This window comes from Tianweitania aestuarii (assembly GCF_018457165.1).
In the GTDB taxonomy this organism is placed as follows: domain Bacteria; phylum Pseudomonadota; class Alphaproteobacteria; order Rhizobiales; family Rhizobiaceae; genus Tianweitania; species Tianweitania aestuarii.
This window is the reverse complement of sequence record NZ_JAFMNX010000005.1, coordinates 113396-170142: the sequence shown is the minus strand read 5'-3', so window position 1 is coordinate 170142 and position 56747 is coordinate 113396. Positions and strand designations below refer to the sequence as shown.

54 protein-coding genes, 1 tRNA gene, 1 pseudogene and 1 riboswitch (2 of these 57 running past the window's edge) are annotated in these 56747 nt (G+C 61.0%); of the genes and pseudogenes, 26 read left to right on the top strand and 30 right to left on the bottom strand.

The features are described 5' to 3' along the window. The 6 genes in view from JYU29_RS16865 to mnhG are tightly spaced (each overlapping or abutting the next) and all read left to right on the top strand, a layout consistent with a single transcriptional unit that may run on beyond the window. A protein-coding gene (locus JYU29_RS16865; protein WP_213986016.1) for a monovalent cation/H+ antiporter subunit A crosses the window boundary here: on the top strand, positions 1–2870 show its 3' portion. It extends 49 nt beyond the left edge of the window; 2870 of the gene's 2919 nt are visible here — the last part of the coding sequence; its start codon lies off the left edge, out of view; it ends in the stop codon at positions 2868–2870. Beyond that, complete coding sequence (locus JYU29_RS16860; RefSeq protein WP_213986091.1) at positions 2870–3208, top strand: Na+/H+ antiporter subunit C; 339 nt, start codon at positions 2870–2872, stop codon at positions 3206–3208. Before JYU29_RS16865 ends, JYU29_RS16860 begins: the two co-directional genes overlap by 1 nt. Beyond that, positions 3208–4845 carry a monovalent cation/H+ antiporter subunit D gene (locus JYU29_RS16855; protein ID WP_213986015.1) on the top strand — a complete coding sequence of 546 codons (1638 nt, stop codon included), beginning with the start codon at positions 3208–3210 and terminating at the stop codon, positions 4843–4845. The genes JYU29_RS16860 and JYU29_RS16855 overlap by 1 nt, the downstream gene beginning before the upstream one ends. Next, positions 4842–5330 (top strand): Na+/H+ antiporter subunit E, encoded by a 489-nt coding sequence (locus JYU29_RS16850; RefSeq protein WP_213986014.1) that lies wholly within the window; start codon positions 4842–4844, stop codon positions 5328–5330. Before JYU29_RS16855 ends, JYU29_RS16850 begins: the two co-directional genes overlap by 4 nt. Next, on the top strand, positions 5327–5608 hold the full coding sequence (locus JYU29_RS16845) for a K+/H+ antiporter subunit F (protein ID WP_213986013.1): 282 nt from the start codon (positions 5327–5329) through the stop codon (positions 5606–5608). The genes JYU29_RS16850 and JYU29_RS16845 overlap by 4 nt, the downstream gene beginning before the upstream one ends. Next, positions 5605–5988 (top strand): monovalent cation/H(+) antiporter subunit G, encoded by a 384-nt coding sequence (mnhG, locus tag JYU29_RS16840; RefSeq protein WP_213986012.1) that lies wholly within the window; start codon positions 5605–5607, stop codon positions 5986–5988. Before JYU29_RS16845 ends, mnhG begins: the two co-directional genes overlap by 4 nt. 6 nt (positions 5989–5994) lie before the next feature. On the opposite strand, the gene JYU29_RS16835 is transcribed toward mnhG, so the two are convergent. From JYU29_RS16835 to JYU29_RS16805, 7 genes and pseudogenes are all read right to left on the bottom strand, one after another. Further along, on the bottom strand, positions 5995–8403 hold the full coding sequence (locus tag JYU29_RS16835; RefSeq protein ID WP_213986011.1) for a DUF3772 domain-containing protein: 2409 nt from the start codon (positions 8401–8403) through the stop codon (positions 5995–5997). A 159-nt stretch (positions 8404–8562) separates the two neighbouring features. Next, positions 8563–9729, bottom strand: a complete 1167-nt coding sequence (locus JYU29_RS18485; RefSeq protein ID WP_213986010.1) for a GGDEF domain-containing protein — start codon at positions 9727–9729, stop codon at positions 8563–8565. Positions 9730–10080: 351 nt separating this feature from the next. Beyond that, a pseudogene (locus JYU29_RS16825) lies at positions 10081–11325 on the bottom strand (tyrosine-type recombinase/integrase). Positions 11326–11746: 421 nt separating this feature from the next. Next, positions 11747–12190, bottom strand: a complete 444-nt coding sequence (locus JYU29_RS16820; RefSeq protein WP_213986009.1) for a hypothetical protein — start codon at positions 12188–12190, stop codon at positions 11747–11749. Then, positions 12187–13011 (bottom strand): hypothetical protein, encoded by an 825-nt coding sequence (locus JYU29_RS16815; RefSeq protein ID WP_213986008.1) that lies wholly within the window; start codon positions 13009–13011, stop codon positions 12187–12189. Before JYU29_RS16815 ends, JYU29_RS16820 begins: the two co-directional genes overlap by 4 nt. Before the next feature lie 277 nt (positions 13012–13288). Beyond that, positions 13289–13615, bottom strand: coding sequence for a hypothetical protein (locus JYU29_RS16810; protein ID WP_213986007.1), 327 nt, complete (start codon positions 13613–13615; stop codon positions 13289–13291). Between the two features lie 362 nt (positions 13616–13977). Beyond that, positions 13978–14541: a recombinase family protein gene (locus tag JYU29_RS16805; protein ID WP_213986006.1), complete on the bottom strand. Its 564-nt coding sequence runs from the start codon at positions 14539–14541 to the stop codon at positions 13978–13980. A gap of 366 nt (positions 14542–14907) precedes the next feature. Here JYU29_RS16805 and JYU29_RS16800 point away from each other — a divergent pair, with 366 nt between their 5' ends. After that, complete coding sequence (locus tag JYU29_RS16800) at positions 14908–15870, top strand: AAA family ATPase (RefSeq protein WP_250157536.1); 963 nt, start codon at positions 14908–14910, stop codon at positions 15868–15870. A 21-nt stretch (positions 15871–15891) separates the two neighbouring features. Beyond that, the gene (locus JYU29_RS16795) at positions 15892–18240 is read left to right on the top strand and encodes a S8 family peptidase (RefSeq protein ID WP_213986005.1); all 2349 of its coding nucleotides are present in this window, start codon (positions 15892–15894) and stop codon (positions 18238–18240) included. A gap of 332 nt (positions 18241–18572) precedes the next feature. Here JYU29_RS16795 and JYU29_RS16790 read toward each other — a convergent pair whose 3' ends face one another. The 4 genes from JYU29_RS16790 to JYU29_RS16780 form a co-directional block, all read right to left on the bottom strand. Beyond that, complete coding sequence (locus JYU29_RS16790; RefSeq protein ID WP_213986004.1) at positions 18573–19304, bottom strand: hypothetical protein; 732 nt, start codon at positions 19302–19304, stop codon at positions 18573–18575. Then, positions 19253–19459, bottom strand: coding sequence for a helix-turn-helix domain-containing protein (locus tag JYU29_RS18480; RefSeq protein WP_347879916.1), 207 nt, complete (start codon positions 19457–19459; stop codon positions 19253–19255). Before JYU29_RS18480 ends, JYU29_RS16790 begins: the two co-directional genes overlap by 52 nt. Before the next feature lie 332 nt (positions 19460–19791). Continuing rightward, positions 19792–19868, bottom strand: a tRNA-Arg gene (locus JYU29_RS16785). Positions 19869–19944: 76 nt separating this feature from the next. Next, on the bottom strand, positions 19945–21114 hold the full coding sequence (locus JYU29_RS16780) for a M20 aminoacylase family protein (RefSeq protein WP_213986003.1): 1170 nt from the start codon (positions 21112–21114) through the stop codon (positions 19945–19947). 201 nt (positions 21115–21315) lie between these two features. Between JYU29_RS16780 and JYU29_RS16775 the strand changes: the two genes are divergently transcribed. Together JYU29_RS16775 and JYU29_RS16770 are read left to right on the top strand one after the other, a co-directional pair. Next, positions 21316–22428 (top strand): D-alanyl-D-alanine carboxypeptidase family protein, encoded by a 1113-nt coding sequence (locus JYU29_RS16775; protein ID WP_250157535.1) that lies wholly within the window; start codon positions 21316–21318, stop codon positions 22426–22428. Continuing rightward, positions 22425–23552: a CobW family GTP-binding protein gene (locus tag JYU29_RS16770; RefSeq protein ID WP_213986088.1), complete on the top strand. Its 1128-nt coding sequence runs from the start codon at positions 22425–22427 to the stop codon at positions 23550–23552. Before JYU29_RS16775 ends, JYU29_RS16770 begins: the two co-directional genes overlap by 4 nt. A gap of 16 nt (positions 23553–23568) precedes the next feature. Here JYU29_RS16770 and JYU29_RS16765 read toward each other — a convergent pair whose 3' ends face one another. From JYU29_RS16765 to JYU29_RS16745, 5 genes are all read right to left on the bottom strand, one after another. Continuing rightward, entirely contained in the window at positions 23569–23793 is a 225-nt protein-coding gene (locus tag JYU29_RS16765; RefSeq protein ID WP_213986002.1) for a sulfurtransferase TusA family protein, read from the bottom strand. Positions 23794–23815: 22 nt separating this feature from the next. Continuing rightward, positions 23816–25042 (bottom strand): L,D-transpeptidase family protein, encoded by a 1227-nt coding sequence (locus JYU29_RS16760; protein WP_250157534.1) that lies wholly within the window; start codon positions 25040–25042, stop codon positions 23816–23818. A 211-nt stretch (positions 25043–25253) separates the two neighbouring features. Continuing rightward, positions 25254–26204, bottom strand: coding sequence for an acetyl-CoA carboxylase carboxyltransferase subunit alpha (locus tag JYU29_RS16755; protein ID WP_213986087.1), 951 nt, complete (start codon positions 26202–26204; stop codon positions 25254–25256). 105 nt (positions 26205–26309) lie between these two features. Beyond that, positions 26310–27233, bottom strand: a complete 924-nt coding sequence (locus JYU29_RS16750; protein WP_213986001.1) for a site-specific tyrosine recombinase XerD — start codon at positions 27231–27233, stop codon at positions 26310–26312. Positions 27234–27243: 10 nt separating this feature from the next. Continuing rightward, positions 27244–27411 (bottom strand): hypothetical protein, encoded by a 168-nt coding sequence (locus JYU29_RS16745; protein WP_213986000.1) that lies wholly within the window; start codon positions 27409–27411, stop codon positions 27244–27246. A 162-nt stretch (positions 27412–27573) separates the two neighbouring features. Here JYU29_RS16745 and JYU29_RS16740 point away from each other — a divergent pair, with 162 nt between their 5' ends. Genes JYU29_RS16740 through JYU29_RS16725 form a run of 4 tightly spaced genes read left to right on the top strand, consistent with a single transcriptional unit; the run spans position 27574 to position 30000 of the window. Beyond that, positions 27574–28170 (top strand): shikimate kinase, encoded by a 597-nt coding sequence (locus JYU29_RS16740; RefSeq protein WP_213985999.1) that lies wholly within the window; start codon positions 27574–27576, stop codon positions 28168–28170. Further along, complete coding sequence (gene aroB, locus JYU29_RS16735; protein ID WP_213985998.1) at positions 28167–29294, top strand: 3-dehydroquinate synthase; 1128 nt, start codon at positions 28167–28169, stop codon at positions 29292–29294. Before JYU29_RS16740 ends, aroB begins: the two co-directional genes overlap by 4 nt. A 47-nt stretch (positions 29295–29341) precedes the next feature. Next, the gene (locus JYU29_RS16730) at positions 29342–29605 is read left to right on the top strand and encodes a type II toxin-antitoxin system Phd/YefM family antitoxin (protein ID WP_213985996.1); all 264 of its coding nucleotides are present in this window, start codon (positions 29342–29344) and stop codon (positions 29603–29605) included. Then, entirely contained in the window at positions 29602–30000 is a 399-nt protein-coding gene (locus JYU29_RS16725; RefSeq protein WP_213985995.1) for a type II toxin-antitoxin system VapC family toxin, read from the top strand. The genes JYU29_RS16730 and JYU29_RS16725 overlap by 4 nt, the downstream gene beginning before the upstream one ends. On the opposite strand, the gene JYU29_RS16720 is transcribed toward JYU29_RS16725, so the two are convergent. Beyond that, complete coding sequence (locus tag JYU29_RS16720; RefSeq protein WP_213985994.1) at positions 30001–30285, bottom strand: BolA family protein; 285 nt, start codon at positions 30283–30285, stop codon at positions 30001–30003. 162 nt (positions 30286–30447) lie between these two features. On the opposite strand from JYU29_RS16720, the gene JYU29_RS16715 reads away from it, so the two are divergent. The 5 genes from JYU29_RS16715 (at position 30448) to JYU29_RS16695 (ending at position 35660) form a co-directional block, all read left to right on the top strand. Next, positions 30448–31068, top strand: coding sequence for a J domain-containing protein (locus tag JYU29_RS16715; protein ID WP_213985993.1), 621 nt, complete (start codon positions 30448–30450; stop codon positions 31066–31068). Between the two features lie 171 nt (positions 31069–31239). Then, positions 31240–32226: a cobaltochelatase subunit CobS gene (gene cobS / locus JYU29_RS16710; protein ID WP_213986086.1), complete on the top strand. Its 987-nt coding sequence runs from the start codon at positions 31240–31242 to the stop codon at positions 32224–32226. A gap of 247 nt (positions 32227–32473) precedes the next feature. Continuing rightward, positions 32474–32743: a type II toxin-antitoxin system HicB family antitoxin gene (locus JYU29_RS16705; RefSeq protein WP_213985992.1), complete on the top strand. Its 270-nt coding sequence runs from the start codon at positions 32474–32476 to the stop codon at positions 32741–32743. 8 nt (positions 32744–32751) lie between these two features. After that, positions 32752–34665, top strand: a complete 1914-nt coding sequence (gene cobT, locus JYU29_RS16700; protein ID WP_213985991.1) for a cobaltochelatase subunit CobT — start codon at positions 32752–32754, stop codon at positions 34663–34665. Next, on the top strand, positions 34662–35660 hold the full coding sequence (locus JYU29_RS16695; RefSeq protein WP_347879915.1) for an esterase-like activity of phytase family protein: 999 nt from the start codon (positions 34662–34664) through the stop codon (positions 35658–35660). The genes cobT and JYU29_RS16695 overlap by 4 nt, the downstream gene beginning before the upstream one ends. Before the next feature lie 48 nt (positions 35661–35708). Here JYU29_RS16695 and JYU29_RS16690 read toward each other — a convergent pair whose 3' ends face one another. The 6 genes from JYU29_RS16690 to JYU29_RS16665 form a co-directional block, all read right to left on the bottom strand. Beyond that, positions 35709–36377, bottom strand: coding sequence for a spermidine synthase (locus tag JYU29_RS16690; RefSeq protein ID WP_213985990.1), 669 nt, complete (start codon positions 36375–36377; stop codon positions 35709–35711). Between the two features lie 18 nt (positions 36378–36395). Further along, positions 36396–37076: a queuosine precursor transporter gene (locus tag JYU29_RS16685; RefSeq protein WP_250157533.1), complete on the bottom strand. Its 681-nt coding sequence runs from the start codon at positions 37074–37076 to the stop codon at positions 36396–36398. A gap of 70 nt (positions 37077–37146) precedes the next feature. Beyond that, a complete protein-coding gene (gene rpmB / locus JYU29_RS16680; protein WP_213985989.1) occupies positions 37147–37452 on the bottom strand; it encodes a 50S ribosomal protein L28 in 306 nt (101 codons plus the stop codon). 169 nt (positions 37453–37621) lie between these two features. Further along, positions 37622–38053, bottom strand: a complete 432-nt coding sequence (locus JYU29_RS16675) for a GFA family protein (protein WP_213985988.1) — start codon at positions 38051–38053, stop codon at positions 37622–37624. A 35-nt stretch (positions 38054–38088) separates the two neighbouring features. After that, entirely contained in the window at positions 38089–39903 is a 1815-nt protein-coding gene (locus JYU29_RS16670) for an ABC-F family ATP-binding cassette domain-containing protein (RefSeq protein ID WP_213985987.1), read from the bottom strand. A 15-nt stretch (positions 39904–39918) separates the two neighbouring features. Then, complete coding sequence (locus tag JYU29_RS16665) at positions 39919–40542, bottom strand: thiamine diphosphokinase (RefSeq protein ID WP_213985986.1); 624 nt, start codon at positions 40540–40542, stop codon at positions 39919–39921. A 74-nt stretch (positions 40543–40616) separates the two neighbouring features. Then, positions 40617–40740: riboswitch (TPP riboswitch) on the top strand. Positions 40741–40785: 45 nt separating this feature from the next. Between JYU29_RS16665 and thiB the strand changes: the two genes are divergently transcribed. From thiB to JYU29_RS16640, 5 genes are all read left to right on the top strand, one after another. Continuing rightward, positions 40786–41808 (top strand): thiamine ABC transporter substrate binding subunit, encoded by a 1023-nt coding sequence (gene thiB, locus JYU29_RS16660; RefSeq protein WP_213985985.1) that lies wholly within the window; start codon positions 40786–40788, stop codon positions 41806–41808. A 72-nt stretch (positions 41809–41880) separates the two neighbouring features. Continuing rightward, positions 41881–43440, top strand: coding sequence for a thiamine/thiamine pyrophosphate ABC transporter permease (gene thiP, locus JYU29_RS16655; protein WP_250157549.1), 1560 nt, complete (start codon positions 41881–41883; stop codon positions 43438–43440). After that, positions 43437–44153 (top strand): thiamine ABC transporter ATP-binding protein, encoded by a 717-nt coding sequence (gene thiQ / locus JYU29_RS16650; protein ID WP_213985984.1) that lies wholly within the window; start codon positions 43437–43439, stop codon positions 44151–44153. Before thiP ends, thiQ begins: the two co-directional genes overlap by 4 nt. A gap of 240 nt (positions 44154–44393) precedes the next feature. Continuing rightward, positions 44394–45821, top strand: a complete 1428-nt coding sequence (locus JYU29_RS16645; protein WP_250157548.1) for a M48 family metalloprotease — start codon at positions 44394–44396, stop codon at positions 45819–45821. Positions 45822–45990: 169 nt separating this feature from the next. Beyond that, positions 45991–46914 carry a cation diffusion facilitator family transporter gene (locus tag JYU29_RS16640; RefSeq protein WP_213985982.1) on the top strand — a complete coding sequence of 308 codons (924 nt, stop codon included), beginning with the start codon at positions 45991–45993 and terminating at the stop codon, positions 46912–46914. Between the two features lie 32 nt (positions 46915–46946). Here JYU29_RS16640 and JYU29_RS16635 read toward each other — a convergent pair whose 3' ends face one another. Continuing rightward, entirely contained in the window at positions 46947–47810 is an 864-nt protein-coding gene (locus JYU29_RS16635) for an RNA polymerase factor sigma-32 (RefSeq protein WP_213985981.1), read from the bottom strand. Between the two features lie 278 nt (positions 47811–48088). On the opposite strand from JYU29_RS16635, the gene JYU29_RS16630 reads away from it, so the two are divergent. Further along, a complete protein-coding gene (locus JYU29_RS16630) occupies positions 48089–49210 on the top strand; it encodes an NADH:flavin oxidoreductase/NADH oxidase (RefSeq protein WP_213985980.1) in 1122 nt (373 codons plus the stop codon). A 71-nt stretch (positions 49211–49281) separates the two neighbouring features. On the opposite strand, the gene JYU29_RS16625 is transcribed toward JYU29_RS16630, so the two are convergent. The 5 genes from JYU29_RS16625 to phbB all read right to left on the bottom strand — a co-directional run bounded on the left by JYU29_RS16625 (position 49282) and on the right by phbB (position 55707). Continuing rightward, positions 49282–49908, bottom strand: coding sequence for a CarD family transcriptional regulator (locus tag JYU29_RS16625; RefSeq protein ID WP_213985979.1), 627 nt, complete (start codon positions 49906–49908; stop codon positions 49282–49284). Between the two features lie 335 nt (positions 49909–50243). Then, positions 50244–50582 carry a ferredoxin FdxA gene (fdxA, locus tag JYU29_RS16620; RefSeq protein WP_213985978.1) on the bottom strand — a complete coding sequence of 113 codons (339 nt, stop codon included), beginning with the start codon at positions 50580–50582 and terminating at the stop codon, positions 50244–50246. Positions 50583–50707: 125 nt separating this feature from the next. After that, positions 50708–51055, bottom strand: coding sequence for an RNA-binding S4 domain-containing protein (locus tag JYU29_RS16615; RefSeq protein ID WP_213985977.1), 348 nt, complete (start codon positions 51053–51055; stop codon positions 50708–50710). Then, positions 51056–54547 carry a helicase-related protein gene (locus JYU29_RS16610; protein ID WP_213985976.1) on the bottom strand — a complete coding sequence of 1164 codons (3492 nt, stop codon included), beginning with the start codon at positions 54545–54547 and terminating at the stop codon, positions 51056–51058. Between the two features lie 437 nt (positions 54548–54984). Then, positions 54985–55707: an acetoacetyl-CoA reductase gene (gene phbB / locus JYU29_RS16605; RefSeq protein WP_213985975.1), complete on the bottom strand. Its 723-nt coding sequence runs from the start codon at positions 55705–55707 to the stop codon at positions 54985–54987. 255 nt (positions 55708–55962) lie between these two features. On the opposite strand from phbB, the gene phaR reads away from it, so the two are divergent. After that, a complete protein-coding gene (gene phaR, locus JYU29_RS16600) occupies positions 55963–56562 on the top strand; it encodes a polyhydroxyalkanoate synthesis repressor PhaR (protein WP_213985974.1) in 600 nt (199 codons plus the stop codon). A gap of 180 nt (positions 56563–56742) precedes the next feature. On the opposite strand, the gene rpmF is transcribed toward phaR, so the two are convergent. Beyond that, positions 56743–56747, bottom strand: the 3' end of a protein-coding gene (rpmF, locus tag JYU29_RS16595) for a 50S ribosomal protein L32 (RefSeq protein WP_054313720.1). It continues 178 nt past the right edge of the window; only the last 5 of its 183 coding nucleotides appear in the window; its start codon lies beyond the right edge, outside the window; the stop codon is at positions 56743–56745.

Sequence of the window (56747 nt, the reverse complement as noted above, 5' to 3'; positions counted from 1 at the left end):
GCGCCTGCCTCGCAGCCTTGTTTCCACCCAATGCCCGTAACGCCGAAACATGGGCGGCAGCCCTCGTCACGCTGGGTGCGGTCGTGTTGTCGGCCAGCCTTTTCCCGGCCGTTGCCACCGGCACGCCGGTGCGGCTCAACATAGAATGGCTGCCGACGCTCGGCCTGTCCTTCAGCCTGCGGATGGACGGGTTCGCCTGGCTGTTCTCGATGCTGGTCACGTGTATCGGCTTCCTCGTCGTCATCTACTCGCGCTATTACATGTCGCCGGACGACGCGATCCCGCGCTTCTACGCCTTCTTCCTCGCCTTCATGGGCGCGATGCTCGGCATCATCCTGTCGGGCAATCTGATCCTGCTGGTCGTATTTTGGGAACTCACCAGCATCATATCCTTCATGCTGATCGGCTACTGGTACCAGAAGGCCGATGCGCGCGATGGCGCGCGCATGTCGCTGACGATTACCGGTGTGGGCGGCCTGGGACTGCTCGCGGGCGTTTTGCTGATCGGCCATATCGTCGGCAGCTATGATCTCGACGCCGTGCTGGATTCGGGCGACCTGATCCGATCGCACCCGCTTTATGTGCCAGCCATCTGCCTGGTTCTGCTCGGCGCCTTTACCAAGAGCGCGCAGTTCCCGTTCCATTTCTGGTTGCCCAACGCGATGGCGGCCCCCACGCCCGTTTCCGCCTTCCTGCATTCCGCCACCATGGTGAAGGCCGGCGTGTTTCTGATGGCGCGTCTCTGGCCGGTGCTCGGCGGAACCTATGAATGGTTCTGGCTGACCGGCTTTGCCGGCGCAGCGTCGCTCCTGCTCGGCGCGTATTTCGCGATCTTCCAGCGCGACATCAAAGGCCTGCTGGCTTATTCCACGATCAGCCATCTCGGCCTGATCACGCTGCTCTTGAGCCTCGGCAGCCCCCTCGGCGCGGTGGCCGCCATTTTCCACATGATGAATCATGCGACCTTCAAGGCATCGCTCTTCATGGCGGCGGGTATCATCGACCATGAAAGCGGCACGCGAGACATGCAGAAGCTCGGCGGTCTGTTCAAGCTGATGCCCTACACCGCAACACTTGCGATGGTTGCGAGTGCTGCAATGGCCGGCGTGCCGCTGTTGAACGGCTTTCTGTCGAAGGAAATGTTCTTTGCCGAAGCGATCGAAACCCATGCAGATTCGATCCTCGATACCGCCGCCCCTTACGTCGCGGTGATCGCGAGCGCCTTTGCCGTCACCTATTCGATCCGCTTCATCCATGCCGTGTTCTTCGGCGAGCGTCCGGCCGATCTGCCGCGCGAGCCGCATGAACCGCCTTTCCTCATGCGCCTGCCGATCCAGCTCCTCGTACTGGCCTGTCTGGTGATCGGCATCATCCCGGCAATCACCGTCGGCTCCTTCCTTCATATCGCCGTTGTTTCGGTGCTCGGAGCGGATACGCCAGCCTATAGCCTCGCGGTCTGGCATGGTCTGACCGTGCCTTTGGGCATGTCTGTGATCGCGCTGATCGGCGGCGCGCTGCTTTACGTGCTTTTGCGCCATTACCTCGCCCATTGCGAAGAAGGTCCGCCCTACTTCCGGCGCTTGAAAGGCCAGCGCATCTTCGAGCGCGTGCTGGTGTTCGTGTCGTGGCGCTTTGCCCGTCTGGTGGAAGCGACGCTCGGCACACGCCGCATGCAGCAGCAGCTGCGCTTGCTCGTGGCCGTTTCACTGGTTGCCGCTGCCATCCCCTTCTACAACAGCAATTTCGGCCTCGGGCTTTTCGAACTGGGCCAGATCGACATCCCCTTCGCCCTTCTTTGGGTGATCGGCATCGCATGTGCGGTGGGTGCGGCGCATCAGGCCAAGTTCCACCGCCTCGTCGCCTTGATCCTTCTCGGCGGGGCTGGCGTGGTGACCTGCATCACCTTCGTGTGGCTGTCGGCACCCGACCTCGCGGTCACGCAGCTTCTGGTGGAAATCGTCACCGCCGTTCTGATTCTGCTCGGTCTGCGCTGGCTGCCCAAGCGCTGGGAAGACACCGAACTTGGCCGCGCGCCCATTTCCACCAAGCTGCGGCGCGGACGCGACCTGCTTGTGGCGGCGGTTGCCGGCCTCGGAATGACGCTGTTGAGCTATGCGGTCATGACGCGGCCCTCACCCGACACGATCAGCGGCTTCTTCCTGCGCAAGGCCTATGAGGAAGGCGGCGGCCGCAATGTCGTCAACGTCATCCTGGTGGATTTCCGCGGCTTCGACACGTTCGGCGAAATCACGGTTCTCGGCATCGTGGCGCTCACCGTCTTCGCCTTGTTCCGCCGTTTCCGCCCGGCACCGGACACGATCGAATCCCCCGAACAGCAGCGCATCCAGGCCGCGACCGACGAAGAACGGTCCGATCGCATCACCGGACAAACGGTCAGCGATTACCTGCTGGTGCCGTCCGTCATCATGCAGTGGCTGTTTCCCGTCATCATCGTTTTTGCCGCTTATCTGTTCCTGCGCGGGCATGATCTGCCGGGCGGCGGCTTTGCGGCCGGCGTGGCGATGTCGGCGGCCTTCATTTTGCAATATCTCGCGGCCGGCACAGTGTGGGTGGAAGACCGTTTGCGCATCTTGCCGGTGAACTGGATCGGCCTCGGCCTGCTGATCGCCGGCTGTGTTGGCATCGGCTCCTGGGTGTTCGGCTATCCGTTCCTGACCTCTTACTCGCAATATATCGACCTGCCGGTGATCGGCGAAATCCCGGCTGCCACCGCCATTCTGTTCGATCTCGGCGTGTTCTCGCTCGTGGTCGGCGCCACTGTCCTGATGCTCATCGTCTTTGCCCACCAGTCGATCCGTCGCTTGCGCGCCGCCAAGATCAGCACGACAACCATCGAGGAAGTCGCATGATCGAATTGACGCTCGCACTTGGCATCGGCTTTCTCGTCGGCTCCGGGATCTGGCTCCTGCAGCGTCCGCGCACCTATCAGGTGATCGTGGGGCTTTCGCTGATCTCCTATGGCGTCAACCTGTTCATCTTCTCGATGAGCCGCCCGCGCTCCAACATGGCGCCGGTGGTAACAAGCGGCACGGTTGATCCGGCCGCCTACGCCGATCCGCTGCCGCAATCGCTGGTTCTCACCGCCATCGTGATCGGCTTCGCCACCACGGCGCTGTTCCTCGTCGTTCTTCTCGTGTCGCGCGGTTTGACCGGCAGCGATCACGTCGATGGCAGGGAGCCGAACTGATGGAGTGGAGAAGCCATCTCCTGATCGTTCCGATCCTGCTTCCGCTGCTGACGGGCGCGCTCCTGCTGCTGTTCGATGAGCGCCGGCATGTCTTGAAGGCGACGCTGAGCTTCGTCGCGACGGTGATCCTGCTGGTGGTCGGCCTGGTGCTCATGCGCTTTGCCGATAGCGGCGAACCGGATGCTGCGCGCACCGGCGTTTACCTGCTCGGAAACTGGTCCGCACCCTTCGGCATCGTCCTGGTGCTGGACCGCCTGTCGGCGCTGATGCTGGTTCTGACCGGCACGCTGGCACTGGCGTCGCTAACCTTTTCGCTCGCGCGCTGGGACCGCATCGGCCCGCATTACCACACCTTGTTCCAGTTCCTGTTGATGGGCCTGAACGGCGCGTTTTTGACCGGCGACCTGTTCAACCTCTTCGTGTTCTTTGAAGTGCTGCTAGCCGCATCCTATGGCCTCGTTCTGCACGGAACGGGCATCCAGCGCGTGCGGGCGGGCCTGCATTACATCGCCATCAACCTGGCCGCATCGCTGCTGTTCCTGGTCGGCGTCAGCCTGATCTATGGCGTGACCGGCACGCTGAACATGGCGGACCTCGCAGTGCGCATCCCCGCAGTGACGCCCGGCGACCAGCCGCTGCTTCTAGCCGGCGCCGCCGTTTTGGGCGTGGCCTTCCTCGTCAAGGCCGGCATCTATCCGCTCGGCTTCTGGCTCCCCACCGCCTACACCGCCGCCGCCGCACCCGTGGCCGGCATTTTCGCGATCCTGTCGAAGGTCGGCATCTACATCCTGTTTCGCTTGTCGCTGCTTTTGTTCGGCGTGGATGCAGGTGCCTCGGCCGGCTTCGGTGAGTTTTGGCTGTTCGGGGCCGGCATCGCGACCGTCGCCTTCGCATCAGCCGGCGTTCTCGCCTCGCAAGGCATGGCGCGCCTCGCCGGCTTTTATGTGCTGGTTTCGTCGGGCACGCTTTTGTCCGCCATTGGTCTCTCCACCGTCGAAGTCACCTCCGGCGCGCTTTATTACATGGTGAGCTCCACCATGGCGCTCAGCGCCTTCTTTCTTCTCGTTGAACTGCTCGACCGTGCGCAGGACCCGGCGGCCGACGTTCTTGCGGTGACGATGGAAGCCTATGGCGACGATCCGGATATGGAAGACGTGGTGGAAGACGCCGGTCTCCTGATACCCGGCACGATCGCCATCCTCGGCCTGTGTTTCGTCGCCTGCGCCATCCTGCTTGCCGGCCTGCCGCCCCTGTCCGGCTTCATCGGCAAGTTCGCGATGCTTGACGCCATTATCGGCTCGAACAAGCCGACGCTCGACATCTCGATGTTCGGCTGGCTTTTTACCGCAGCGCTGATCGGATCGGGCCTTGCGGCCATGGTCGCCATGGTACGCGCGGGTATCCGCACCTTCTGGGCGCCGATCGAAGGCACGATCCCACGCATCAAGCTCGTCGAGATCATGCCGGTGGCCGGCCTTCTCCTGCTTTGCGCGGCCATGACGATCGGCGGCGGTCCCGTGCTTCGCTATATGGATGCCACCGCGCGCGCCATGCATGCCCCGCATGTCTATGTCGAGGAAGTGCTGTCGGCCTCGCCCGTTCCGCCGCCGGCGACGACGGAAGGAAGCCAGCCATGATGCGCGCTGTTCTTCCTTACCCGCTTCTGAGCCTCGGCCTTCTCGTGATGTGGCTGTTGTTGAACGGCTTCTCGCTCGGTCACCTCGTGCTCGGCTCAATTATCGCGCTGCTTGCAGCCAAGGCGATGACCCCGCTCGAGCCGGCCAAGCCCCGCATTCGATCCTGGTGGCCCCTTCTGCACCTGCTGCGCATCGTGGCGGGCGACATCGTGCGCTCCAACATCGCGGTGGCGCAGCTGGTGCTGGATCGCAGTCATCGCGAGCGGGTATCCGGCTTCGTGACCATCCCCGTCGACCTGAAGGATCGCACTGCTCTTACCGTTCTTGCGGTGATCATCACCAGCACGCCCGGCACGGCCTGGGTCGAATATCATTCCGCCGCCGGCCTGATGATGATCCATGTGCTGGATCTGCGCGATGAACAGGAATGGATCGATCTGATCAAGAACCGCTATGAGCGGCTGCTGATGGAGGCTTTCGAATGAGCGGGCTCATCCTCACCTGGTCCGTCGCCATCGCCCAGATCCTGCTTCTTGCCGCCATGGCCATCGCCGCCATCCGGGTGATCCGCGGCCCGCGTGCGCAGGACCGCGTTCTGGCCTTCGATGCCCTGTATATCGCGTCCATGCTTCTGCTGCTGACCTTCGGCATCCGCAGCGGCACCACGATGTATTTCGAGGCAGCACTGGTGATCGGCCTGCTCGGCTTCGTTTCAACGGTGGCGCTCGCCAAATTCCTGATGCGCGGCGAGGTGATCGAATGAGCATCGCCGCAGCCGACTTTCCCCTGTGGGCGGCCATTCTCGTCGCGTTGTTCCTGCTGATCGGCTCGAGCCTGACCTTTCTGGGCGCGCTCGGGCTGCTGCGCTTCAAGAGCTTCTACGAGCGCATCCATCTGCCCACGCTCGGAACGAGCTGGGGCACCGGCGGCATTCTCGTGGCGTCGATGATCTTCTTTTCGGTGACGCAATCGCGCCCGGTCGTGCACGAGATCCTGATTGCGATCTTTGTCACGGTCACGACGCCGGTCTCGCTGATGCTGCTCGCCCGCGCCGCCTTGTATCGCGACCGGACGGAAGGCAATGACACCGTTCCGCCGATGGCCCCCGACACGCCCAAGCCAGAGCCGATCGTACACGACTGAGCATTCTCAGGCGTCGTCTTCGGGTTTCCGGGTCGGCTGACGATCACGCTCCACCGGCAGCATCTCCAGCCGTTGCGGTACCGTGCCGATGTCGATCCCCGTTTCACGGAAGCGGCCCAACAGGGTCATCAGGATGTTGCTGCGCGGTCCATAAGCCACGCGCGGCGATGCCACATGCGCAAAGCAGTTGAACATGATGCGCCCGTCGGTGATCGCGTCCACGAACACGGCAGGCGCAGGATCTTCCAGCACCGCCGGCTCGGCCTGGAAGGCTTCCATGACGATGGTGCTGATGACATGCGGATCGGTTCCGATCGGCACCGAGAACTGGATCTGGATCCGCCCAAGCGGCCCGGCCAGCGTCTTGTTCAGCACCGTTTTGGTGATCAGCTCGGAATTGGGCACGATCAGCGTGGAATGATCGGCGAGCACGATCTCGGTTGACCGCACGCTGATCCGCTTCACATCGCCTTCATCGGTGCCGACGCGGATCAGATCGCCGATCTTGATCGGCCGCTCGGCCAACAGGATCAGACCCGACACGAAGTTCTGCGTGATGGCCTGAAGGCCAAAACCGATACCCACCGACAAGGCCGACAACAAAAGCGCGATGCGCTCGACGCCGATGTTGAGCGAAGCCAGCGCCCAGAGCACCGCCAAGGCAATGCCGACATAGCGCATCACGAGGCTGACGGAATTGCGGGCGCTGCCGTCGAGATCCGTTGCCGGCAGATACCGGTTTTCCAGCCAACCCATGAACAAGCGCACCAGCGTCAGGCCGATCACCAGAACGATCACGCCGCGCAGAATGGCGCCCGGCGAGATGGAAATCCCGCCGATCTGGATACCTTGCGCCAGCGCGCCGGCTTGGCTGAGCAAGGCATTCAAACCGCCACCGCCGCCAAACGGGATCATCAGCAGCGCAAAGGCGATCGCCACCAGGCTCAGGCGCAGGATACCCGACAAAAGCAGGCCGAACTGATCGATCATGCTGCCGCGAAGACCGAAGCCGCGCGACATGGCGATGCCCAGCGGACTTGTGCGCGTGAACACACTGGTTGCGACATCGTCCACCACCGCCATCAGAAGGTAGAGCGTCGCCCCCACGATCGCCGCCCAGCCGATGAACTGGCCGATAAACAGGCTGAAGCTGATATAGCCGAGCACAAGGGCGAGCGCCGATACCGCCGCCAAAATCCAGACCAGCAGCGAAATGAGGCTCTGCACGGCACCAGTCGTTGCCTTGGATGCACTCGAACTGGCAGCCTTCGCCGCTCGCAACCGGCTCAGGATGAACAGAGCGGCAAGGATGAGCAGCAGCTGAAGCAGGGCTTCGAGGCCCTGCAGGGTGATGGTCGCCGGCTGGCTTGCGCCAACGGCCGTGTTGAAGGCCGTCATCAACACGTTGAACATCGATGTGCCGGCAAGCAGCCACGACAAGGGCGTCAGGCGCGAAGCCGTGTCGTCCTGCATGGGAGCCACGCGCCAGGATGGCTGGTCGCGCATCAAAACGGCACTGCCCAGGGCCACCACGAAGCCGGCAAAGCCGGATACGGCAACAAAGGCATCGGCGACGCTGGTCCAGCGATCGGCCATCAATCCGGCCCAGCGAAGCCCTTGAACGAACAGGGTCGCGGCAAGCAGCGGCGTCAGCGTACCCACGATGATGCGCCACAAAGCGTTGGCAGACCGGCGCAACCGCCGCCCCGGCGCGCCCTCGATCAGAAAGCGCTGGCCAAAGCTCTTCAAAAACCTGCGAAGCGGGTAAAGAACGATCAAAGCGCCAGCGGCGCCAAGCAGCGCCGGCCAGAAAAGAACATCGGCCCAACGCGCGCGGATCTGCTCCATGCCTTGTGAGAAGAACGAGGAGATGCGGCGCGCATCGCGCGGAAACGCATCCGCCACATCGACCCAGAACCGCGGCGTCAGGGGTGAAGCGACGCGCGTGGAGATCCGCTCGCTGAACTGCTCGGCCCTGCTGTGGTCGATCTCGTCCACCAGCTGCTGCGCTTCAACGCCGGCCAAACGCCCCCGCTTGATGGCGGCGTCGATATTGGCGCGCTGTTGGGCCAGATCGGCGCGCTCGGCGCTGATATCGGGCGCTTCGGTGGCCCCTTCGGCAACAGGCCCGATGCCGGCCAGCCGCGCATCGATCCGCGCCAGCTGGTCTTCCAACTGCTTCGCCAGACCGGTCGCAGCCTGCTGTGCCGCCACCGCGCGCGCCCGCAACGCATCCTGTTCGTCCGCACCGACACGCCGGTCGAGCGCACGGTCGATCGCCTGCAGCTCGGTTTCGGATTGTGTCAGCTGCTCGATCAGCGCGGCGGGCGTGTCGCCTTGCGCCGCCGCATGGTTGGCCACCGGCAACAGCAAGGAAAGGACGAGGAGCGCAAGGCGAAGCTTCGAAACGAACAAGCGATGGCTCCAGATCCAGCATTGATGCTGCGCCACCTCATAGCAACGCAATTGGTCTGGCCGCTATCTCCCAGATCGGGCAAAATCGAGGAACAAGGCTGCTTGCCGTCGATCTTTCGCACCGCCGGCCCGTCAAAGGCCTCTGCCGCGCCCTTCCACCTATTTGGACGCGATCGAAACCGGTCTGATGAACGATGGTTGCGCAGGCTGTGACGCGTGGCCCGAAGCGAGACTTTCAGCCGAAACACGGTCGCGCCCCGCTGATTTCGCCTGGTACAGCGCGACATCCGCCCGCTTGATGGCTTCGTTGAGGTCTTCCTGTTCGCGCCGCATAGCAACGCCGATGCTGATCGTGAAGGGAATGGCATGCGCGCCAACAGGCACGGCCTGTGCCTTGGCTGCCAGGCGCAGCGTTTCGGCGAGCGCCAGAGCCTTGTTCAAGGAGGGCGCGGCACTTGCAACCAGGAACTCTTCGCCACCCAGCCGCGTGATCAGGTCTGCGGGTTCGACAACCCTTCGCATGCGGTTTGCGAAATCGCGAAGAACCTCGTCCCCCACATCGTGCCCGTAATGATCGTTGATGTCCTTGAAGTGGTCGAGATCGCAAAGAAGGATTGCGTTCGCATCGGCGCCCTTGGCCAAGGCTTCGGCAAAACCGAGACGATTGAGAACGCCGGTCAGCATGTCGCGATGGGCCGTATGCAGCACCGTCAGATAATGGCGCTCGCCCACCATGGCGATCACCGCAAGGGTGAAGATGATCGTCACGATGTGATCGCTCAGCAGGAACGCCGTGTTCCCGGCTTCTTCGGAGAACCAGACACCCTGAAAAAGGCTGACAACCAGAAGACAAAGCACGTTCAGGAAGACGACATAGGCCGAAATGCTTCGCGGCCCGAACAGGCCAATACGTCCTTGGAAGACATAAGCGATCTGCGCCATGGCGATCGCGCTGTAAACAATCAGCGTACACCGCTCCGCCAGCATCCAGTTGTTCGAAACGATGCCGACCAGCAGGCAGGTGACGAATGGCGCTGCCGGACAAGCGAGCAGATAGCGGTTGAACGGAGCCCTGCCGTCGAAGGCGCGAAATCCGGCCCACAACAGGATGCTGGCCAGATTCAGGAGGGAAAAGCCTGCACCGTTCCAAACCGGCGTTGCCGGCGCAAAGGGAAACAACGAGCTGATCGCCCCGTAAAGCACAAGCCCGACGGCCCAGTAGCCGAGAGAAACATCCTTGCGCTGGTTCAGCCACAAGAACAGGCAGGTCACGCCACAGGTTATGTTGACCAAAGCATCTGTGAAGTGAATCGATGCGTTATCCACGCAACATGTCCTTAAGGCACGGGCTTCCTCATGTAAGCCACGCGCCAGTAAAAGCGACACCGGTTAACCCTTCGCTGTGTCGCCGCCAAGTTTTGTAGAAACACCGATGAAGGCTGCATAGGGCGTGCAAAGATCCGTCGATCCAACACTCAGCCAGCGATGTGAAGCACCGCAGACCTGATCAAACCACCGGCCGCGACAAGGCGGCTCAAGAACCCATCGACCACCACGCAACCGCCTGATGCCGATGGTGATCCCGACAGGAATCGAACCTGTGACCTACAGATTAGGAAGCTGCGCGCAACCCAAGTACAGCCCGGCTCCTAGGGATATGTCGCACGCATGTTGCACTCACGATAGCAGAGCCCGCTCAGCAGCGGCGAGTTCCTCGGCATCGTCGTTACGCGGGAACAAATGCGAATATGTGTCCATCGTTAACGCTATGGTCGAATGACCAAGGCGTTCTTGCACTGACTTGGGGGGCAAGCCGAGGCCACCATCCTCACGGCGATTGATGCACCAAGATGCGTAAAAGTGCCGGAGCGAATGGAAGCCGGTGTACTTGGCTGCCAGAACTGCCGCACCATTCTTGTCCACTTTCCCGGTATCTCTCGTGAGGCCAGCTTTTATCTGCGTTGGAAGAAACCCGCGCTGCATAATGTTCGATAGGCTTTCAACCCTGCCCTGCCCGTTGGGAAACACAAAATGCTCAGGCCGTAGCGGATCGACTATAGGCTTTTCTCCCTCATTTCTCTTGGTTGTACTTGGCCGTGGGCACGACAATCGCCACTCCCGCAACGCATTCGCCGCGAGGGGTGACAAAGGTACGGTACGCTCACCTGCTTCTGACTTGGGCTTACCGATGTCATTAAACCGATCAGCACGCTGACGCACATTGATCTCCCGTCGATCAAGATCGACATCTTGCCAGCGCAGACCTCGTATTTCGGATGCCCGAAGACCGGTAAAGATCGCGGTCAGCAGCAATGGTCGCCAGCGGCCTTCCAAAGCCGCAATTAACGCCTTCATTTCCGCCGGGGCGGGTATATCGATACCAATTTTCAACTTGCCTTTGACCCGCCTGTCCATTCGTCTATCGGCACCCCTGTGTCGAACCCTACTCTTCTCACGAACAGTATTGCGCACGACGAGACCCCTCTCTTGCGCATCTCCCACAAGCGAGCCGAGGGTCACTAGCACCTTGCGCACCATGGACGGCGACCGCCCCCGGTCGCGCAGCTTGTCTTCAAAATCCCTAACCACCGGCACCGTCAGCCGGGACAACAAAGTCGAACCGATAAGCGGCACTATGTGCAAGTCGAGGTGCTGCTTATACTGGATAAGCGTCCCACGCTCGACGCGTCCCTCAGCCCTCTTAATCCAAAGTTTCCCGGCTGCCTCGACGGTTACGCTAGCACTGTCTGCTACATGCGTACCTTCTCACACCTCAAAGCCGGCCGTTAATGCAAATTTCTCTGCCTCCTTTTTGAGACGGAAACTTTTCTGCCGACGCTTACCTTGAACGTCCGAGTAATCGACTATCCAAGCGCTCTTTTCCACACCCTTGGTTGTCCAAATGCGTCGACGTACTGACACCCAAGCACCCGCGATCGAAATACTGCTACCTTGCTTTATTCAACAATCGAGAATTATCTCAAGCCATAAAAGCAAATATCTATCCTGATCTCCATAATATGCCACTCAACCTACAAATGTAGGCAACGCGTCCACTATCCTTGATGATGAAGCGTTGAAGCCGTCAAGACTACCGAGACCTAGCTTTTAGCAAAACTCTGTTTTCTCGCCGAAATTGCATTCGATGCAACTTGTTGCACGCTCGATAGAAGGCGCTGGTTCTCCAACTTAATAGTGCCGGCCGGTCGAGGGCGGCGTACCTCCTTAAAGCCTGCGTCTACGCCGATGATTAGCGTTGAAGGGGCTTCGAAGCCAAAACAGCCATTGTACGGCTTTACATCGTCGTTGATGTCGACAAGGCCCGCTATAGAGGGTGCGCCCGCTACGTGTCCTGTCCTGTGGGCCGGGGAATGCTGAGACCGAAGCCTTCCGAAGCGCGGCTGAAGATGTCCACGATCTGGGGGCCATAATTGGCCCTTAGCTGCGCCGCGACATCGACCGGGGCATAGGAAAGCCGTGCGAACCACTCCTCGCCTGTGATCGCGTATCGATCAACAATGGCCCGCCAGTGATCAGGGCTGCGGAAACGCCGATGCAGGGCAAGGTGGATGCTCTGGTTCAGCGCGTAAGGCGTCCAATGATAGTACGTCTCTGAGTGCAGTGTGACGCGATCAGTACGGCCGGAGATGCAGCAAACGGCCGGCCTTGCGACCAACCTGTTTTCCATGAGGAAATTGATCACTTGCCAGCCACGGACGCGCTCCTCATGGGAGAAGCCGTTGTAGACGGGCAGTTCCTTCCACGCCCATTTGCGCAGCCCCTTCATTCGAACACTGGCTCGGGCTCGCCGGGAAGTGACGGTGCAACAAGTGCACCGAGGCGGGTTAGGATAGCGGTGATTTGATCAGCGCAAGCAGCAACGATGTCCGGCCGCTCCATACCCGGCGTGATGGTGATCGGGATCAACACGCGCCGGTCCTTCTCGACAATGACAGGAAATTCTTCGGCGAAGGCCTTCACACTGCGCAGAACGTCCACAACGACCGGCGGCGAGTACTGATCGAAGCGCATCCAGAGCGGTGACAGCTTGTGCGTCGCCCAAGCTGCGCAATCGAACGCAAGAAAAAAGACAATGTCGCGGTGACGAAGGTAGCGGCCCGAGTAGCCGAGACCGGCGGAAGCCTTGAGCTTGTCCACGCTGCATACGCCTTCAGCGATCAGTGCAGCGCCAATATCGAATGCGATTTGTCCAAGCTGGATGTAGCGCAAAGGTGTGTCGGCCGCAGTCAGTTCCTCGCTGCGCAGAGGCAGGAAGCTTTCTTCATCCATACGCTCACAGAGGCCGACAAGCTGACGTACATCGTCGAGCCTTTCCGTCTCTTGGGCGACTTCCATCTCTCGGAGGATTGCCGTTAGTACGGCTCGCCAGCTTGTAAGAACAAAGGAATGCTCCTTGCCGAACGAAGCATGCCAAAGTTCGGGCTGGTGAACCCTGCGCAGTGCAACCTCATAACCACCGGCTTGTAGGCGCTTAGTCAGTTCCGCCCAAAGCGAGGTCATCCGCGCGGCTGGAACCACGAACAACAAGGTGCCGCGTTCGTCAGTCGGCAGCCGCGCCGCATAGGTGAGTGGCTGGTTGATCGTCAACCCGGCGAAAAACTTACATTCCACCACGCAGTGCCGCTTGCCGTCTGGTGCGTAGCCTTCGATGTCAGGCCGAGCTAGGTCATCAGAGGCTGCCTGAGTGGCAAAGGAGAGATCGGAGGGCATCGGCACCCCGCCAATGCTAACGAGCGCCTTGAAGGCTGCTCTGGCCGCAGGCGAGCGCGACAGGATGAAGCCGAGCGCCTCGATAGCGATGTTTTCCGGCGACGGCGCGAACCGGGTCGCCAGATGCGCAAAAAGGGTTTCCATCCATCATGCCCTAGCGTTCGTCGAAGCGCCGAATGCGCTTCTCCGGTTCGCGGTGACGGTCAGCAAAGGGTGGCGGCAGCCTTGTCTCGGGGCTCCTCGGCACTGCACGTCCCGCCGGCTTTGTTGGGTCGAGAGGTTCTCCCATTTTACCGAAAAGCTTCAGGTTGTGCTTCGTGGCCATGCGGCTCAGAAACATTAGGTAGCCGATGGAAGCTGCTGAGATGGCAAGCATCAGTTCCCAATTCGCCGCCACCATCCAGAAAACGCCGCCCAGCATCACTGTGATCAGCGGCCAAGCGATAACAAGAACGATGATAAGCAAGAGGATTACGATCATTGTGTCCAACTGCGAGGGCTGTGCTAGCGGTGCGTCCCCGCCGAGCGTGCCCTTGATCCCCTGATCCGGGAGTTGGAAACCGAATGGTTACGGCCCTACGACCTTTGGCTCCGGAGAGCTTGGACATAGTCGCAAGCTCCCGGACCTCGAAGGTCAAGGAAGTGAGCCATTTCGGATGGCATCAACCGAACCATTGGGGTTTCCACGCCCCAGCGCTGACGTACAGCGCCGAGGTCTTTTTGAGCCACTTAGTTGCTGGTGTCAAACATAGGGAACGGCGACGCACTACGCTGCTGACAGCGTAAAGTAGTCACAGTGGAGGCCTTCAGCAGTTCGATGTGGGTTCCGGAGGAAAGATATGGTCAAGCTGACTGGCTCAAGATGCGATAGACGGACGCGCGCCCCATGCCGAGGGTTCTCGCAATCTCGCTTGCTCCTAGCCCGGCGGCTCGCATCTCTAAGACGGATTGGCTCTTGGCTCTCGCGGTGGGAGCACGACCTTTGTACTTGCCGGCCGCTTTCGCTGCTGCGATCCCTTCACGCTGCCGGAGAAGCATTACACCGCGCTCGAACTCCGCCATTGCACCGAAAACGGTCAAAAGCATGCGGCCTGATGGTGACTTCGTATCGACCTCACCCCCGCCGAAATCGAGAATGCGAAGCGCTACACCCTTTCCGTCCAGTTCTTCAACAATCGAGAGAAGGTGCGAAGTCGACCGCGCAAGCCGGTCAAGCCGGGTTACCACCAGAGTGTCGCCTTCACGGACGAAGTCCAACGCTGCTTGAAGCTGCTGTCGCTCTCCGACCGACGAGACCTGCTCGACGAAAAGCTTGGTGCACCCGGTTGCACCGCCAAGATCACGCTTCTGCGCTTCGAGCCCTGCCGACTGCTCTGCTGTAGATGTCCGGGCGTATCCCACCAGCATGTGTGCACCTGTCTCAAAAGAACTCTAGAGACCATGAGGCACCTGCCTCAAAAGGCAACAGATAACTTCAGCGAGACAGGACCTAAGTGCATGAAGCTTGTCTCGCTGGGGCAAGCCTTTGTGATAAGAATGAGAGCCAAGATGCGCTACGCTCGCTCCGCGTTGGTTGATGAGTGGAAAACGTTCGATCTATAGCTGATCACTGCGGGCAACTTCTGCGATGAGCGACGCCGTTTACTGACTGGCGACGAAGAAGGCGGAAGCCTATCTGAAAAGGCGCGCCGGCTAAGATGGAAGGCGATTTTATGTCTTTTACGTTCAGCGTGCTATGTCCCACGCTCATCATCGTCCGGTAGGATAGTGGCTATGAAAGCTGACGTAAGAAGGTTTGCCTTCGCAAGTCGTCTCAGTGAAGATAACGACGATGAACAATCGATGTTCGCGTCGCTTTCAGAAGAGAAGAAAATTCGATCTAACATGCCAAAAAGCGCGGCATCTAGAGTGAGCAAGCAGTCCTCGAAACTTGCCGCTTTGACGCGAAAAAACAGCAACGGCGCTGATCTATTCCGCTACATAGAACCGACCCACAGCGCCAGTGACATAGTTCTCGACGCTGACGCTTACCGGATACTTGCTGAGGTTGCGGAGGAGTTTAAACGTGGAGACGACCTTCGAAGGTTTGGGCTCAAGCCGAGATCGAAGCTTCTATTTTGTGGTCCACCGGGATGCGGGAAGACGCTCTGCGCTGAAGTGCTTGCGACGGAACTTCACCTGCCGCTGGTGGTAGCCCGGCTAGATAGTATCATCACAACCTATTTGGGCGAGACCGCGAGCAATCTTCGCCAGCTTTTTGAGGCAGCAGCAACCACCCCTACCATCTTGTTTCTCGATGAATTTGATGCGCTCGGCCGAACGCGAACCGATGCTTCAGAGCACAGCGAAATCCGACGAGTAGTCAATAGTTTGCTCATGCTGATCGAGGAGTTCGAAGGACGAGGCATCGTTATCGCTGCAACTAATTTGGAACGGTCAATCGATACCGCTATTTGGCGTCGTTTTGATGAGGTTGTGTTCTTCAAGTCTCCGACTGGGCGTCAAATACTACGCTTGTTGCAGATAAAAACGCGTAACTTTGAAGTCGGCATCGACTTTGAGAAGTACCTTTCAGATCTGGAGGGTATGTCTTTCGCAGAGATTGAGCGGGTTTGTATGAGCGCCATCCGACGGGAGATAATGAAGCGGAAGTCTACCTTGAGCGATGACACATTTTCTGCTTCATTGCGTGATGAGAAAAGAAGAATTCTCATTCGCGACAACATACAGCGCTGAAAGTGATCAGCTTGGCGGGCCATGGCAGCTTATTCACACTTGCCTCTAAAACGCGTTGAAGGTGAACTACTAAGGCGGAAGAATGGGTTTCCGGGGGGGATTGAGAGACAGCCAACGCAACACGGTTCCCGTATCAAGGCCGAAATCTCTGAAACTCAATCAGAGTTCCAGAAGCTGCCCACTATCGATGGTGTGGACCCATCCCTCATCCTTAAAATCAAAGTTGCTGGTGCGCTCACCGACGATGACTGGAAGAAGCTTGGCTTGAGCGTTCTATCTGTTGACGGCGATAAAACTACCGTCCTCTTTGCTGACGATAAGTCCCTGTCCTCCTTCCACCAAAAGGTCGATGCCTATCGGGGAGTTGTTCCGCCCGGGCAGAAAGGGCCTCCTTATGCACAATTGATAGCAGCAATCGACGAAGTTTCCCTTGTGGAGCCAATAGATCGGCTAGGACCAACACTCAAAAGCCATGGCTTCACAAGTCTTGAAGCATTTCTCGATAATGAGGCCTTTACGCTCGATTTCGAGCTTCATAAGCCTGCCACGCAATTGGAAGCCGACATGTTCATCTATCGGCTTGAGAAAGTGATCAAGAGTGTAGGCGGAGAAATTAACAGCACGTATTCTGGAAAACACCTACTACTTGTACGCGCGTCCAGTGACGGTCGGGGCGTGAAGCAAGCGTTAGGACTACCAGAAGTCGCTTTAGCAAATTTCCCGCCCGAGCCCGATCTTGGGTCCAGCGACTTAGACAATGAAACCCTACCAGACTTTGAGGCTGGCAAAGCTCCACTCGCAGACGCAGTAAAGATAGGTGTCATAGATAGTGGAGTGAACTTTGGTCATAAGCTCTTGGCTCCAACTGAGGCTGGCGCGTTCAGCGTGGTAGCTAGTTTAGGGACCGATGACGAGGGAGGGCACGGGACCTCGGTGGCTTCTATCGCGGCTTTCGGCGACATATCTGCTCGGGTTCAAGCGAAAAACTTCGACGCAGAGTTCTGGATCGTAAGTGCGCGAGTGACTACAGCAGGTGGCAAGTTTCCTAAGGAAATGTCAGTACCTGAGATCATGGAAAGATCCATTCGTCGACTTCATGACGAGTTTGGATGCCGGATCATCAACATTTCGCTTGGAGACGCTAAGCAGGTCTACGATGGCGCAAGGGTGGACCCTTGGACGGCAACGTTGGACACGTTGGCTCGCGAATTAGACATCCTATTGGTGGTCTCGGCAGGTAATCGCAGCGATCTTACAACGACCTACAGCGACAAAATACTCGAAGCCTATCCTCATCTTCTTCTTGATCCCGCGTCCCGGCTTATCGCCCCTGCGATTGGCGTAAATTTACTATCAGTAGGGGCAATTGCGCATTCGAACGGCTTAGATGATGATGACAAAGACGTCGTAGGAGTACGACCGATTTGCAGCAAGGAGGAACCATCACCGTTCACTAGATGCGGACCCGGCATCCGCAGGATGGTAAAACCCGATTTCGTTGATTTCGGAGGGACAGCAGTCTGGAACGGCCCTACCCAAGCATTGGTAAACGGCGATCAGAAACCCGCTGCTGGGGTATGGAGTTTTCATCACAAACCACTTGAAAAGGCATTCAGGTCCCGCTCAGGGACATCATTTTCCGCTCCAAACTTAGCCTATAAAGCTGCTCTTCTGCTTTCCGAGTTTCCGAATGCATCTGCTAATCTTTTGAGGGCGCTTCTAGCAACTTCCGCACGCGTTCCCAAAGCTTATGCGGACAGAACGAACCCGCTTAAAGAAGCTGACCTGTCAATTCCTTATGGCAATGGATTGGCGAGCGCTATTGAGGCGGCCACGTCTGACGACAATCGTGTTGTTCTTTTTGCTGAGGATAGTATCAAGCTGGATCATTTTGGGGTCTACGAAGTGCCAATACCTTCGGAGTTCCAAACCGTGAAAGGCGTCAGGGAGATCAAAGTTGTGCTGGCCTTCGATCCTCCAACTCGTCACACAAGGGCCGATTATCTCGGGGTTGCTATGGGTTGGCGTCTTCTTAGAGGGACAAGCCAAGAGGAGGTCTTTGATCGGTTTAGAAAGTGGGAAGCGAACGAAGGCAAACCACCGGAATTTGCGGACAAATTTGTCTGCCCTACAGATATTGGCTCAAGTGTCCGAGAGAGAGGCACCTTGCAGGTCGGAACATATCAAGGAAAAACCAACATCAGTGGTTACGGCGATAGGTACTTCGTTGCGGTGTGGTGCTCACGACGGTGGGTCGACCCCGCCATCACAGAACAGAGCTTTGCTCTAAGCGTTCAACTGCGACACCAAAACGTGAGCACCCTATACCAAAGAGTTAAGAACCCGATACGCGTAAAGCTGAACGCTTAGGAGTGAGGCGGCAAAATTCAATCCAAAGCACGCGAAACTTCGCATTCGCCAGAAAACTGGGTTGGACACCCTTTTAATCGACGGCGTCGAACTCGGCTTGTGCTTCACACCGTCTCCAGAGACGGTGCTCGAAAACCTGTGCGAACCTCTTCCGGAAGCCTTCCGGACCAACAGTCCCCCGCGAAGCGGTAGGGTTTTAGAGCTTTGATCTTTTATGTTTTTGTTTCTCTGTTTGGTTCCGTTCATGTGTACGGGGACCAAGCCGTCTCCAGAGACGTTCCGCCTCCCCGTATCTACGGACGGTATGCCATCCGTCCCTGCAAACGGGCGAGCTAGCCCGATACCCTTGCCCGTTGCCGCAAACGTTCGGCTTGATTGGAAATCTGCTCTATGACCGAGGAAGTGAGAATGCTGTTGTTTCCTAAAAGTCCGGCAGCTTCCCCAGACATGACATCAACGATCTCGTTCAGCATCACGACTGAGTAGACCGTAGATGTCCCGTATAACGGATGCCGATCACTCTCGAACCGCTCTATCCAGTCGCCTCGCGCCATCAGTCTCCTTAACGCCTTACTAAGACCACTATCATCAAGCCCAGTTTCTGGCAGAAGAGCATCGCCACATAAATCCTCATAGAGATCGCCTTGGGAGTTACGTTGCCCTTCAACGAAAAGCCTGCGAGGTATCTTCTCGAAGAACTTGTTGAAGCGAAGCGTTTTCAAGCTGATTGCCTGCCAGACTACATTCTCTCCTTTGGTCAATTCTTTAGCAGCAAAAAACGCCTTTGAACGCCAGCGCTGCTGAAGAGTGTTGTAGCCGCTCCTGAAAGCTTTTCTTATTCTCACAGTCTGGTCGTGAGAAAGCCCTCTTATCTGGGCCGAACGATCTATAGGCACGGGACATAACCGGTTAAAAAAGTCTGCTTCTGGGCACACTATCCACTCAGCAGACCCTAGAGCGCTCGACGTGGGGCCGTCGTAATCATCGGTTTCTGACATCGTCATGGCTGGTATCAACACACGTTTTGAAAAAACGCTGTAAGTGCACGCTTCGACACTACCCATCTGCCTCCAAGCTTCCTAGCAGGTGGGATGTGCCCTCCGATGAGGAGGAAGTGCGTTTGACGCCTAGTTCTACCAAGTAGATGACTTATTTCATCAAGACCCCAAACGAGGTCTGAGACATCACGCGTGTTGTCATTGGGTAAATCGGTATTCATGGTAACGCTCCGTAATTACTAGTTGCTGCGGGAGCTCCCCAGTAATACTTGTATATACGAAGCGTCAACATCTTTTGGTTGCAACATGTTGCAACTATATTTCCCCCGATCAACATAACACCCACTGGATGGGATTAAGGCTGTTGAACTTCAGCCTCGTCGGAAATAGGGCAGCAGACTGCTCTCATGTCGCATATATGTTGCATGGACTAGCTGGCAAAGCCCGTAATCGCAAGGAATTGCAGGTACTTAGGGGTAACAAATTGGATTGGATGAGCAGGGGCTCAGCACCCAACTTCAACCTTCAAGCGCCTGATAATATAAGAGAAATTTGGTGATCCCGGCTGGGATCGAACCAGCGACCTACAGATTAGGAATCTGTCGCTCTATCCTACTGAGCTACGGGACCACTCCGGCGTTTCATAGCCTGTTCGGCCAAGAACAGGCAAGCATGGTCGTGCGTGGATGAAACGAAGCGTGAGCGCCTAGGTCCTTTTGCCAAGCGCCGTTTCGGCAAGCCTGACCCAATAGCTGATGCCATACGGGATCGCTTCGTCGTTGAAGTCGTAGGCGGGGTTGTGGAGACCGGCGCTGTCGCCGTTGCCCACGAAGATGAAGGCGCCCGGGCGCTTTTCCAGCATGTAGGAGAAGTCTTCGCCGGCCATCATCGGGTCGACGGCGAGGTCGACGCCGTCTGCGCCGGCAATCGCGATCGCCGTTTCGCCGGCGAACTGCGCTTGTTCGGCGTGGTTGAAGGTCACGGGATAGTTGAAATGGTAGTCCACATCGATGGTCGCATCGTTGGCCGCGCCTAAGCCTTCGCAGATCGCCACGATCCGGTCGCGTGCATAGGCGGCCACTTCGGTGCGAAGCGTGCGCACCGTGCCGGCCAGTTCCACCTGTTCGGGGATGATGTTGTAGGCATCGCCGCCATGGAACTTGGTGACGGACAGAACGGCGGAATCGATCGGATCGGTGTTGCGCGACACGAAAGTCTGCAGCGCCTGCACGAGCTGGCTGCCGATCACGATCGGATCGATCGTGCGATACGGCATGGCCGCATGGCCGCCGCGGCCCTTGATCGTGATCGTGAACTCGGCCGTTGCCGCCATGATCGGGCCTGGCCGGATCGCGAATTGGCCAACCGGCAGACCGGGCTTGTTGTGCATGCCATAGACCGTCTCGATGTTGAAGCGCTCCATGATGCCTTCTTCCACCATCACGCGCCCGCCACCGCCGCCTTCTTCGGCGGGCTGGAAGATCACGGCGACGGTGCCTGCGAAGTTGCGGGTTTCGGCGAGATATTTGGCGGCGCCCAGAAGCATGGCCGTGTGGCCGTCATGGCCGCAGGCATGCATCGCGCCCGGCGTTTCTGATGCGTATGGCGCGCCGGTGATCTCGGTCAGCGGCAGCGCGTCCATGTCGGAGCGCAGGCCAAGCGTCGGACCATCGCCCAGCCGCCCCTTGATCAGGGCCACCACGCCGGTTTTCGCAAAGCCGGTTTCAACCGTGTCGCAGCCGAATTCCCGAAGCTTGCCTTCCACGAAGGCCGCCGTTTCATGCAGATCGAACATCAGTTCGGGCCGCGCATGAAGCGTCCGGCGCCAGCCCGTGACCTCGTCCTGCAGTTCGGCGGCACGATTGAGGATAGGCATGAAAAGGCACTCCGATAAACAAGCCTGAAGGCTATAGCTTGCGCGTGAGCGCGGTCAAGCGAGGCTTGGCATCCGCGCCTTGGCCGGGCCGGCCTTGCCTTCTTGAAGCCAAGATGACGTTTTAACGGCACTCAGCGTTTGGATTCCTGCCAAACCTCGCTGTATAGTCTCCGCAACTTCCCAAGGCACGGACCCGGATCTTTGACCAGAAAGCTGTTTGCCGCGCTTCTTTCCGCAGGTTTGCTGACCGCGCTTCATGGCCAGGCCGCGGCCGGCCCGTCGATCGTGGTGGACACCGCCACAGGCAAGGTTCTCGAGCAGGAAGACGCCTATAAGCGCTGGTATCCGGCATCCCTCACCAAGCTGATGTCGGTTTACGTGACCTTCCGCGCCATTCAGGCCGGCGAGATCACGCTTTTGTCGCCGATCGAGATCAGCAAAAAGGCGACAAGGGAACCGCCGAGCAAGATGGGCTATCCGGAAGGCTCCGTGCTGTCGGTGGACAATGCGCTGAAGATCATGATGGTGAAGTCGGCCAATGACGTGACCACGGCACTCGCCGAAAATGTCGGCGGCTCGGTTGCAGGCTTTGCCGAGCGCATGAACAAGGAAGCGGCGCGTCTGGGCATGAACGGCTCGCATTTCATGAACGCGCACGGCCTTCATGACGACAACCATTACACCAGCGCGCACGACATCGCGGTTCTGGCCACAGCGCTGCGTCGCGACTTCCCGCAATATGCCGATTACTTCGACATCGAGGCGATTGCTGCCGGCGATCAGGTGATCCCCAACCACAACGGCTTGATCGGCCGCTATGAAGGTGCGGACGGCATGAAGACCGGTTACACCTGTCCGGCCGGCTTCAACGTGGTGGCAAGTGCGACACGCAACAACCGGCAGATCATGGCGGTCGTGCTCGGCGCCGTGTCGCCCGATGCGCGCGATTACCGCACCGCCGAGCTTCTGACCGAAGGCTTCGGCAAGTCGCCGGACGGAGCCCCTCTGCTGGCAGACCTTCCGCGCAGCGGCCAGGACCTGACCACCCCCGGCAACATGCGTCCCGAGATCTGCACCGAAGAAGCGCAAAAGCGTATCGCCAAGACCCGCGACGCCGAAGGCAATCCGCTGGTGCCCTCCCCCTTCATCACCGAAATGACCCGGCCGCGCGTCGTGGTCAGCGTGGCGCTCGGCGGCGCAACGGGTCCGAAGTCGACGCAGCCGCGCTATGCCGATGTGCCGATCCCGACCCCACGGCCCGATTATGCGCCGGATACGGCATCCAATGCCGGCGCGGTTGAACAAGGCGGCTGAGTTCAGTGTTTCCCATTCCCGTTTCCGTCCTGACCGGCTTTCTCGGTTCGGGCAAAACTACGCTGCTCAACCGCCTGCTCAAGGATCCGCAGCTTGCCGATACGGCGGTGATCGTCAACGAGTTCGGCGAAGTCTCGATCGACCATGCGCTGGTGGAAAGCGCGACCGACGGCATCATCGAACTGGCGGGCGGCTGTCTTTGCTGCACCGTGCGCGGCGAGCTGGTGGACACACTGAGCGACCTCGTGGAGCGCCTGCGCGACGGCCGCATCGCCGCCATGAAGCGCATCGTGATCGAGACAACCGGCCTGGCCGATCCCGCACCGGTTCTGCATGCTCTCATGGCGCATCCGATCCTCGTGCGCACGCTGCGGCTCGACGGCGTGGTGACGACGGTGGATGCCGTGCACGGCACCCGCACGCTCGATGCGCATCCCGAGGCGGTGAAGCAGGTGGCGGTGGCCGATCGGCTGGTTCTGACCAAGACCGACCTCGCCGACCCTCAAGCCACCGCTGATCTGCGTTCGGCCTTGAAGGCCCTCAATCCCAATGCCGATATTCGGCAAACATCGAACAACGACGATCTGGTCGCGCTTTTGTCTTGCGGGCTTTATGACCCCGAAACGAAGAGCGTGGATGTGCAGCGCTGGCTCGGCCAGGCCGCTCATGAAGAAGCGCACCACCATGATCATCACGACCACGACCACCACGGTCATGACCATGGCGACCATCATCATCACCATCACCACGACGACAGCATCCGCACCTTTTCGCTGACCCATCCGGGTCCGATCCCGAGTGCTGCGGTGGAAATGTTCGTTGACCTGCTGCAGGCCAGCTATGGCGAGCGCCTCCTTCGCATGAAGGGCATCATCGAGCTCAGCGAAGATCCGGCCCATCCGCTCGTGTTGCACGGCGTGCAGACCATCCTGCATCCCCCGGCCCGTCTGCCCCAATGGCCGGAAGGCCCGCGCGGAACCCGCATGGTGCTGATCACCAAGGATGTGCCGGAAGACTACGTGCGCAAACTCTTCGCCACCCTCACCAGCCGCCCGTCAATCGACACCCCCGACCGCGCCGCCATGACGGAAAACCCGCTCGCGATTGCCGGGCTGAAGATCTGAAGATCCGTTAGCCGCCTCAGCCCTTCACGATCGTAAAGCGATGCCCGCTGTCCGTTGCCTCAACGGACACGAGCTGGTGCCCCTTGTCCCGGCAAAAGGCGGGAATGTCGAGGCTGGCCAGGGGATCGGTGGTCTCGACTACCAGGATCGCGCCGGATGCCATGCCCGCAAGACGCTTGGTGGTGCGCAGAACGGGTAGCGGGCAGTTCAGCCCGCGCAGATCATAGATTTCGACGCTCAAGGAAGCCGACCGCCTGCGCGGATCAGTTGGTTGAAGCCATGCGGCGGCGCAGACCCGACAGGAAGCCGGCACTTGGCTCGGCGACGCCGGTTTCGGGCGACACGGCCATCGGCGTCACCTGCGCGGCGGCAGGCACCGGTGCTGCCGGTGGAAGTGCGGCAGCAACGGCCTGCGCCTTTTCGGCGGCTGCGGCCTTTTCCTTGGCTTCCTTCTCGGCCTCGAGCGCCGCCATCTTGCGGCCGGCAGGCGAATCGATTCGGCCCATGCGTTCGGTCTGCGTCACCGAACCGTCGCGGTTCAACGACGGCGGCTCCATTGGAACACGTTCGCCGCGCGACCGCTTCTTGCTCCATTCGGCAACGAGAGCCGCTTCCTTCAGGCCGCCGATCGACGACATCGGGGCGAGCTTGGAACCTCCGTTCGCAGCCGTGCTGAACGCTGCCTGATAGGTCTTGGTGTAGGTCTGGTAGGCGGTCTGCAGGGCTTCTGGCTGCGCGGTCGCCGGGCATGCGCCGGCTGCCGACATCGGCTGATCGGATAGCTGGTTGAACACATAGCGCTTTTCGCAGACATCGACCTTCGGCGGCACCTTGGTGATCTCGAAGTGGTCGTAGCCTTCCTTCAGCATGGTCCAGAACGCGTAGTTCGGATCATCCTTGTAGCGGGCCATGTTGGCGGCCGTCATGCGGAACGGAAAGGCCTGGATCTGGAACGAGGTCTGGCCGCCCTTGAAGGCTTCGCGCGCCAGCGCATAGATCTGCGCGACCTGCGCGTCGGTCATCGAATAACAGCCCGACGACGAGCACGCGCCATGCACCATCAGATGCTGGCCGGTGCGGCCGTGAACGCGGTCATAGGCGTTGGGAAAGCCGATGTTGAACGACAGATAGAAAGACGAGTTCGGGTTCATCTGGCCGGGCTGAACGGTATAGAACCCTTCCGGCGCCTGGCGATCGCCTTCGACATATTTCGGTCCGAGCTTACCCGACCATTTGCAGATGTCGTAGGAGGCCAGCATGTCATAGCGGCCCGTATTCTTCTGCTTCCAGACTTCGAGCTTGCCCTCTTCCTTGAAGATCCGGACCATGATCGGCGACGTCTTCGCCATACCCTTGGTCTTCATGTCGGAAATGAGCTTGGGCGACAGCTCCTGGTTCGCTTTGGGAGCGATGTCGTCGATCGATCCGTTGCAGCCGGCGAGAACGACGGCGGACAGGATCAGACTGGCGCGAAGAAGGCGAAGCGGCATGGCGGCAGAACGTTTCCAGTGACCACGAACGAGGGGCTTTTCACCCCGAGAAGATGGCAGTCTAGAGCCGTTAACCCTTACAAAAGATTACAACAAGCCCTGGAAATTGCCGCCCCTCGGTAATCCCTATGCCGGCAGCTTGAAACGTACCGTAGCGGCAATTTTGTGGCAGGCACCCTCCGCAGTGCATGCCACGCCGGCCCAAGACCGCTTAAAGCGTGCGCCCGATGGCGAGGAACTTGTCGCGGCGATGCTCGCGATAATCCTGCGTGCTTTCGGCAAGCTCGCGGAAACCGGCTGCGATCTGTTCGCCGGCCGCCTGCATGATCGCTTCGCGTCCGCGATGCGCGCCGCCCAGCGGTTCTGCGATGATGCCGTCGATCACCTTCATTTCCAGAAGGTCCTGGGCGGTGATCTTCATGTTGGTGGCCGCGTCGCGGGCACGCGTGGAATCGTGCCACAGAATAGAAGCAGCGCCCTCCGGCGAGATTACCGAATAGATCGAGTGCTCCAGCATATAAACCTTGTTCGCCGTCGCGATCGCAATCGCGCCGCCCGAACCACCTTCGCCGATGATCACGGAAATATTGGGCACGCGCAAACCAAGGCAGGCCGATGTGGAGCGCGCAATGGCTTCAGCCTGGCCGCGTTCTTCTGCGCCGATGCCGGGATAAGCGCCGGCGGTGTCCACCAGCGAAATCAGCGGAATACCGAACTTGTCGGCCATTTCCATGATGCGCACGGCCTTGCGATAGCCTTCGGGCCGCGCCATGCCGAAATTGTGCTTGAGGCGGCTTTGGGTATCGGTGCCCTTTTCCTGGCCGATCACCGCAACGGGCTCACCGCGGAAGCGGGCAAAGCCGCACAGCAGGGCATTGTCTTCGCCGAAGGCGCGATCGCCGGCCAGCGGCGTGTAATCGGTCATCAGCTCGGCGATGTAATCGACGCAATGCGGACGGTCCGGATGGCGCGCAACCTGCGCCTTCTGCCATGGGGTCAGGGCCTTGTAGGCATCGCGCAGGGCATCGCGCGAGCGCTTTTCCAGCCGCGAAATCTCGTCCGCCACATCAACCGCGCCGCCGTTCTCACTCATTTTCTTGAGTTCAACGATCTTGCCTTCGAGGTCGGCGACCGGCTTTTCGAAATCGAGATAGTTGTACATGCGGCTGGCCAGAACCCTCGGAACCCAGGAAACCTTGAAAACACTGCCCGTCAAACGGAAACAATAGGGAATACCCGTTCCGGGCTTGGCTGGCAAATAGCCCGCTCAGCCCTGGTCGGCAAGCGGATGATGGTCATTCACCAGCGCGATCAGCCGCTTTTCCAGCACATGCGTATAGATCTGGGTGGTGGAAATGTCGGCATGACCCAGCAATTGCTGCACCGCGCGAAGGTCCGCACCGTTCTGCAAGAGGTGGCTGGCAAAGGCATGACGCAGCACATGCGGCGACAGATCGGACGCGTTTAACCCGGCGCGCGCGGCCAGTCCCTTGAGGTCGCGGGCAAAAACCTGCCGCGCCAGATGCCCGCTTTCCGAGGATGCCGGAAACAGGAAGCGGCTTGCGGCGAAGGCCGGCTTTGCAGCCCGCGCACCGAGCCACGCCTTCATCGCCGTCTGCGCCTTGGCCGTCAGCGGCACCAGCCGCTCCTTGTTGCCCTTACCCTTGACGAAGAAGAAGCGTTCGTCGCGCCGGGCAACCGTGACCGGGAGCGACACCAGCTCCGAAACGCGTAGGCCCGTGGCATAAAGCACCTCGATCAGCGCATGCATGCGCAAGGCATCGAAGCGCGCATCGTCACTAGCAGCTTCCCCGACCTCCTGCTCGGCGTGGTCCAGCAGAACACCGACATTTCCCTCGCTGAGCGTCACCGGCAGCGGACGATCCTTGCGCGGCATGTCGAGCGTACCAGTGGGATCGTCCGCTCGCACGCCTTCGGCATGGAGAAACTTGAAGAACTGCCGCAAGGCCGACAGCCGCCTGGCCTGGGAACTCGCCGCAAAGCCGCGTGCGGACAGTGAAGCCAGATAAGCGCGCAGCTGCGGCGGCGTTGCTTCATGAAGCGGCCCCGCCACCGTGTCGGCTGCATCTTCCAGGTCGCGGCGATAGGATTGCAGCGTGTTTTCGCTGGCCCCGCGCTCGGCCACCATCATCTCGAGAAAAGCCTCGATGCGGGCTCCGTTTCCCGTCATGACCACGCTTTCATGGGGTTGGCGACGACACGGCATTGCGGTCGAGCTGATCGATCGGAACCGGCACCACCATCTGTGTTTGCCGCGGCGACACGAAGGTCGCCAAGGCAAACATCGCCGCATAAACAAGCGCAACCAGGATGGCGATCACGGTCACGAACCGGAACAAAGTCGGCATAAACAGGCAGCCTCGATTAATCGATCCGAGTCAGTTCGACCTTATCCGCCGCGGTTGCGCCCGTGGCAAGGCTGCATGACCTCCAAGAGGAGGGGGAGTTCGCCTTCGGCGCTTGACGCAATCGGCGTTTTGCGGTGCTTGTCGCCGCAACAAGGAGCCGAAATGACTGTTTTAGCCGAATCGCCTTTGCGCAACCAGATCGTCAGCCGGCTGGGCTCGCGCGCAATCGTGTTTGTCGGCCTCATGGGCGCCGGAAAAACCTCGATCGGCCGTCGCGTCGCGCAGGCGCTCGACCTCCCCTTCGTCGACAGCGACCATGAAATCGAAACCGTTTCGCGCCTTTCCGTACCGGAACTCTTCGAGCGCTACGGCGAGCCGGAATTCCGCGCTCTGGAACATCGCGTGATCGAGCGTCTGGTGCGCGAAGGTGCCGGCATCGTGTCCACCGGCGGCGGCGCTTTCATGAATGAACAAACGCGCGCGGTTGTGGCCGAACACGGCATTTCCGTGTGGCTGAAGGCCGATCTCGACGTTCTCATGGAGCGCGTATCCAAGCGGCAGACACGGCCCCTGCTCAAGACCGCCGATCCGCGCGCAACGATGGCCAAGCTGATGGACGATCGCTATCCCACTTACGCGCAGTCCGATCTCACCATCGAAAGCCGCGACGAAAAGCGTGAAGTGATCACCGGCGAAGTGATCGAAGCGCTCGACCGCTTTCTCGACCTCGCGCCCCGCAGGACCGCATCCGCATCATGATCTCCCCTTCGATCCGCACCGTCACCGTCGGTCTCGACACCCGCACCTATGACATCCTGATCGGCGATGGACTGATCGACCGTGCCGGCGCCGAGATCCAGGCGCGCCTGCCCGGCATCCGCGTGGCGATCGTCACCGACGAGAACGTTGCCGCCGCCGGTCATCTCGCACGGCTACAGGCGTCGCTGGACGAAGCCGGTATAGGCCATGCGGCCTTGATCCTGCCGGCCGGCGAAAAAACCAAGAGCTTCGATCATCTGCAGCAAACCGTCGGCGCCATTCTCGATGCACGGCTCGAACGCGGCGATGCCGTTGTGGCGCTCGGCGGCGGCGTGATCGGCGATCTCGCGGGCTTTGCGGCAGGCATCGTGCGCCGCGGCATGCAGTTCATCCAGATCCCGACCTCGCTTCTGGCGCAGGTTGATTCCTCCGTCGGCGGCAAGACTGGCATCAACACCGCGCAAGGCAAGAACCTCGTCGGCGTGTTTCACCAGCCGCGCCTCGTTCTGGCCGACACCTCCGCCCTCGACACGCTGTCGGAGCGCGAATTCCGCGCCGGCTATGCCGAAGTCGCCAAATACGGCCTGATCGACAAGCCAGACTTCTTTGCCTGGCTGGAAGCCAACTGGCGCGACATCTTTTCAGGCGGTTCGGCCCGCAGCGAAGCCATTGCCGCATCCTGCCAGGCCAAGGCCGATGTGGTTGCCCGCGACGAGTACGAAACCGGCAATCGCGCTCTGCTCAACCTCGGCCACACCTTCGGCCACGCGCTGGAAGCGGCCACCGGCTATGACAGCGCCCGCCTCGTTCATGGCGAAGGCGTTGCAATCGGCATGGCCTTGGCGCACCGCTTCTCCGCCCGCCTCAACCAGGCAAGCCCCGACGACGCCATTCGCGTCGAAACGCATCTCAAGGCGGTCGGCCTGCCAACCACGCTCGCCGATGTTCCAGGCGGTCTGCCCGACGCCGAAAAGCTCCTCGCCTTCATCGCGCAGGACAAGAAAGTCTCCCGCGGCGCCCTGACCTTCATCCTCACCCACGGCATCGGCCAAAGCTTCATCGCAAGGGATGTTCCCGCCTCCGAAGTCCTCGCCTTCCTGCAGGACGCACTGGCTGGAAGATAGGCGCAGCCTGTATTATCCTTGCGATGAAAGCTGAGGGATGGAGCGCCATGACCATTCACGTCACCCGCAAGGATTTCGAAGACAGGACGGCTGAACTGCTCGATTCCGCTGAGCGCCATGGTGAGACCATCATGGTGACAGAGGGCGGGAAGACCGTCTTCGAGTTGAAGACGATTGAACGCCCCTCGACTTATACCGAGGAGATGCGTCGGCACGACGATGCTATCTTGGCGCGTTTGCGGGGTAGCCTGACGAAATATGATCGGCCCTTCGATTCCGTGGGCGAGGAGGATTGGGAAGCCCTCAAGTGATCCTGATCGACACGCATGTTCTGCTTTGGTGGACGACAGGTCAATCATATCGGGTGAGTGAAGCAGCTTCTGGACTGTTTGAGAGCGCACGCGCGGTAGCAGCGGTGAAGGTCTCCGCTATGACGATGTGGGAGGTAGCGCTCCTGGACAGTCAAAACCGCATCACCCTGGAAGAAGGCTTCGCCGCTTGGCGATCTCGCGTCGAAGCGATGATGTTCCTGCACTTCATCCCGATCGACAACCGCATCGCCGTCGAGGCCAACCGTCTGCCGGAGCCGTTTCACCGCGATCCGGCAGACAGACTGATCGTCGCAACGGCACGCCTGCTCGACATGCCGCTGCTCACCGCCGACACGAAGATCCTGGACTATCCCTTCGTCAAGACGATTTGGTGACTACCAGCGCGTCGCCTCGCCCGGTGCGGCGGGCTCGATCGCCAGGGCGTGCACCTTGTCGACCGCCAGCTCGTTTTCCAGAAGCTCGTTGACCATCCGGTGCCGTTCGATCCGGCTCAGGCCGTCGAATTTGGCTGAAACGACCCGCACCCGAAAGTGCGTTTCGCCCGAACCGTTGAAGCTCGGCTGATGGCCGGCATGAAGGTGGCTTTCGTTGATAACTGCGAGCCGCTCCGGCTGAAGCGCCTGCGTAAGCTTGCTTTCGATCTTTTCTTGGATGGACATCGAACCTCATCGCTCCCATATCTGCGTCTGATCCAGACCCGGCGCGCTTTCCGTTGCGGCGCATGTCGAAGCAGGGTTCTGGGCTACAAATCGCAAATGTCAATTCTTGTATCGTCGCGCGAAGCTCGCATACTTCAGCGCTTGGAGACAGTACGACGACCCATGACGAACTATTCGAAATCTTTCGAGAAACTGCGCATCCGCCCGGACAAGAAGGCTGCTGCCGCCACCCAATCCCAGGCGCCGTGTTGCCAGTGGGACGGATGCAATCAGCCGGGCACGCATCGCGCGCCGGTCGGGCGCATGCGTGAAGGCGAGTATTTCCGCTTCTGCATCGATCACGTGCGCGAATACAACAAGAGCTTCAACTACTTCTCGGGCGTGCCGGACAGCGATGTCGCGCGTTTCCAGAAGGAAGCGATGACCGGCCATCGTCCGACCTGGAAGATGGGAACGGCAACGGGTGCGGCCAGTTCTTCGCCCGACGTGTCCCAGATGCGCTCGGGCCGCGCCGGTTACTACCGGATGCGCGATCCCTATAACGTGTTCGGAACGGGCGCGACGGCACCGCAGGAGCGCAAGGCCAAGCCGCTGGAAGCCAAGGCGTTGACGACGCTCGGCCTGACGGTGAAGGCCACCTCCAAGGAGGTCAAGGCGCGCTACAAGGCGCTGGTGAAGAAGCATCACCCGGATTCCAATAACGGTGATCGCGCTTCCGAAGACACGCTGCGCGAAGTTCTGCAGGCCTACAAGCTGCTCAAGCAGGCCGGTTATTGCGATTGAAGCGCGCGTGGTGTCGGCGGCTGGCAACCTTGCGCCAGCGCCTTAGATAGGCTGGCACAGCGTTTTTTAATTCCCACCGACGGAGAAGCTGGTTTAAGAAAAACCGGCATTGAAAGAGATGAAGGACGGCGAGCGCGCTTGGGGATCACCTGAGCCCCGCCTGGAGGCATGATGGACAAGCTCGACCGCGACAGCGCCAATCTTCCGGATACCACCGTGTCGGTGAAGGACACGTTCGGTTTCGAGTCCCAGATGGTGGTGCCTGCTTATTCCACTCGAACCGAGCATGTGCCGGATATCGATCCGGATTATCTGTTCGACCAGCAGACCACGCTGGCCATCCTGTCGGGCTTTGCCTTCAATCGCCGCGTGATGGTCTCGGGCTACCACGGCACCGGCAAGTCGACCCATATCGAGCAGGTCGCCGCACGCCTCAACTGGCCCTGTATCCGCGTCAATCTCGACAGCCATGTCAGCCGCATCGATCTCGTCGGCAAGGATGCGATCGTGGTGAAGGATGGCATGCAGGTCACCGAGTTTCGTGACGGCATCCTGCCCTGGGCCTATCAGCATAATGTCGCGCTGGTGTTCGACGAATACGACGCCGGCCGTCCGGACGTGATGTTCGTGATCCAGCGCGTGCTGGAAGCCTCGGGCCGGCTCACCCTGCTCGACCAGAGCCGCGTCATTCGCCCGCATCCGGCTTTCCGCCTGTTTGCCACCGCCAACACGGTCGGCCTCGGCGACACCACCGGCCTTTATCATGGCACGCAGCAGATCAACCAGGCGCAGATGGACCGCTGGTCGATCGTCACCACGCTGAACTACCTGCCGCATGCCGAAGAAGTCGCGATCGTTCTGGCCAAGGCCAAGCACTACCAGAACGACAAGGGCCGCGAGATCGTCAGCCGCATGGTGCGCGTTGCCGATCAGACCCGCTCCGCCTTCATGAATGGCGATCTGTCGACCGTGATGAGCCCCCGTACGGTAATCACCTGGTCCGAAAATGCTGAAATCTTCGGCGACGTCGGCTTCGCCTTCCGCCTCACCTTCCTCAACAAGTGCGATGAACTGGAACGCGCGGTGGTCGCCGAATTCTATCAGCGCGCCTTCGGCGAGGAACTGCCGGAAAGCGCTGCCAACGCGGTACTGGGCTAAGCGCTGATGCTCTGGTGGGAAAAACCATCGAGCGAATTCGCGCCAATCCGAAAGCGGATTGGCAGATCGGTGATGTTGAAAAAGCCTGCCGTGAAGCCGGCTTGGAATGCAGAAAGCCTTCAAGTGGATCGCACTTCAAGATCGGCAATCCGCATGAAGGCGCAAGGTTGACGATACCGGCTCGCTGACCGATCAAGCCGATCTATATTGTCATGCTGGTTGAGTTCCTGGACAAGGCAGGCGGATCATGATCGACAATGCCAGACGACTCGTAACGGCTGACGGATCGATCTTTGATCCCGCCGCTTATGAAATTGTTTTGAGACCGCTCGACGCTGAAGAAGGCAACGGTTGGTTGGCAACCATTCCGGCACTGCCCGGTTGCACAGGCGACGGCGAAAGCGAGATCACCGCCATCGCTGATGTAAGGTCGGCAGCGCTGGAATGGGCAGAAGCAGCGATCCACGATGGCGATATCATTCCCAACGCCACGCACCATCCCATAGCAGCGGAATAAACAAGCACATGGCAGGTCCCGGCGACAATTCACGCGCAAAAACCAAGAACGGCAGCGAGGGCGATGCGTTTCGCCGCGCCGTGACGGTGACGATGCGCGCTCTGGCCGGCGACAACGAGCTTGAAGTCTCCTTTGCCAAGGACAAACCGGCGCTGGCCGGGCAGCGCGCCCGCCTCCCGGAATTGCCTAAGAAGGCCTCGATCAACGACATCGCGGTGACCCGCGGCCTTGGCGACTCCATGGCGCTGCGCAAGGCGTGCCATGACAGCGCGATCCACAATCGCCTCGCGCCGGACGGCCGGCAGGCGCGCGCGATCTTCGATGCCGTGGAACAAGCGCGCGTGGAAGCGATCGGTGCGCGGGCCATGAAGGGTGTCGGCGACAATCTGACATCCATGCTGGAAGACAAATACGCCAAGGCGAATTTCGCCGACGTATCGAGCCGCGACGATGCCCCGATCGAGGAAGCGGTTGCGATGATGGTGCGCGAAAAGCTCACCGGTCGCGCCGTCCCGCCGAGCGGCGAGCGCGTGGTCGATCTTTGGCGCGGCTGGGTGGAAGACAAGGCCGGCGGTAATCTCGAAGGTCTCGTCGACAGTCTCGACGACCAGAACGCCTTTGCGCGCCTCGTGCGCGACATGCTCGTGTCCATGGACATGGCCGAAGACATCGGCGACGACGATCAGACCGAAGACAACAACGAGGACGACAGCGACGAGCCGCAGGGCGACGAGGGCGGGGAAGAAGGCGGCGAGGACGAATCCGGCTCGCAGGAATCCCAATCCGAAGAAGCCGATGCGTCGAGCGACGAGCAGGAAGCCGGCGAAAGCGAAGCGGCCGCGACCGCTGCCGACGACCAGTCCGAATCCGACGATCTCGACTCGGAAACGCCGGGCGAAACGCGCCGTCCCGAAAACGCCTTCAACCAGTTCGAACGCACGATCGACTACAAGGTCTTCACCCAGGCCTTTGACGAGATGGTCGGTGCCGAAGAGCTCTGCGACGAAGAAGAGCTCGATCGCCTGCGCGCCTTTCTCGACAAGCAGCTGGTCAACCTGCAGGGCGTGGTGGGCCGTCTCGCCAACCGCCTGCAGCGGCGTTTGATGGCGCAGCAGAACCGCTCCTGGGACTTCGACCTCGAGGAAGGCTATCTCGACCCCGCGCGCCTGGTGCGCGTGGTGATCGACCCGATGCAGCCGCTGTCCTTCAAGCAGGAGCGCGACACCAACTTCCGCGACACGGTGGTGACGCTGCTGCTCGACAATTCCGGTTCGATGCGCGGACGGCCCATCACCGTTGCCGCCACCTGCGCCGATATTCTGGCCCGCACGCTGGAGCGCTGCGGCGTGTCGGTCGAGATCCTCGGCTTTACGACCCGCGCCTGGAAGGGCGGTCAGTCGCGCGAACAATGGCTGAAGCAGAACAAGCCGGCCAATCCCGGCCGCCTCAACGATCTGCGTCACATCGTTTACAAATCCGCCGATGCACCCTGGCGGCGCGCCCGACGCAATCTCGGTTTGATGATGCGCGAAGGCTTGCTCAAGGAAAACATCGACGGTGAAGCGCTGCTTTGGGCGCATCAGCGCCTGATGGCGCGGCCCGAACAGCGCAAGATCCTGATGATGATTTCGGATGGCGCGCCGGTGGACGATTCCACCCTGTCGGTGAACCCCGGCAACTATCTCGAACGCCATTTGCGCGGTGTCATCGACCTGATCGAAACCCGCTCGCCGGTCGAGCTTCTGGCGATCGGCATCGGCCATGACGTCACGCGCTATTATCGCCGCGCCGTCACCATCGTCGATGCCGAAGAACTGGCCGGCGCCATGACCGAGCAGCTCGCTTCGCTGTTCAGCGAAGAATCGATGCGCGGGCGCGGCGGCGGTCAGGCGACAGGACGCGGGCTGCGGCGCGCAGGGTGAGGCGCATTCTTTCAGGCCTGCTCGGCCTCGCACTCTTTCTGCCCTTTCTGGTTTCCGCCTCCGCTCAAAGCGAGGACATGGCGGTGCGAAGCCGCCCGATCACGGAGTTCCGCATCGGGCGCGGAGAACCGAGTTTTGGCACGCTGACCTTTGTCGGCGGCCTTGAACTCGTATCGCGCCATCCCCTGTTCGGCAGCTTCTCCGCCTTCCGCTTCACCGAACCCGGCACACGCTTCGCCGGGGTGACGGATAACGGCTACTGGTATTTCGGTCGCATCGAGCGCGATGCGCAAAAACGCCCCACCGGCATGACCGACTTCACGATGGAGCCGATGACCGGCCCGGACGGCGAAATCACCCAGGACAAGCGCCTGGTGGATGCCGAAAGCCTCGCGATTGCCGATGGCATTGCCACCGTCGGCTTCGAGCGTCAGCACCGCATCTCGCAATACCGTCTTGAGACCGGCACCATGGGCAAGCAGATCCGCAACCTCGACTTCCTCATTCCGAAAACCGAGTTGCGGATCAATCGCGGCTTCGAAACGGTGATGGCTGCTCCCCAAAGCGGGCCTTTCGCCGGCGCCATCATCGCTTTGTCGGAGATGAGCCTCAACAAGCGTGGCGACATCTTCGCTTCCGTGCTGAGCGGGCCGCGCAAGGGCATCTTCTTCGTGCATCGCAGCAACAACTTCGACATCACCGACGGCGCGTTTCTGCCCGATGGCGACATCCTCATTCTGGAACGCCGCTTCGCCTACACGTCGGGCATCGCCATGCGCCTGCGCCGCCTGTCCGCGGCCAGCATCAAGCCCGGCGCCACCGTCGATGGCGAAGTGCTTCTGGAAGCGGATATGGGCTACCAGATCGACAATATGGAAGGCATGGACATCTGGCAGGCCGCAGATGGAACCACGCGCGTGTCGCTGATCTCGGACGACAACCAGTCCATCCTCCAGCGCAACATCTACCTGGAGTTTATCTACAAGGCTGAGTGAGAAGGCAAAGGAACGCAAAGCGGTCGAGAAGAAGAGAGACCTACTCCCCTACTTCACCGCCAGCCAGATCACATGCCGCGTCCCGCTCTTGCCGCGATGCGCCTTGACCTTGGCTTCCTCGACGCCGAAGCCCGCATTCTTCAAGCGCCGCGTGAAACCGGCATCGGGGGCGGCCGACCACACGGACAGCACGCCACCCGGCCGCAAGGCCGTTTTGGCGAATTGCAGCCCGCGCGGATCATAAAGCCCGTCATTGCCCGGCCGCGACAAGCCTTCCGGCCCGTTGTCGACATCGAGCAGGATGGAGTCGTAGGCAGCCGGTGCCGATCGGATCAGCGCGCTGACATCGCCTTCATGAACTTGAACGCGCGGATCGTCGAGGCAGCCCGCAAACACCTCCGCCATCGGCCCGCGCGCCCAGGCGACCACCGCCGGCACGAGTTCGGCGACCGTCACTTTCGCTTGCGGCGGCAGCACAGCCAGCGCGGCCCGCAGGGTAAAGCCCATGCCGAGACCGCCGATCAGGATGTGGGGTGTTGGTGTGCCGAGCTTTTCAATCGGCAGCCTTGCCAACGCTTCTTCCGAACCGAACAAGCGGCTGTTCATCAGCTCGTTGGTGCCGAGCATGATCGAATATTCGCGGCCACGCCGCTTCAACCGCAGCGTTTCGCTGCTGTCGGGGATCGGCGCGCTGTCGAGATGTTCCCAGGGGATCAAGCGGCAACCAGACCTGTCTCAGGCCGGCAGCGGCTGAGGCCACCAACGGGCGGAAATCAGCCGGTACGGGATCAGCGCCACAACGGCAATGGTCAGCTTTACCGTCAGATCGCCCAGCGCCCAGGAAATCCAGCGCGCAACGCTCGGATCGAACAGGCCGAACAAGGGCGCATGTTCCAGCGCGAAGGGTTCGCTCGGACCGACAAAGGCGAAGACCGGTGCAAAGGCGACCGAAAAGAAGATCGCCGTATCGAGGATCGAGCCCACGATGGACGCAACGATCGGCGCGCGCCACCAGGATGCCTGGCGCAGCCGGTTGAATACCGACACATCGAGTAGCTGGCCGATCAGAAACGCAACGCCGGACGCGATCGCCACCCGCATGATGCGGCCGGGTTCGAGCGCGAACGGGATCAATCCCCATTTAAACAACAAGGGCGGGAAGATGATCGAGCTGGCAATGGCCACCGCAAAGCCGACAAACACCACGCGCCGGGCAAGCGTCGGGCCATAGCGGCGGTTGGCAAGGTCGGTGATGAGAAAAGCGACGGGGTAGCTGAACGCGCCCCAGGTCAGCACATCGGCCAGAACCAGCGGGCCGATCTGGCCGTTCAGCGGGAACTGGACGAATATATTCGAGGCCACGACGACAACAGCCATCGCAGCCACAAACGGCCATACATGTCTTGCGGAAAGCATTTTTTTATCCTGGGTAATGGAACCAGCGGACGGCTTTGAAAGCCGTCCTCAAGTCGTAAGCGGCAGCTAATTAAGCTGCAGCGCCTTCGGTCTGTTCAGCCGTCTTCTTAGCGATCTGCTTCTTGAGCAGGCGAGCCTTCGGCGACAGTTCCATGGCATTGGCCTTGGCGAGGAAGGCGTCGAGGCCACCGCGATGCTCGACCGTGCGCAGAGCATTGGCCGAAACGCGCAAACGAACCGACTGGTTCATCGCTTCCGAGATCAGCGTCACATTGACGAGGTTCGGCAGGAAACGGCGACGGGTCTTGTTGTTGGCGTGGCTGACATTGTTGCCGGTCAGAACGGCTTTGCCGGTCAGTTCGCAGGCGCGGGACATGACGTTACCTCAATTATTCTTCTTAAAGCTGCCGGTCTTTCGACCACAGTTCCTTGCCGCACCAAACGGGTCGGCGCGCAGGATCCAGGCGGCCACATGGGAAATCGAGGGTTGCCATACCCAGAAAAGCGGGAAGCGTCAAGCGAGAGTCACATCAACGAACGCGCTTCTAGCGATCCGATGCCGGTTCGAACCGCAGCACGCCTGCCAGACCCGAGCCTGCCTTGCCGTCCGTGGGGTGATTGACCCCGTCATTTACCGTCACCGCCGAAAAGTCGAACGGGCTGACACCCTCCAGACAGGCGACGTTGACGCCGAGCTGCGACGGGTTCGAACGCCGCTGGTGATGCGTATAGATCCCGCACTGCGAACAGAAGTAATGCCGCGCCACAAGCGTGTTGAACTGGTAAAGCGTCAGCGCGTCTGCGCCTGCGGTGATCTCCAGATCGCCCACCTTTGCCGTGACGGCCACCGCCCCGCGCATTCGGCACATCGAACAGCTGCACCGGCGCGCGCTGCGCAGGCCCTCACTCAGATGCACGCGAAAGCGTATCGTGCCGCAATGACAAGCACCATTGAAGTCCTTGCGATCGAGATCCATGCATCCGCCTCCAGCGGTTCACTGCGCGAAACCGATCATCCCTCGATTTCCTCGCGCAGCATTTCCAATTCCAGCCACTCGTCTTCCATCCCCGCCATCTCGGCACGCAGCTTGTCGAGCTGTGCTGCGGTCTTTTCGAACTTGGCGAAGTCCTTGGCGTACAGGTTCGGGTCGGCCATCACGGCTTCGAGCTTGGCGATGGACGATTGCGCGTCTTCCATGCGCTTGGGCAGCGTTTCCAGCGCATATTTCTGTTTGTAGGACAGCTTCTTGGCGTTGGACGCGGGCTTAACCGCCGCCGGCGCATCCGATGAAGACTCCGCCTTGTTGGCCGCTTTGATCGTGGAGCGCGCGGCGATGTCGGCCTTGCGCTGCGCCAGCATGTCTTGATAGCCGCCGGCATATTCGGTCCACTTGCCCTCGCCTTCCGGCGCAATGATCGAGGTCACGGTGCGATCAAGGAAATCGCGATCGTGGCTGACCAGCAGCACCGTGCCGGGGAAACCGGCAACGAGTTCCTGCAGAAGATCGAGCGTTTCCATATCGAGATCGTTGGTCGGCTCGTCGAGCACCAGAAGGTTCGCCGGCCGCGCCAGAACCCGCGCCAGAATGAGGCGTGCCCTTTCGCCGCCCGACAGTTCCTTGATCGGCGTACGCGCTTGTTCCGGCTTGAACAGGAAGTCCTTCATATAGGACACGACATGCTTTTCCTCTCCGTTCACGGTGAGGCTGTCGCCGCGCCCCGACGTTAGATAGGTGGCGAGCGTCTCGTTGAGGTCGAGGCTGGAGCGGCGCTGGTCGAGGGTGGCGATTTCCAGATTGGTGCCGAGCCGGATCGAACCGCTATCGGGCTGGAGATCGCCGATCAGCATGCGCAGAAGCGTCGTCTTGCCGGCACCGTTCGGCCCAACGAGACCGATGCGGTTGCCGCGCTGGATGCGGGTCGAGAAGCCTGCCACCACCGGACGCCCGTCATAGCTCTTGGCGATATTCTTGGCTTCGAGCACCAGCTTGCCCGATTCCTGCGCCTCGCTGGCGATCAGAGCGGCCGTGCCTTCCGCGCCGCGATGGGTCCGGAACTGCTGGCGCATGGCCTGCAACTCGCCGACGCGCCGCATGTTGCGCTTGCGTCGTGCGGTCACGCCATAGCGCATCCAGTGTTCTTCGCGCTGGATCGCACGTCCGAGCTTGTGCTGGTCGCGTTCTTCTTCGGCCAGAACCTGGTCGCGCCATTCCTCGAAATGCGCGAAGCCCCGGTCGAGCCGCTTGGTCTCGCCGCGATCGAGCCACACGGTTGCCCGCGTCACGCGCTCGAGAAAGCGGCGATCGTGGCTGATCAGGATAAGTGCCGACGACAACCGGCTGAGCTCGTCTTCCAGCCATTCGATCGTGTTGAGATCGAGATGGTTGGTGGGCTCGTCGAGCAGGAGAATGTCGGGCTGCGGCGCCAGAACGCGCGCCAATGCGGCACGCCGCGCCTCACCGCCGGACAACGTCGCCGGCGTTTCGTCGCCGGTGAGGTCGAGATGTTCGATCAGATAGGTCGCGCGGTAGGGGTCGTCGGATGGCCCGAGCCCCGCTTCCACATAAGCGCGCACATTGGCATAGCCTTCGAGATCGGGCGCCTGCGCGAGATAGCGGATGGTCGCGCCCGGCTGGCGGAAGATCAGCCCGTCCTGCGGCTCGACGGTGCCGGCCGCGATCTTGAGCAGGGTCGACTTGCCCGAACCGTTGCGCCCAACCAGCGCGATCTTGTCGCCGGCGGAAGCCGAAAGCGAAGCGCCGGCAAGCAGCGGCGTGCCGCCGAAAGTGAGCTGGATATTGTCTAAGCGAAGAAGTGGCGGAGCCATGAAAAGCGATCAATCCTAGGGGTGTGCGACGAGCAGCGCCCGCCCGGAATGGAGCTCCACGTTCAAGGAGCCGGAAACAATATTCGAGAGCGTCAGCGAGGAGCCGAACGGCACCGCGCGGTGATCGAGCGGCCAGCGCGCGCCTGATATCGAGACAACGAGATCGGTAAAGCCGAGCACGCTGAACAAGGTCTGCTCCATATAGTCGAAGCGATGCGATCCTGCCAGCAGCGGCACGCCCTCCTGGTCGCCGCTGGTCAACAGCACCTGGGTGCCGGCTTCCGCCAGGCGCAGCGCCATCGTCATGTGAAGAAAGGCATGGTCGGGCCGCGAACCGCCAAAGGCGCCAACGAGAACAAGCTCGCTCGCTCCCTTCGCCAGCGCCAGATCCACCGCCAGCTCCCCATCCGTGCTGTCTTTTTCCGGCGGGAAGCTTTCGCGCGGCACGCGCGCCATCAACGCCTGCAGATCCGCGTCGGAGGAATCGAAGTCGCCGACCCACAATTCCGGCTCCACGCCAACCGCGGCCGCATGCGCAATGCCGGAATCGGCCGCAAGCACGCGGCTGCCCGCAATCTGGGCGCGCAAGCGAGGCGTAACGGTCAGATCGCCGCCAAGAAGAAGGGAAAACCGGCTCATGAAGCCTGGGCAATAGCATGGCCGTGGTTCCACGCAAACGCTTGCGAGCGCAAGCACTTCGGACTATTTCTGATGATGCTCTAACGGGGTGCCGGCGTGTTCATCGCGACCGGCTGAGAGGCGAACGGGTGAAAACCCTGCCAACCCGCTGAACCTGATCCGGTTTGCACCGGCGGAGGGATTAGACGCGTTTTCGTGAAAAGCGCCTCAAGTCCTGCAACGTGGATGAAAAGGAGGCGCTTCATGCGCAACACAGGTCTGACCACCCTTCTATCCCTGACGCTTGCGCTCGGCGTTCTGCCGGCGGCTACTGCGACGGCTAAGGCGGCGGAAAACACGCTCACCATCTACACCTATGACAGCTTCACCGCCGAATGGGGTCCAGGCCCCATCGTCGAGAAGGCGTTCGAGGCGCAATGCAGCTGCCAGGTCGACTTCGTGTCGGTGGCCGATGGCGTGGCGCTGCTTAACCGCATCAAGCTCGAAGGCGCCAACACGAAGGCCGATCTCGTGCTCGGCCTCGACACCAACCTGACCACAGAAGCGCGCGCCACGAACCTCTTTGTTCCGCACGGCATTTCGGCCGAAAGCGTGGCGGTTCCCGGCGGCTGGAACGACGACACCTTCCTTCCCTATGACTACGGCTACTTCGCCGTCGTTTACGACACCGAAAAGCTCCAGACCCCGCCAACGAGCCTGAAGGACCTGGTGGAAGGCGATCCGAGCCAGAAGATCGTGATCCAGGATCCGCGCACCTCGACGCCCGGTCTCGGCCTGCTGCTCTGGATCAAATCCGTTTACGGCGATGACGCGGGGAACGCCTGGGCCAAGCTCAAGAACCGCGTGCTCACCGTCACGCCCGGCTGGAGCGAGGCCTATGGCCTGTTCACCAAGAACGAAGCGCCGATGGTGTTGTCCTACACGACCTCGCCGGCCTACCACATCATTGCGGACAAGACCGAGCGATACCAGGCAGCGTCTTTCTCGGAGGGTCACTACCTCCAGGTGGAAGTCGCCGGCATGACGAAGAAGGGCGCGGAAAACCCGCTGGCCAAGCAGTTCCTCCAGTTCATGCTGACGCCCTCCTTCCAGGACGCCGTGCCCGAAACGCAATGGATGCTGCCCGCCGCCAAGACGTCCGAGCCGCTCGATGAAGCCTTTGATCGCATGGTCAAGCCGACCAAGTCCCTCACGATCCCGTCGGATGAAATTGCCGAAAAGCGCAAGACTTGGATCGACGAGTGGCTGCAGGTGATGAGCCGGTAAACGCCTGACGTGACCGTCATCCGCCGCATCCCTGCCGATCCGCGCCTTCTTGGCGGCGCGCTGGCGCTTGGAATGCTGGCGGTGCTGATCGGCGGCGCCTTTGTCGGACTGATCGCCGAAGGCGCGCGCAATCCCCAGGCGGCTTGGGCGGCGTTCGACTTCTATCTCCTGCGCATCATCCGCTTCACCCTCCTGCAGGCGCTGCTATCGACCGTGCTGGCCGTTTTGCCGGCGCTCGTTGTTGCCCGCGCCTTGTCGCGCCACCCCGTGTTTCCAGGCCGGCAACTGATCCTGCAGCTCTTCGCCGTGCCGCTGGCTCTGCCGGCGATCGTCGCAGCCCTTGGCCTGCTTGCTTTGCTCGGCCGTGCCGGCTTTTTGGCCACCCCGCTCGGCGCGCTGATCGGCGAGCCCTGGCCCGGCATCTACGGCCTTTCCGGCATTCTCGTCGCGCATGTCTTCTTCAACCTGCCGATGGCGACACGGCTGTTTCTGGAAGCGCTCCAGACGATACCAACCGACCAGCACCGGCTCGGCGTCCAGCTCGGCTTCAGCGCCTCCAACACCTTTCGCTTCATTGAGTGGCCGGCTCTGCGCAAGGCCCTGCCCTCCGTCGCCGGCCTCGTTTTCATGCTGTGCGTGACCTCCTTCACGCTGGTGCTGACGCTCGGCGGCGGCCCGCGCGCCACGACGCTTGAAGTCGCGATCTATCAGGCGCTGCGCTTCGACTTCGATCCCGCCCGCGCCGTCGCTTTGACGCTGGTGCAACTTGCGCTCACCGTGGTGATCCTGGCCGTTCTGTCGCGCCTCGGCGCCGATACGGCAGGTGACGCAAACCTTTCCGTTGCCCCGCGCCGCTTCGATCGCCCGAATGCGCGCGAGCGCATGATCAATGTCGCGCTCCTCGTTGTGACCGTGGTCTTCGTTGTGAGCCCGCTAGCCGCCATCGTCTTCGCCGGTTTGTTCGCCGACCTGCAACGCCTCGCCTTCGAAACAAGCGTGCGATCCGCCACCGTAACCAGCCTTTGGCTCGCTTTCGCCGCAGCCACTGTCGCGATCGCCTTGTCCTTCGCCCTCCTTCGCACCCGTCATCTCCTGCAAAGCAGACGCCCCGGCGGACGTCCCTCCTTGTTCGAGCGCCTGACCGATCGCGGTGCGGGTTATGTCCTGGTTGTTCCCCCCATCGTGATCGGCGCCGGCTGGTTCATTCTCCTGCGCACCATGACCGATCTTTTCGCCCTCGCGCCGATCATGGCCATCACCGTCAACGGCGTCATGGCCATGCCTTTCGCGCTGCGCCTTCTTCGCCCGGCCCATGACGACGCCGCCACCCGTCACGATCGCCTTTGCGCCTCGCTGGGGCTCACAGGCTGGAACCGGCTGCGCCTGATCGACTGGCCGTCGCTACGCCGCCCGCTCACTTCCGCCTTCGCTTTCGCCATGGCGCTGTCACTCGGCGATCTCGGCGTCATCGCTTTGTTCGGCTCCGATGCGGTAAAAACCCTGCCCTATCTTCTGCTCGAGCGCATGGGCAGCTACCGCACCGCCGATGCGGCAGGGCTCGGCCTGTTTCTCGCCGCCTTGACGCTGGCACTCATGCTCCTGTCCGACCGCCTGGGGAGAAGCCGGCGATGAATGGCCCCACTATCCGCTTCGATCAGGTCGCTTTCGCCTACAACGAGGCCCAATTCCTGTTCGACGCCACCGTGCCGGACGGTGCGATCACCGCCCTCATGGGTCCAAGCGGTTCGGGCAAATCCACCCTGCTCAATCTGGTTGCCGGTTTCGAAACACCGAAGAGCGGCCGCATCCTGATCGGCGAACAGGACATGCGCGATAGAGCACCGGCCGCCCGGCCCGTGTCGATGATCTTTCAGGAAAACAACCTCTTCGCCCACCTCACCGTCGAGCAGAACGTCGGCCTGGGCCGCTCGCCCTCCCTCAAGCTCACCGCCGACGACAAGCGCGCGATTGCCGACGCGCTTGCTTCCACCGGCATGCAGAACAAGAACAACCGTCTGCCGCGTGAACTGTCCGGTGGCGAAAGGCAGCGCGTGGCGATCGCGCGTGCCCTTGTGCGCCAGTGCCCCGTTCTTTTGCTCGACGAACCCTTCGCCTCGCTCGGTCCCGCTCTGCGCGCCGACATGCTGGACGAAATCCGCGCCCTTCAGGCCCGCCTTGGCCTCACGGTCCTGTTCGTCACGCATCACCCCGAAGATGCCAGTCGTCTCGCCGATCACGTGCTGTTTCTGGAGAACGGACACATCACCGCCCAAGGCCCGGCGAAATCCTTCTTAGACGAACAAGCACCCGCCGCATTCCGGCGCTATATGGGTGACGCTGGCTGAAGGCCCGATCACCTTCGCCCGCATGCCGACATAATTGCTCATCACTATTCGCGCCCGCGAAGCGCTCCTTCTTGTTGTAACATGCAAAGGGATGTGGCTAGGTCCGCCGGCCTGTGGCCGAATCCGAGAAAGTCAAAGGGGCGCATTCTGTTTAACCCGCCATTCAGCCGATCGTCCGCCTCCTCATTCGTTGGCGCACGCATGCGCCGCGCTGTGGTCGCGCTGTCGCTGGCGGCGCTGATGACCGGCTGCGTCAGCATGGATTCCTTCAAGGACGATCCGTCGCTGAAATCGGTGCGCCCGTCCGACAATCCGGTCACGGTCGACAATGTCCAGCGCAACGATCGCATGGCAGCCGTTGCCCGGGCGCAGCATCCGCGCATTCTGGCGACCTATGGCGGCGAATATTCCGATCCGAAGCTCGAGCGCATGGTGGCAAAGGCCATCGGCGCGCTGACGCTCGATCCGGAAAACCCCGCCCAGACCTTCCGCATCACCATCCTGAACTCGCCCAACGTCAACGCCTTCGCGCTGCCCGGCGGTTATCTTTATGTCACGCGCGGTCTGCTGGCGCTGGCCAACGATTCCGCCGAACTCGCCGCTGTGATCAGCCACGAAATGGCGCACGTCACGGCCAATCACGGTTTGCAGCGCCAGCAGCGCGAAGCCGAAGAAGAGCTGGCGTCCAAGGTCGTGTCGGACGTGCTCGGCGGCGACCAGAACGCCCGCATGGCGCTGATCCGCAACAAGCTGCGGATGGCGCAGTTCTCGCGCAATCAGGAGCTGGAAGCCGATGCGATCGGCATCCGCGCGCTCGGCCGCGCCGGCTACGACACCTTCGCTTCGCCGCGCTTCCTCCAGTCGATGGGCGCTTATGCCGATTTCCGCAATGTCAGCGGCGCCACCGATCCGAGCCTCGACTTCCTCGCAAGCCACCCGAACACGCCGCAGCGCATCGAACTCGCGCAGCGCCATGCCCGCCAGTTCGGCACGCCCGGCACCGGCTCGCGCGATCGCGATTCCTTTCTCGCCGGCATCGACGGCCTGCTTTACGGCGACACGCCGGAAGAAGGCTATGTGCGCGGCCGCACCTTCCTGCATCCGCGTCTCGGCGTATCCTTCACCGTCCCGGAAGGCTTCACGATCGACAATTCGGCGGAAGCCGTCACGGCCACAGGCCCCGGCGACGTCGCGGTGCGCTTCGATGGCGTGACCATCGACCGCAACACCACGCTTGCCAATTACCTGCGCTCGGGCTGGGTTGCCGGCCTCGACGATTCCAGCGTACGCGAAACCACCGTGAACGGCAGCGAGGCCGCCAATGCCAAGGCCAAGGTCGATGGCTGGCAGTTCGATGTGACGGTGATGCGCGCCGGCGATCAGGTCTACCGCCTCCTGACGGCAGCCCCCCTCGCCAGCCCCGCCCTCACTATCGTCGCCGACAGCGTCACCGCCAGCTTCCAGGTTCTGACGCCGGAACAAAAGGCCGCGCTCAAGCCGCTGCGCGTGCGCGTAGCCGTTGTTCGCCCCGGCGACACGCTGGCCTCGCTCGCCACGCAGATGCAAGGCGTCGACCGCAAGCTCGACCTCTTCCGCCTCCTCAACGCCCTCCCCCCAGGCGCGACGCCCGCCCCGGGCGACAAGGTCAAGATCATTACCGATCGGTAGAGCGGAAGCGAGGGCAGGAACGAGCCTCATGCGACCGGTTTTGCGTGCCCTGAAACTTCCAGATCGTCATCTGGGTTTCAAAGGTTGAACTGCCGGGCTGTCACTCTTACTCGGATGTTCAAGCAGCATCGTTTTTAGCAGGCTCCGCCCGCTCCACAGGACCCACACCATGACCACGGAAGCCTCCGTTCTCAGGCTGTCGATCCTTGTCACGCTGATGACGGCTGTGGTCGGCGTGGGCTTCGGTCTTTTGTCCGGTTCGTCGGCGATCCTGTTTGATGGCGTTTATTCGCTGATCGACACGTCGATGACCGGCGTTGCCTTGGTTGTGTCCAGCCTGATCGTGCGTTCGGGCGCAAAGGAAGGCAAGCCGCGCTTCATGGAGCGGTTCACCATGGGCTTCTGGCATCTGGAGCCGATGGTCCTGGTTTTGAACGGCACGCTGTTGATGGGGGCTGCCGTTTACGCGCTTTTGACGGCGATCGAGAGCTTGCTTGCCGGCGGGCGCGTTCTCGCTTTCGATCAGGGCATTATTTACGGCATCATCACGGTCACAACCGCCATCGTGATGGCGCTTCTGGTGCAACGCGCCAATCGCCGCTTGAACTCCGAGCTTCTCGCGCTGGATGCCAAGGCATGGTGGACGTCGGCCGCCCTCACCGCGTCGCTGCTGATCGCCTTCTTGTTCGGCTATCTCATCGATGGCACGCGGTGGACATGGGCGATCCCCTATGTCGATCCGGTGATCCTGACGCTGATCTGTTTGATCGTCATTCCGATCCCGATCGGAACGATCAAGCAGGCGCTGTCCGACATGCTGCTCGTCACGCCTGTTGAATACAAGCGCGAGGTGGACACGATCGCCGAAGCGATCGTTGCCCGCTACAACTTCACGTCCCACCGCGCTTATGTCGCAAAGGTCGGACGCGGGCGGCAGATCGAACTGTATTTCATCGTGCCGGTCGGACAGCCGGCACGGCCTTTGGAAGAATGGGATGCGATCCGCGACGAGATCGGGGATGCGATCGGTGACGCAGGTCCCGATCGCTGGCTCACGATCGCCTTCACGACCGATCCGGATTGGGCCGACTGATCCTTGGGACCGGTCGGCCAAACCTGATCGGCTCAGGCGGCTGCGATCTGCAGTTCCGGGTTCACCTTTACCAGAGCCGCGCGCAGCTTTTCCAGCGCGCGGTTCTCGATCTGGCGCACGCGCTCCTTCGAAATGCCGAGCTTGGCGCCCAGCGATTCCAGCGTTGCGCCATCATCCTGCAAGCGACGCTCCTGGATGATGCGGCGCTCGCGCTCGTTCAACACGTCGAGAGCCGAACCGAGCCAGCGCGAACGGCGCTCGACATCGATTGTTTCCGAAACGATTTCGTCCGGCAGCGGTGCATCCGAAACTAGGAAGTCCATGCGGTCCGAAGCACCGTTGGAATCGTCGCTCACAGGCGCATTCAGCGATGTGTCATAGCCGGACAAACGCGAATCCATCACGGCGACATCGGCAACGGTCACGCCGAGGGCCGTGGAAATTTCTTCATAGATCGCGGAATTGGACAGCGGCTCGGAGCCCTGTGCAAGGCGTGCACGCAGGCGGCGGAGGTTGAAGAACAGCGCCTTTTGCGCCGAGCTCGTGCCGCCGCGAACAATCGACCAGTTGCGTAAGATGTAATCCTGGATCGACGCGCGGATCCACCAGGTCGCATAGGTCGAGAACCGCACTTCGCGATCGGGCTCGAAGCGGGCAGCCGCTTCCAACAGGCCGACATGGCCTTCCTGGATGAGATCGCTCATCGACAGGCCAAAATAGCGGAACTTCGCCGCCATCGAGATGACGAGCCGCATATGGGCTGTTGTGATTTTGTGGAGCGCTTCCTGATCCTGATGATCTTTCCAGCGCAATGCGAGATCGTGTTCTTCGCCTCGCTCCAGATAGGGAGCCTTCATGGCGGCGCGGATCAAGGTTCGCTTTGCCGTATCGTCCATGGTGCTACCCCGCTCATTCAAACCGGCTGTTACGCCTAGCCCGGACAGGGGAAGTTCCACCTTACTCGCAGCCGGCGCGAGTCCCAGACGTCAAATGAACGCCGGATGAACGGGAATGTTCCACGCGAACTAGCTAGAGCCGCCAGTTTTATTTTCAAGGGATCGATCATGAACCCCTAGGCATGGCGCAAAGGGCGCACAATATCCGGAACGCAGCGCATCCCGTCTCGTTTCAGACGCCTCTCCCCTGCGCTGCGAAATTCCAAGGACATTCCCGTATGACCAAGCTTTTTGAACCCTATCCCCTTGCCGAACTCACATTGAAGAACCGCTTCGTGGTGGCGCCGATGTGCCAGTATTCCGCACAGCACGGCATGCCCAACGACTGGCACTTCGTGCATCTCGGACGCTTTGCGCTCGGCGGCTACGCGCTGGTGATCGCCGAAGCCTCCGCCGTGACCCCGAAGGGCCGCATCACCTATGCCGATACCGGCATCTGGAACGACGAGCAGGCCGCCGAATGGAAGCGCATCACCGCCTTCCTACACGCCAATGGGGCTGCCGCCGGCATCCAGCTCGCCCATGCCGGTCGCAAGGCCTCCACCGCCCTGCCATGGCGCGGCGGGTTCAACGAAACGGCTGCCGAGAAGGAAACCTATGCTTTTGAAAGCTGGACCCCTGAAGCGCCGAGTGCGGAAAAGCATGGGCCCAATTTCGTCGAGCCTTCCGAACTGAGCGTGGAGGAAATCGCGCAGCTGGTCGAGGATTTCGCGGCCGCCGCCCGGCGCTCGGATGAAGCGGGCTTCGATGTGGTCGAGATCCACGCCGCGCATGGCTATCTCCTCAACCAGTTCCTGTCGCCGATCGCCAACCACCGCACCGATGATTATGGCGGCGCGCTGGAAAACCGCATGCGCTTCCCCCTCGAGGTCGTGAAAGCCGTGCGCGCTGCCTGGCCGAAGCACAAGCCACTGTTCCTGCGCGTGTCGGCCACTGATGCTCTGCCCGAAGGTCTGACACCGGACGACGTCGCCGAATTTGCCAAGCAGGCTCATGCGGCAGGCACCGACATGGTGCATTGCTCGTCGGGCGGCTTTGCGGGTGCGGCCATCACCGCCGCGCCGAACTATCAGGTGCCGCTCGCTGCAGCCATCAAGCAGAAGGCCGGCGTGCCCACCACAGCGGTCGGCCTGATCGTCACGCCGCAGGATGCCGCCAAGATCATCGACGATGGTGATGCCGATCTCGTGGCCATGGCGCGCGGTGCCTTGGACGATCCGAACTTCCCGCTCCATGCCCGCCGTGCGCTCGGCTTCACCACCAAGGACGATTACGCCGCCTGGCCGCGCCAGGAAGGCTATGCCGTTCAAGCCATGGACAAGGTGCTCGGCCGCACCTGACCGGCAGGACACCAGACAACAAAAAGCCGGCGCGAAGCCGGCTTTTTTTCGTTCGTTGAAAGCCGCTGGGATTACGCGGCTTCTTCCTGTTCCGTCGTGTCGGACTCGACTGCATCGGCATCCGAATCCGTATCCGCATCATCGCCTTCGGCGACTTCGTCGGTCTTGGCGCCGCGCTTGGGACCCTTGTTCAGGTTGGTCTCGATCAGGCGAACGGCTTCCGTTTCCGACATCTTGTTCACGGCAGCGATTTCGCGCGCCATGCGATCAAGCGCTGCTTCATAAAGCTGGCGCTCGGAATAGGACTGTTCCGGCTGGTTCTCGGCGCGATACAGATCGCGCACCACTTCGGAGATCGAGATCAGGTCGCCGGAATTGATCTTTGCATCATATTCCTGCGCGCGACGCGACCACATGGTGCGCTTCACGCGGGCGCGACCCTGAACGACCTTCAGCGCGCGATCGACATAATCGGTTTCCGACAGCTTGCGCATGCCGATGGAGGTTGCCTTGGCGACCGGCACCTTCAGGCGCATCTTGTCCTTCTGGAAGTCGATCACGAACAGTTCCAGCTTGTGGCCCGCAACTTCCTGTTCCTCGATGGCGGCGATAAGGCCCACACCATGCGAGGGATAAACGATGTATTCGCCGGTCTTGAAACCGTTCCGCGCAGCCGACTTCTTCTGCTGGATAGCCATACGCATTCACTCCTGTGTTCCGGGTCGACGTTTCAGTCGACGGACCGCTTGACCGCTCCGGTCAAAACTCGTAACCGCTTGCACACGAACACACCGCCACAACCCAGACCCGGGTGGAATGCGCACAGCATTCCACCAAGACTGCCTTGGTCGAGAACGATCATTACCTCTGGGATTTGGGCATAAGCGCCATAAAAGGATGGTGTGTCACCGGCATTTGTGGATCAATATCACAAAAAGCCGAACGAATCAAGATTTTGCTGCTTGCGCACGCATGCGCGCTTTGCTGCCTGAGAGATACTCATCAGGCAGGCGTGAAAGCGCGGATTTGATCCTCAGTCGCCGGTGCCGGCTTCCGTGGAAAAATACTTTTCGAGCTTGTCCGCTTCGCCGTCGTGTTCTGCGGCGTCCGGAAGCGGGTCCTTCTTGACCGTCAAATTCGGCCACTTCGCGGCATAATCGGCATTGAGCGTCAGCCACTTGTCGAGACCCGATTCCGTGTCCGGCTTGATCGCGTCGGCCGGGCATTCCGGCTCGCACACGCCGCAATCGATGCATTCGTCGGGATGAATGACGAGCATGTTCTCGCCTTCATAGAAGCAGTCGACCGGACACACCTCAACGCAATCCGTGTATTTGCAGCGGATGCAATTGTCGGTGACGACATAGGTCATGATAAACAGATCCCGCAAGGAGGCTCGACACCGGGTGAAACGCGGTCGAGAACGGATTTGGCTTTGATAACTGAGGCGGAGGTAGTCCGTTTGACCGGGGCTGGCAAGGGGAGCAAATGCCGCGCTCACCCTTCGCTGTCATCGCCGTCGTCGTCCAACCCCTCATCCTCCGGCTCGAGATCCGCGAGGAGGAGAACGGGATCGGACGGCGACGACAGGTTTGTGTAGAGCATGCGCGCTTCCGCCGGCGGGCCGCGCCGCGTGCCGGGCTGCTCCACGCGTACCACCAGCACCTGGGTCTGAAAGGTGATCGTCAGCACATCGCCGACCTTGATCCCGCGCGCAGGATTGTCGGTCTTCTCACGATTGACGCGGATCGTGCCTGCCGCAACGAATTTCGCGGCAAGCGTGCGCGATTTTTGCAGACGCGCGAAGAACAGCCATTTGTCGAGGCGCTGTTTGCCCCCGTCCATTTACTTCTTCAGCTGTTCGCGCAGCGCCGCGAGCTTGGCGAAGGGCGAATCCGGATCCATCCGGGCCGGCCGCTCGTCGCGCTTGGGTGCCGAAGAGAACTTCGCGCCGCGATCGTCACGCGGCGGACGTCCGCCACCGCGCTCGTTGTCGCCACGATTATCCTTGTCGCGACGATCGAAGCGCTTGTTGCCGTCCTTGTTGTCGCCACCGCCCGGACGCCCGTCGCGCCGGTTTTCGCCCGCACGGTTTTCACCGGGACGATTGTTGCGGTTGCCGGGCGCACCTGCATTGCGGTTGCGATCGGGACGGGAACCACGATCGGGACGCGGCTGACCGTCGGCTGGCTGGTTTTCACCGGAAGCCGCCTGTGCAGCCGGCGCGCCATCACGCCGGTTTCCGCCACCGCGATTGTTGTCACGGCGGTTATTGTTGCGCTGGTTGTGGCGTGGGCCGCGATCATGGCGCGCCGGGCGCCACAACATCACCGGCTTTTCTTCCTCGGTCTCTTCTTCAGAGGCAGTAGCAGCAGCGGCGGGTTCTTCCGACGTCTTGGCTTCGGTTGAAGCCTCCGCTTCCGTTTCACCCAGCACCGATCCGCCGGCATCCACGAGCTCGGCCAGCGGCTCGGCGGGCATTTCGGCCGCAACCGGCTGCTCGGCATCCGAAGCCTGCGGTGCTGTTTCCGAGGCAGCTTCCTCAATCGCTTCGGCACCGAGATCGGGCTCGCCGGCCTGTTCAACCGCTACCGGCTCATCCGTGACGGGCTGTTCGTTATCGGCACCCAGCACGCTGGCGCCGGCTGCAACCGGATCAGCCGCGGTTTCGGCAGCTTCGCGGTTCGCCGCCAGCATTTCGTCGAGAACCTCGACATTGTTTTCCTGCGCAACCGGGCTCGGCGAAGCCGCAGCACTGATCGCAGCCTGTTCGGCCGCGGCCGCCTGATCAACGGCAGCCTTGTCGGCTGCAGCCTTTTCGGCAGCTTCCGCCACGCGGGCATCGGCCTGCGCCATGCGATCGCGCACATCCTTCGCCGGACGCGCTTCGCCGCGATAACCGAGACCCTTCAGGATCTCCTCGATGTCTTCGGCATTGGCACCGAGGATCGACATCATCTGCGGCGTGGTCATGAAGGCCTGGCCGTCGAACGCGCCGGCCGGACGCGTGCCCGATCCTGCCCGCCAGGCAAGGGCCGGACGGATCAGATCGGCCAAACGCTCGAGAATATCGATACGCACGGCGCGGCGGCCGAGCTGGCGATAACCGGCCAGCGGATAAAAGGCTGGATCGAAGGTCGTGTCGACCACCACCGAGGTGCGGCCCGCAGCCAGCATGGCAACGAGATCACCGAAGCCCGGCTTGTCCTTGCCGTCGTTCTTCAGCGCCCAAAGCAGCGTCAGAAGACCGGCGGGTGCTGGCTTCAGCAAGGCCGGCACGAAGATATGATAGGCGCCGAAGCGAACGCCGAGACGGCGAAGCGCTGCGCGCGATTCCTGATCGAGGCCCTTAACGTCATCGGCGATGTCGCGACGATTGATGACGCCGAAATTCTCCACCAGCCGGAAGGCGATGCCGCGTGCGAGCCCGGTCAGCTGCTCGGCATCCCGCAGATCCACCAGCGGCTTCAACAGCGATTCCACCTGGAAGGCGACGAAACGCTCGGCGCGTGCGGCGACCTTGTCGCGCGACGGACCGGTCAGCTGCTCGTCGGCAAGCAGGATCACGCGCGGCTTCAGCGGATCGTCGGTTGCGACCACAGTTGCCACCGGCGCGCCGATCCAGCGCAGGGTGCCATCGGAGGCCAACGCGAAATCGCCGTTACCAGCGGCGGCGAATTTTTCGGCCCGGCTTTCGAACTCCTGCGCGAGCGCTTTGGACGCGGCGGCCTTCACGGCTTTCGCATCCTCACCCTGCACACTCGTATCGGCGGTAAACCGGAATCCCTGGAGGTCGCCGACGGTGTGACCCTCGACAAGAACGCTCCCGTTGGACTGGACTTCCGCTTCAGGCATCGTGTTTTCTCTTAGACGCTTCATAAGAACGGATGTCCTGCGGTCTACGAAGCGTTTCGTCAATCGCTCGTGAAGCGCGTCGGACAATCGATCTTCGATTTCGCGTGTTTTTTCTTGCCAATGCAGCGGATCGGCCAGCCAACCGGGTCGATTTGACACAAAGGTCCAGGTCCGGATCTGCGCGATGCGATGCGAAAGCGTGTCGATATCGCCGGCCGTCGAGTCGGCGCGGCGCACCTGTTCGGCCATATAGGCTTCGTCGACATGACCCCGTTCGGCAAGATCGCTATACATGGAGGCGATGAGGTCGGAATGTTGCGCCGGCGCGATCCGGCGATAATCCGGCAGCGCACAGCATTCCCACAAAAGGGCGACGCGGTCGCGCCGGTCGGCCAGCCGGCGAATGCCGTTATCGCGTGCCAGAAGCGCCAACGCCTGCGCATCCACGGCCGGCAGCGCGCGCGTCAATCCTTCAACGGGCGCGATACAGTCGATCGACTGCTGCAAACCTTCCAGCGAGGAAAAATCGAGTTCGGCATTGCGCCATTGCAGAACCTTCACGGGATCGAAGGCATGCGCCTCGACCCGCTCCACCATCTCATCGGTGAAATTATCGCACTGGCCGGTCACGCCGAACGTGCCGTCGCGAAGGTGACGTCCGGCGCGCCCCGCGATCTGGCCGATCTCGCCGGGTGTCAGGTTGCGATACTGAAAGCCGTCGAACTTCTGGTCCTGGGCAAAGGCGACATGGTCGACATCGAGGTTGAGCCCCATGCCGATCGCATCGGTGGCGATGAGATAATCGACATCACCGGACTGATAGAGTTCGACCTGCGCGTTGCGGGTGCGGGGTGAAAGCGCGCCCAGCACAACAGCCGCCCCGCCCCGCTGGCGTCGGATCAGCTCGGCAATGGCGTAAACATCGTCAGCCGAAAAGGCGACGATCGCCGAGCGGCGCGGCAGGCGCGTGATCTTCTTGGAGCCGGCATAGGCCAGATGCGACATGCGCGGGCGCGACACGACGGAGATGCCGCGCAGCAGCCGTTCGAGAATGCCGCGCATCGTGCCGGCGCCCAGCAGCAGCGTTTCTTCGCGACCCCGCAGATGCAGAATGCGGTCGGTAAAGATGTGCCCGCGCTCAAGATCGCCCGCCAGCTGCACCTCGTCGATCGCTACAAAAGCCGCATCGGTTTCGCGCGGCATCGCTTCCACAGTGCAAACGGAATAGCGCGCGTTCGGCGGCTTGATCTTTTCCTCGCCGGTGATCAGCGAAACCTTGTCGGCCCCGACCTTTTCACAGACGCGGGCATAGACCTCGCGCGCAAGAAGGCGCAGCGGCAGGCCGATCACGCCGCTCGAATGCGCCACCATGCGCTCGATCGCCAGATGGGTCTTGCCGGTATTGGTGGGTCCGAGCACGGCGGTGACATTGCGCCCGGACAAAACAAGCGGCGCCGGAGACCGGTAGGAAGATGCTGTCATGCGGAAAAAGGCGTCTCCGGCAAGGGCGGCAAGTGCGGAAGCGGCAAGAGCATGTCAGGCCCGCTGGTTGAAACCTGATATAGAGCCTCTCGGCCGGAGATCACAGGGCCGAAGGCAATTCAGCTGACCCTGCCGGGAGTGAGCACCGGGAACGGCCCCGGAACAAAGCGCCGACGAATCGCTGACGCAGCCGGTTCGAGCTTTGTTCACGCTGCGCGATCACGCAGGCGACAACCGCGTCCGAGATGCGGGATCGGACCTCTCGTTTCCGAAAGCAGCAGCATTCTGATCGATGGCAGCGCACAATGCGAACACCACGAGAACGTTTGGGGTCTGTCATGCCGATCGATCGAGACTTTATGCACAAGCCATCCACACAAGACGCAACGCCGCCTGTGGAAACCGTCTCGCGCCCACGTCCTGAACCGCTGACGCCGTCAGCTCAGATACTGCCCGCCATTGGCGGCAAGCGTCGCACCTGTAATGAAGCCCGCTTCGTCGGATGCTAGAAACAGAACACAGCGCGCGATCTCGGACGCTTCGCCCAGACGCCCCACCGGGATTTGCGCGATAATGCCGTCCCGTACCTTTTCCGGCACCGCCATGACCATGTCGGTCGCAATATAACCGGGCGCGATCGCATTCACCGTGATGCCGGCCCGCGCGCCTTCCAGCGACAGAGCCTTGGTGAAGCCCAGTTCGCCCGACTTGGAGGCGGCATAGTTCACCTGCCCCACTTGCCCCTTCTGGCCGTTGATCGAGGAAATGTTGATCACGCGTCCAAAGCCGCGGTCGCGCATGCCGGGCCAGACGGGATGCGTCATGTTGAAGACGCCGCACAGATTGGTGTCGATCACGGCGCGCCATTGATCGGGCGTGATGCGGTGGAACATGCCGTCGCGGGTGATGCCGGCATTGTTGACGAGAACGTCGATCGGCCCGAGATCGGCCTCGACCGCCCTGATGCCGGCAGCACAGGCCTCGTAATCGGCGACCGACCATTTGAAGACGGCAATGCCGGTCTCGCCTGCAAAGCGCGCTGCCGCATCTTCGTTGCCCGCATAGTTGGCGGCAACCGAATAGCCCGCATCGCGCAACGCAATGGATATTGCCGCGCCGATCCCGCGTGTTCCTCCCGTCACCAAAGCCGTTCTGGCCATGATCCCTCCTCCCGATGACAGGAGATTATTGTTTCACGGGGCGGCAAAGGTCCAGCTGTTCAAAAGTGTTACTTGTGCCGACCGGCGAGAAACCGCGTTTGATCTGCCCGATGGAATGTTGCACTGCGCAAACCGCAACCGATGCGCTGCACAATTTGCTTCCAATTGCCGTCCGTTTGCGCATAGTCTTGCATCCAGAGCCAGCAAACTGTTCCCGGCCCGCTTCATTGCCGGGTTGAAATCGGAGGCGCGTATATGCCCGCAAAAGGCGACCCGGTGATCATCAAGAAATACGCCAATCGCCGTTTGTACAACACGGGCACCAGTACCTACGTCACGCTCGAAGACCTGGCCGAAATGGTGAAGCGCGGTGAAGAGTTCACCGTTCAGGACGCCAAGACCGGCGACGACATCACCCATCCCGTTCTGACCCAGATCATCTTCGAGCTGGAAAACAAGAACGGCCAGGCGATGCTGCCGATCGCCTTCCTGCGTCAGGTCATCGCCTTTTACGGCGACCAGATGCAGATGATCGTGCCGAGCTTCCTTGAACAGTCCATGATGGCCTTTTCGAAGGAGCAGGAACGCTTCCGCGATCAGATGAACAGCCTGAACAAGACGTCCGTCAATCCGATGAACGTCATGGCCATGCCGCCGATGAAGGCGATCGAGGAACAGACCCGTCGCAACATGGAAATGTTCCAGAACGCGATGCGCATGTTCACCACCTTCCCGACCGCCACCCCCCAGCCCGAGCCGACCGAAGCTCCTGCCAAACCGTCGGCCGACGATCTTTCAGAGTTGAAGGATCAGATTTCGGCGATGCAGAAAAAGCTCGACGCGCTCAATCGCTGACAGCGACGCTTTTTTCACGAGCCATATCGCTAAAACGCGCCTTGAGTGCGCGCTCATTCATGCGTTTTGTGCTGCCAAACACGCAATCCACGCTGCCGAAGGCGCACCCTAACGCGCGGTTCGAACGCAAAAAAGGCCGGCACGAGGCCAGCCTTTTCAGGATCGTCCATCAAGAAAAGCTCAGC

Excerpts from the sequence above, each read along its gene's own strand:
- JYU29_RS16855 (WP_213986015.1), top strand. The coding sequence starts at position 3,208 with ATGGAGTGGAGAAGCCATCTCCTGATCGTTCCGATCCTGCTTCCGCTG.
- JYU29_RS16850 (WP_213986014.1), top strand. The coding sequence starts at position 4,842 with ATGATGCGCGCTGTTCTTCCTTACCCGCTTCTGAGCCTCGGCCTTCTC.
- JYU29_RS16845 (WP_213986013.1), top strand. The coding sequence starts at position 5,327 with ATGAGCGGGCTCATCCTCACCTGGTCCGTCGCCATCGCCCAGATCCTG.
- mnhG (WP_213986012.1), top strand. The coding sequence starts at position 5,605 with ATGAGCATCGCCGCAGCCGACTTTCCCCTGTGGGCGGCCATTCTCGTC.
- JYU29_RS16820 (WP_213986009.1), bottom strand. The coding sequence starts at position 12,190 with ATGAAGGGGCTGCGCAAATGGGCGTGGAAGGAACTGCCCGTCTACAAC.
- JYU29_RS16810 (WP_213986007.1), bottom strand. The coding sequence starts at position 13,615 with ATGATCGTAATCCTCTTGCTTATCATCGTTCTTGTTATCGCTTGGCCG.
- JYU29_RS16805 (WP_213986006.1), bottom strand. The coding sequence starts at position 14,541 with ATGCTGGTGGGATACGCCCGGACATCTACAGCAGAGCAGTCGGCAGGG.
- JYU29_RS16800 (WP_250157536.1), top strand. The coding sequence starts at position 14,908 with ATGAAAGCTGACGTAAGAAGGTTTGCCTTCGCAAGTCGTCTCAGTGAA.
- JYU29_RS16795 (WP_213986005.1), top strand. The coding sequence starts at position 15,892 with ATGGCAGCTTATTCACACTTGCCTCTAAAACGCGTTGAAGGTGAACTA.
- JYU29_RS16790 (WP_213986004.1), bottom strand. The coding sequence starts at position 19,304 with ATGGGTAGTGTCGAAGCGTGCACTTACAGCGTTTTTTCAAAACGTGTG.
- JYU29_RS18480 (WP_347879916.1), bottom strand. The coding sequence starts at position 19,459 with ATGAATACCGATTTACCCAATGACAACACGCGTGATGTCTCAGACCTC.
- JYU29_RS16780 (WP_213986003.1), bottom strand. The coding sequence starts at position 21,114 with ATGCCTATCCTCAATCGTGCCGCCGAACTGCAGGACGAGGTCACGGGC.
- JYU29_RS16760 (WP_250157534.1), bottom strand. The coding sequence starts at position 25,042 with ATGCCGCTTCGCCTTCTTCGCGCCAGTCTGATCCTGTCCGCCGTCGTT.
- JYU29_RS16755 (WP_213986087.1), bottom strand. The coding sequence starts at position 26,204 with ATGTACAACTATCTCGATTTCGAAAAGCCGGTCGCCGACCTCGAAGGC.
- JYU29_RS16750 (WP_213986001.1), bottom strand. The coding sequence starts at position 27,233 with ATGACGGGAAACGGAGCCCGCATCGAGGCTTTTCTCGAGATGATGGTG.
- JYU29_RS16745 (WP_213986000.1), bottom strand. The coding sequence starts at position 27,411 with ATGCCGACTTTGTTCCGGTTCGTGACCGTGATCGCCATCCTGGTTGCG.
- JYU29_RS16740 (WP_213985999.1), top strand. The coding sequence starts at position 27,574 with ATGACTGTTTTAGCCGAATCGCCTTTGCGCAACCAGATCGTCAGCCGG.
- aroB (WP_213985998.1), top strand. The coding sequence starts at position 28,167 with ATGATCTCCCCTTCGATCCGCACCGTCACCGTCGGTCTCGACACCCGC.
- JYU29_RS16730 (WP_213985996.1), top strand. The coding sequence starts at position 29,342 with ATGACCATTCACGTCACCCGCAAGGATTTCGAAGACAGGACGGCTGAA.
- JYU29_RS16720 (WP_213985994.1), bottom strand. The coding sequence starts at position 30,285 with ATGTCCATCCAAGAAAAGATCGAAAGCAAGCTTACGCAGGCGCTTCAG.
- JYU29_RS16715 (WP_213985993.1), top strand. The coding sequence starts at position 30,448 with ATGACGAACTATTCGAAATCTTTCGAGAAACTGCGCATCCGCCCGGAC.
- cobS (WP_213986086.1), top strand. The coding sequence starts at position 31,240 with ATGGACAAGCTCGACCGCGACAGCGCCAATCTTCCGGATACCACCGTG.
- JYU29_RS16705 (WP_213985992.1), top strand. The coding sequence starts at position 32,474 with ATGATCGACAATGCCAGACGACTCGTAACGGCTGACGGATCGATCTTT.
- cobT (WP_213985991.1), top strand. The coding sequence starts at position 32,752 with ATGGCAGGTCCCGGCGACAATTCACGCGCAAAAACCAAGAACGGCAGC.
- JYU29_RS16685 (WP_250157533.1), bottom strand. The coding sequence starts at position 37,076 with ATGCTTTCCGCAAGACATGTATGGCCGTTTGTGGCTGCGATGGCTGTT.
- rpmB (WP_213985989.1), bottom strand. The coding sequence starts at position 37,452 with ATGTCCCGCGCCTGCGAACTGACCGGCAAAGCCGTTCTGACCGGCAAC.
- JYU29_RS16675 (WP_213985988.1), bottom strand. The coding sequence starts at position 38,053 with ATGGATCTCGATCGCAAGGACTTCAATGGTGCTTGTCATTGCGGCACG.
- JYU29_RS16670 (WP_213985987.1), bottom strand. The coding sequence starts at position 39,903 with ATGGCTCCGCCACTTCTTCGCTTAGACAATATCCAGCTCACTTTCGGC.
- JYU29_RS16665 (WP_213985986.1), bottom strand. The coding sequence starts at position 40,542 with ATGAGCCGGTTTTCCCTTCTTCTTGGCGGCGATCTGACCGTTACGCCT.
- thiB (WP_213985985.1), top strand. The coding sequence starts at position 40,786 with ATGCGCAACACAGGTCTGACCACCCTTCTATCCCTGACGCTTGCGCTC.
- thiP (WP_250157549.1), top strand. The coding sequence starts at position 41,881 with ATGCTGGCGGTGCTGATCGGCGGCGCCTTTGTCGGACTGATCGCCGAA.
- thiQ (WP_213985984.1), top strand. The coding sequence starts at position 43,437 with ATGAATGGCCCCACTATCCGCTTCGATCAGGTCGCTTTCGCCTACAAC.
- JYU29_RS16645 (WP_250157548.1), top strand. The coding sequence starts at position 44,394 with ATGACCGGCTGCGTCAGCATGGATTCCTTCAAGGACGATCCGTCGCTG.
- JYU29_RS16640 (WP_213985982.1), top strand. The coding sequence starts at position 45,991 with ATGACCACGGAAGCCTCCGTTCTCAGGCTGTCGATCCTTGTCACGCTG.
- JYU29_RS16635 (WP_213985981.1), bottom strand. The coding sequence starts at position 47,810 with ATGGACGATACGGCAAAGCGAACCTTGATCCGCGCCGCCATGAAGGCT.
- JYU29_RS16630 (WP_213985980.1), top strand. The coding sequence starts at position 48,089 with ATGACCAAGCTTTTTGAACCCTATCCCCTTGCCGAACTCACATTGAAG.
- JYU29_RS16625 (WP_213985979.1), bottom strand. The coding sequence starts at position 49,908 with ATGGCTATCCAGCAGAAGAAGTCGGCTGCGCGGAACGGTTTCAAGACC.
- fdxA (WP_213985978.1), bottom strand. The coding sequence starts at position 50,582 with ATGACCTATGTCGTCACCGACAATTGCATCCGCTGCAAATACACGGAT.
- JYU29_RS16615 (WP_213985977.1), bottom strand. The coding sequence starts at position 51,055 with ATGGACGGGGGCAAACAGCGCCTCGACAAATGGCTGTTCTTCGCGCGT.
- JYU29_RS16610 (WP_213985976.1), bottom strand. The coding sequence starts at position 54,547 with ATGACAGCATCTTCCTACCGGTCTCCGGCGCCGCTTGTTTTGTCCGGG.
- phbB (WP_213985975.1), bottom strand. The coding sequence starts at position 55,707 with ATGGCCAGAACGGCTTTGGTGACGGGAGGAACACGCGGGATCGGCGCG.
- phaR (WP_213985974.1), top strand. The coding sequence starts at position 55,963 with ATGCCCGCAAAAGGCGACCCGGTGATCATCAAGAAATACGCCAATCGC.